Genomic DNA, 57,171 nt, shown 5'->3' on the forward strand with positions numbered 1-57,171 from the left:
CTCAATGTCTTTGCAGATGAGGAAGTAGATTTTTCTGACCATAAATCAGTATCAGGTCTGGCAGAAAAGGTAAAAAAGGTCGTTACAAAGAGTAAGGCTGAAAACGAAATGTTTTCATTTGATTACAATATAGACTGGAATGAAGCCAAGGGAACATATTTTATATTTTTTACAATTGCCAGAGCCGGCAGGAAATATGAACTTGTCGTTGACAGGGAATTTTCGGAATTAGTCGAAATCAAGGAACTTGTGGCTCTTTACAAGAAAGCCTCAATGTTTGAAACTGAAGAAATTAAGATTCAGGACAATGGGAATACTGTAAAGATGCGGGATGGAAGAGAGCTGTTAAAATACATCCTCGATATAGGGAAAAAGGGATTTAATATTTCAAGATATAAGGGTCTTGGAGAAATGAATCCCCAGCAACTCTGGGAGACTACCATGAATCCTGAAACGAGGAGACTTTTGCAGGTAAGAGTTGATGATCAGGTAGAAGCAGATGAAGTTTTTACAATCCTCATGGGGGACCAGGTGGAGGAGCGTAAAAATTTTATACAGGTCTATGCAAAGCAGGTAAAAAATCTTGATATCTGACAACAGCATTCTGAAGACCCATGAAAAATTCATGTCAGAAGCAATAAATGAGGCTTTATCTGCATATAAGGAAGGAGAAGTACCGATAGGAGCCGTCGCTGTAAAAAATGGGGTGCTTATTGAAAAAGAGCATAATCGCGTTGAACAGCTTAATGATTGCACGGCTCACGCTGAGATGTTGCTGCTTAGAAAACTTTTTAAGAAAACAGGAGATTGGCGCCTGCAAGGCATATCGTTATATGTAACGCTTGAGCCATGTGCTATGTGTGCAGGGGCAGTACAACTTGCAAGAATCGACTCGCTGATTTTTGGTACTGATAATAAAAAAAAGGGGGCTGTAAACTCTCTTTTTAAAGTATTGGACGATGCAAGGCTTAATCACAAGGTAAAGATTATTAAAGGCGTAAAAGAAACAGAAAACAGAAATTTATTAAAAAGATTTTTTAAAGAGAGAAGAGATGAAAATTATTAAGTTGTTTTTTCTTCATTTTGCAGTTCTGATTTTACTGGGAGCATGTGGAGATCAGAATAATTATGCAGACAAGATAGCATCCATTGAAAAAAAACAGGACATGCTGGCAAAAAAAATAGAGGTGCTGGAGGAAAGATTATTCAATATTCAAAAAGAGAAAAAACAGGTAAATCCGCCACCATTAATCCCACAGCCAATCCCGAAAATTGAACCTGAGAAAAAAATTATTTCCGGAATTCCATCTTCTTTTGATTATCCTGAATATAGCTTAAAAATTAAGGATTTTTCATGTTATGAAGGAATGAGCGGGCTTGCCGTATATAATGGAATGGTTATAACAAGTAAAGATGTACAAATCGTTGCATTAAGAACAGAGTTTTTCAATGCAAAGGGCAAGCTTATAGGGGGTCACGCGTTTCCGGTTAACGTGCTTACGAGTGGTGTTCAAAAGCGTTTTGATAACAGCGATATAGTGGAAGGGGGATTTAAAAAAATATCAAAGATGAACATCACTGTTGATTATATTTCTTACTCTGATTTCAGAATAAAGGGAAAAGAAGTTGAAAACCCAAGATTCTAGTTTTTAACTGTGTTTTTCCATTCCAAGTTGACAATCACGTCTTTTTAAATAGAATGCGTTCCCGGAGAGATGGCCGAGCGGCTGAAGGCGGTTGACTCGAAATCAACTGTACCTTTACGGGTACCGGGGGTTCAAATCCCTCTCTCTCCGTGAAAAAAGTTTCTAAGGAGAGGTGTCCGAGAGGCTGAAGGAGCACGATTGGAAATCGTGTGTCCCTGGTGACAGGGACCGAGGGTTCGAATCCCTCCCTCTCCGTTTTTTTAAGGCCATGCTAGATGGGGAGTTAGCGATACCCTGTAACTCGCAATTCGCTACAGCGAGGTTGAATCCCCGCCCGAGATATTTTCAGGGAAGGTCAGCATGCTTCAGTGGGGCGATGAGAGTCGGGTCCTATACAATAGGAACCTGTGAACCTGGTCAGGACGGGAACGTAGCAGCCATAAACAGTGCTTTCTATGTGTTATAGGAGTGCCTGACTTGAGTTCTTGTTGGAGCAATAGCGCTTGTTTGATTATACCGGAGGCGGGTGCATGGCCTATTTTCCGGATAGTTCTTTGGATCTTTTAGCAGCGGCTTCAACCGCCTCTATAAGGGCAGACCTGACACCTTTCGCCTCTAATACTTTAAGGCCTGCAACGGTAGTTCCGCCGGGAGATGTGACCATCTCTTTGAGCTCTCCGGGATGTTTTCCTGTTTCACCAAGAAGAGTGATTGATCCTAGGATCGTTTCCAAAACAAGTTCACGCGCAATATTTCTTGGAAGCCCTGAAGCAACCCCGCCTTCTATTAAGGCTTCAATAATCAGGAAAACATAAGCAGGTCCGCTTCCTGAAAGTCCTGTTACTGCATCGAGAAAGTGTTCATCGAGAATAACGGTTTTTCCTACAGACTTCATAACCTCTTCTGCGAGCGACATATCTTCATCTGAAACGGAGATGTTTCCTGAAATTGCAGAGATTCCTTTGCCGACAAGAGCAGGCGTGTTAGGCATCACTCTGATTATTTTTATATTGTTTCCAATCTGGTTTTTTATGAATGATGTGGTGACTCCTGCAGCGATAGATATTACAAGATGCCTTTCTTTTATCTTTCCTTTCAGCTCCTTTAACACATTTGCCATGACCTGCGGCTTGACAGCAAGAATTATTATGTCCCCCTTTGAAACACATGATGCGTTTGAGGCTGATGTTAATACTGTAAATTTAGACTTAAAATGCTCCAGCCTGTTCATCGAAGGATCGCTGAGAATAATGTGATCTGATGCAACAGTCCCTTTTTTCAGGAGCCCGCCCACAAGGGCTTCAGCCATGTTGCCGGCACCAATAAAAGAAATTTTTTTATTTTTAAGGAGTCCCATAATCAAGCCTGCCAAGTTTGAAAACTTACGTTAATATTATTGATAAAAAAGGGAAGGAGTCAATCTTTATCGAGAAATGAAGAAAGGCGTTGGATGTTTTGAAATAAAACTATTTTGCGGTTTTGTTTTTTAATGCTGCTAAAACAAGTTCCTTTGTTTCGGATCTTAATTTGGGGAAACCGAGCAGGATCCTTAAGTCCTGTAAAAGAAGATCGTTAACAAAACCCTCGCATATCTCTAAAGGAGTTTCCTGGTTTCTTATAAGTTCCATTTTTATTCTATAGCGGTTTTTCCATTTAGAATGTTTTGACAGTATTGATAAAAGAACAGGATTGCCCGTCTTTTTTTGGAGCATTACAAGAATATCTGTTTCTGTTAGTTTGGGATTCCATAACACAGCATCAAAAACCATCTCATTCTGTTCATATAAGAGTATTTTAAGAATATCCCGCGGGGCTTTTCTTGCCATAGTTATTTTTTCTCCAACAGGTATTTCGGATATTTTATTTTTTAAAAATTCCAGAGCACTTTGTTTTAATCCATAGGGGCTGTCATGGAGAGTTATAACATTCACAAGGTCTTTTTTATGAAGGTAGTTTAAGAGGCTTTTTGAAACAGCGACAGGAGTTTTTGAATTAAAAACAAGAGCCTCTTTTATAGAATAGTGGTCCTGGAATTCCGGAACCTTGGCTAAAAGGGCAAGAACCTTTTCGGGTGTTTCTTTTCTTGATGCCAGAAGACAAGCTTCATCAACTGTGAGCTTGCCTCTCTTAAGTATCTTTTCAGCAATAACACTGTCAAAAAGCAATGGTACATATCCCATGATCTCATCATTTAAAATTCTTGAATAAGTGGATAATGTTTTTTTAGTGGCGTCCATATTTCAGATGATGCCCTTTTCTCTTAAAACTTCGTAAACAGTGGCCGGGTCAAAACCTCTCCTTATGAGAAAATCAACAATCTTTTTTTTGCCGGATGCTGTCTTAAGATTAAGTCTTTCCGTTTTTTTTTCTATTAATGAGATTAATGCAGATCTTTCTTTTTCGCGTGCGTCTTTATTTGATAGAAATTTTTCAGCAATAGATGAGGCATTAAGTTTTTTTTCTTTCAGCTTCATTATAATTCTGTTCCGTCCATAGCCCCGTCTTATGAGAGCTCTTGCAAGTGACTCGGCAAGCTCCAGGTCATTAAGATAGTTTAAGGATTGAAGCCTTTGAAGCACTGAATCTATAATAGAGATGTCATCGCATTTCTGTTTAAGTTTTGATTTGAGCTTTAAAACTGATGATGGATATCTTTCCAAATACCGGCAGGCATAATTGAAAAGTTGCCGTTCATCGGTTATTTTAATTTGTCTGACCATAATGATAAAATCTATTTTGGGAATCTCACAGTATATGATAATCTTCCACCATAATTATATTTGTTGTCATTAATAATGCCAGCATTTTTAAACAGGATTTCTGTATGAAAAAAGTGAGCCAGCTTAAAAATGGAGATCTTATTGCCCTTGTCGCAACTGCAGGGACATTCGAAAAGGAGAGATTCTTTAAAGGGAAATCTCTTATTGAGAGTTTTGGATATAATGTTTGTTATGACGAGTCAATATGGGGAAGAAATAGATATATTGCCGGCAATGATAAAGAGCGTGCAGAAGCAATAAATAAAGCCTTTTCTGATGATAATGTTAAGGGAATAATAGTGGTGAGGGGAGGATACGGCTCAGGCAGGGCACTGCCATATATTGATTTTAATCTGATAAAGAAAAATCCAAAAATATTTTGCGGGTCAAGCGATATCACATTCCTCCATATTGCAATTCAAAATTTATGTGGTTTTGCGACTTATTATGGTCCGATGCCTGCAGGGAATAACGCAGCCAAAAGCTATGCAGAAGAGTTCAGGGCTTTTTTTGATATAACAAGCGGCAGGACAAAAACATTGCGGGTTAAAGTTCCTGATATTGAAATAATCAGAGGTTCTTCAGGAGAAGGCCGGATTGCCGGCGGGTGTCTTTCAATAATTAATGCAACGCTCGGAACCCCATGGGAAATTAATACTGAAGGGAAAGTTCTCTTTATTGAAGACATAGGAGAACCACCCTATAGGGTTGACCGGATGCTTTTTCAGTTGAAGATGTCAGGCAAACTTTCCGGCCTTCAAGGTCTAATAGTTGGACATATGGTAGATGGCAATTCAGCGAACAGATTTGAGTGGGACAATGCTTTTAGAGAGATAATTTTAGAGGCGACGACCGGGACTTCATATCCAATAATTTATGGATTTCCGGCAGGACATGGAGCCGGTTCAGTTACTATACCTATAAATGGAAGCGTAATGATAGATGGGGAAAATGGGTTTGTAGAAATCACAGATTTTGGGGTGAAAAATGCTTGATATTTATAATTTCAGAAAAGAAATAGAGAAAACTTATGACGAGTCAATTGTTCCGGGATTTGTGATAGCTGCAGGGAAAAAAGGGGGAGATAAGATTCTGGAATCCTTTGGCTACAGAGCAATTCTGCCTGAGAGAAAAGCCAATTCTGTGGATACTGTTTATGACCTGGCATCCCTTACCAAGGTAATGGCAACAACAACAGCTTTGATGCAGTTTATTGGCGAAGGAAGAATTAATCTTGAAATGAAGATTGGTGAATTTATAGATGCCTATCGTTACGGAGAGTACAGCAATATTACAATTAAAAACCTTCTATCTCACACCGGAGGCTATCCTGATTGGTATCCGTTTTTTGAAGAGATAAAAAAAAGGGAAAAAACATCAGGAGAACGTCTTATAGGAACATATGAGGGGAAAAAACTTGTTTATAGCCTGGCAAAGGAAATACACCTTGCTGATCCCACGCTTACAAGCACAAAATATAGCGATATAGGCTTTATTATTCTTGGCGAAATAGTAGAGTTTGTTTCCGGGGAACATCTTGATACATATTGTGAAAATATGGTTTTTGGTCCATTAGGTCTTAACAGCATTTATTTTATTGATATGGAAAAGAAAAGAAATGGTCTTTATGCGAGCAAAAACGAAGAATTGTTTGCTCCCACAGAAAAATCAATGTGGAGAGATTGTTTAATAACCGGCGAAGTACATGATGACAATGCATATGCAATGGGGGGAGTATCCGGTCATGCAGGTCTTTTTGGCACAGCCAACGATGTATATAAGTTTGGGGAAGTAATCCTTGATTGTTATAATGGCACAAACTCTTTTGTTTCTCAGCGCATTGTCAGGACATTTGCAAAAAGACAACTCATAGACAGGAATTCTTCCTGGGCGCTTGGATGGGATACTCCGTCAAAAGGATTTTCAACATCAGGACATTATTTTTCAGAAGAGTCTATAGGGCATACAGGATATACAGGGACTTCCCTTTGGATAGATTTAAAAAAAGAAGTTATTGTTGTCATTCTTTCTAACAGGGTTCATCCGGAGAGACAGAACAGGGCCTTTGTAAAATTAAGACCCTTGTTACACGACATAGTGATGGAAACATTAGGATGCGCAACACCTCCTGGTGAAGATACGGAAGGTTTGAAAGAATGAAAGCTGGTGCGCTTGTACATATCGTAGCCATCGGCGGAACCGGCATGAGCGCGCTTGCCGGTATGTTAAAGGAGAGAGGATTTAGGGTTACTGGTTCAGATAAAGGTCTATATCCGCCGGCAAGCACTATAATAGAAAAGTTAGGGATTCAGGTTGAAATAAGTTATTCGCCTGATAACATACCTCGCGATGTCTCGCTTGCAGTCATTGGAAATGCGGTTTCAAAGGACAATCCTGAAGTTCTGGAAATAATAAGAAGAAAGATTCCATATAAATCATTTCCAGATACTCTTTGGGAATATTTCATACAGGGGAAAACCTCGGTAGTTGTATCAGGGACACATGGCAAAACTACATCAGCGTCTGCTGTATCATGGGTATTTTATAGTCTTGGCCTTGATCCGGGGTTTATGATAGGAGGTGTGCCGCTAAATTTTAATTCAAACTACAGACTGGGCAATGGGACTTTTTTTATTTCTGAGGGAGATGAATACGACTCTGCTTTTTTTGATAAAGGCCCAAAATTTCTTCATTACCGCCCTGATTATTTACTTCTAAACTCAGTAGAGTTTGACCATGCAGATATTTACAGAGATCTTGAGCATGTGATGTCTTCATTTACTAAACTTCTTGATATTGTTAATCCAAAAGGCGGTGTGGCTGCTTTTGGCGACAGCATAAATGTAAGAAAATTGATTGAAAAATCAAAGTGTAAAGTTTTAACATTTGGCTTTGAAAACACTAACGACTGGGTGATTAAAACAGTTAATGAAGAAACAGGCGATGTAGTGGTTAATTCCAGAGATGGAAGGGAGATAAAGTTTAAGACTAATCTTTTTGGAAAGCAAAATATTGCAAATTTAACCGGAGTCCTGTTACTGGCAGATATTATGGGGCTAAATATAGAAAAGGCGTCAAAATCTTTAGAGCTATTCAATGGCGTAAAACGGCGCCAGGAATATATTGGAAGCGCAAAACATATTGATATATATGATGATTTTGCGCATCATCCAACCGCTGTAAAGGTTACGTTGGAGGGTTTTAAAAGCAGATTTCCGCAAAAGAGAATTATTGCGGTATTTGAGCCAAGGTCAAATTCGAGCAGAAGGAATGTTTTTGAGGCTCAATACGTAGAGTCCTTTGATGCAGCAGATCTAATTATTTTATCTGAGCCTTTTAATAAAGATGCACTTGATGAAACGGTAAGATTTTCAACAAACAGGGTAACTTCAAATATCAAAAAAAGAGGAAAAGAAGCTTATTCTTTTAAGGATGTAGATTCAATAATAGGGTTTCTTTTAGGCAGACTAAGAGAAAATGACGTTGTTGTAATTATGTCCAATGGAGATTTTAGCGGCATACATAAAAAGTTAATACAGGCAATTAATTTCAATAAAACAATTAACTAGCCGAAATGCGCAAGTAGGCATTATTGCGCTGGTGGTGAATATATTTTACTCGAGCTAGAAAAATAAATTGTTATTTTGTAAGTATGTCAATTAGGCGGTCAAGTTCATCTAAAGAATAATATTCAATAGTAATCCTGCCGTGGTTGGATTTGTTATTATGAAGGAGCTTAACTTTAGTAGCCAGGGATTTTCTCAAACGATCTTCAACATCTAATATTTCAGGAGATGGAGTTGAAGGTGAACTGTGTGGTTTTGCCTTTTTTTGTTTTGTGAGTCCGCCGGCTGCAATTTGCTCTAACTGCCTAACAGATAGAAGGTCTTCCACAGTCATGTCAGCCAAGGAAATCTGTAATGGCTCTTCATTAATACCGCAAAGAACCCTTGCATGCCCCATCGATATTCTGCCATCAAGAAGGTAGCACTTGATTTTATCGTTAAGCTTAAGAAGGCGAAGATAGTTTGCAACTGTGCTTCGTTCTTTTCCAACCCTTTCTGCAAGAGAGTCCTGCGTAAGGGAATGTTCATCCATTAGGTGTTTGTATGCCTCTGCTTCTTCAATGGGGTTAAGATCCTGTCTCTGGATATTTTCAATCAATGCAAGCTCCATTAAATCTTTGTCCGCAATATCCTTTATTATTGCGGGAACGCTTTTCAGCCCTGCTGCTGTGGCAGCCCTCCATCTTCGTTCACCGGCGATGATAGTATATGTTCCGTCAGAATCATTATGTTTGAGGAGAATGGGCTGAATAATACCGTTATTTTTTACAGAAGAAACAAGGTCATTCAATTTCTGGTCATTGAAATCTTTTCTTGGCTGGTGATTTCCAGGAAAAATATTATGAATATCAATGTTTATAACTTGTGATTCTGTTTTTTTTTCTGAAGAAGGTATCAGGGCGTCAAGGCCTCTTCCAAGTGATTTACGTTTCATTATTTATTATTTCCTCTGATAATTGAATATACCGTTCAGCGCCTTTTGAGAATCTGTCGTAGAGAATTATTGGTTTTCCAAAGCTTGGGGCCTCAGAGAGCCTTACATTTCTTGGAATTATAGTTTTAAAAACTTTATCTCCAAATTTTGCTGATACATTTTCACTGACCTCTGCAGAAAGATTGGTTCGTAAATCCTGCATTGTAAGGAGAATTCCTTCTATATCAAGGTTTGGGTTCAGGCTTTCTTTTATTTTGGTTATTGTTTTTAATAGTTGGGCAATTCCTTCAAGAGCATAGTATTCGCACTGTAATGGTACGATTACAGAGTCTGCCGCAGAAAGGGCATTTATAGTAAGAACACCAAGAGAAGGGGGACAGTCAATTATAATATATTGAAAAGATTGTTTAATTTCGTTTAAGGCATTTTTTAAAAGAAGTTCCTTCGGAGATACATCCATTAATTCCACTTCGGCTCCGTAAAGTTCTGGTGTTGAAGGAATTAACTTAAGAGAAGGGAATTCAGTATCTACAAAGGTTTCTTGAATTTCTTTTCTACCAAGAATGCATCGATAGATTGATTTTGACAAACCAGAGCCATTTATTCCAAGTCCGCTTGTTGTATTGCCCTGAGGGTCAAGATCAATTAGAAGTACACTGCGCCCCTTATCTGCAAGACACGCTGATAAATTTATAGATGTCGTAGTTTTTCCTACGCCACCTTTTTGATTGACAATTGCTATTATTTTTCCCACGTCGGTGACAACACAAGGTAATTGGTTTAGAAAATGATAATATACAATAAAAAAAAAGTGAGCAAGAAAAATTTCAATTGTTTCACGTGAAACAACAAAAAAAATTACGCTATCGCAGTCAAACAAGCGTTTGATTGACCTCAAAAAGGCTTCTGTTAATTACATGTGGATAAACAATTTTTAAAAAAATGCTAAAACTTATTGATTTTATGGGAGTTATTATGGTGCACCTTTAAAATTCAATAATAATTAACAAGTTGTTAACATGCTTTGCAATGTAAAATTATTTATCTGGTTTTAATCTGGGCATGGGCTGGAATATTACAATGATTGTTAATTTATTAATTGTTCCACGTGGAACAATTAAAGGAAAAGAGGTCTTGCTGACATGATCCTACGTCTTATATTATGAAAAATGTCACGACTCCTGCTCATGGAAGTTTCAAATGGTTTCATTTATTAACCTGCTTATAGTTGAGTAGTGCATATGCAGATAGTCGGCTATCTCTTTTTGGCTATATCCATAATTGTCAAGTGCTTCCATAATTCTTCTGTTCCTTTCTATTCTGTCCCTTAAAGTTTTCCGGTCAAACAATTTCTCAAGAGTTGGTCTTCCAATATATCTCTGAACTCCAGGAATCTCGGCAATAGCTTTATGATCCTTCACTTGTGAGATAAACTTTTCCGTGAAATCATCGCTGCCCAACAATATCTGTCCTCTGAGCTTCCCCCAAATAGATTCTACATTGAGTCCTGCCTTTACAAACTCAAGGTATTCATCGCAGGCTGTTTTTATATTTTCCCCGAAATGACTAAGTATAAAACTTGTTATAAGAAATGACGCAGGTACCTCATAACCGGCAGTAGCATTAAAACTGCTCCATTTCCATTCTCCTGGATATTTTACCGAACCTGCACGCACAGGATTTAAAACAATATACCTTGCCACCGCAAGAAAGTGGGTCTCCTTATCCACAAGCACAGCCTTATATCGACCCTGAAAAACATGCCCTACTCTGTTATGTAGTTTATTGAAAGCCTGAGTATATACGCCATTTAAATGTTTCATCCCTCTGGAAAGATTGGCATCAGGCGTTTCGATTAATAAATGATAGTGATTGTCCATCAGGCAATATGCATGGCAGATCCAATTATATCTTTTAACTGCTACGCTTAGTGCACTAAAAAATATCTGCCGATCAACTTCATCAATAAATATATGATTCTTGTCATTTCCTCTTGTTGTCACATGATACAGTGCACCACTGTATTGAATCCTCAAAGGTCTGGCCATAAACAAACCTCTTTAAAATCATATTTTGTTGATAGTTGATATCAACAAAATATCATGCGGCATATAGAAATGTCAAGATTAAAGACCTGACCCCTTTTTTTGGCTTAATAATCAAATTGATGCAATGAAAAAATTATTCCCTGTTCCAGACAATATAGGGGCTGTCGTTCCGGCTGCTGTCAAGAAGCACTATTTCATCGGGGACTATCTTTAGAAGACGAACGCCGGGGGATATCTTTTTAAGATATTCCATGTTTGCCCAGGGTTCTTCTTTTTGAAGTATAGGTTTTTCGCAGAAGGTTTTCCATCCATCAACAAACTGCTCGTCCCCCTGTTTTATTATTTCCACCCTTCCACGTCCGTTTATCCCCTGTACCGGATGATATGGGAACTCAGTATAGATTCCGAAGCTCACCTTTGGATTCTTCTCAATATATTCAACTGTCCTTGTTCCACCTGTAAAAATGAAAATATTAGTTCCCCTGCTTGCATAGGCATATGTGGTACTGATCGGTGTATTGTCTTTACAGGTGCCGAGCACAATGAAATGATGAGCCGAAAGATAGTTTTCGATTTGTTCTTCTGCTTCAGCTTTTGATATTTTTGCGATTCGCGGTTTTCTGGTCTCAGTCATAAATAACCTCCAATAGAATAAAAAAAATTGGAAAAATATTTTATTAAGGAATGATAGCAATTCCAATGACTAAACTATAGTGATATTATTAAATTCAAAAATGAATGCACAGGAAAAAGATAATAATCCGCTTGTAAGCGTGGCTGTAACAACCTTTAATTATGGCAATTATATCGCTGATGCCATAGCAAGCGTTCTTGCCCAAACTTATAAAAACCTTGAGATAATAATAAGAGATGACTGCTCCCCGCCTCCTGATAAAACAAGCGAGATCATTGCAGGGTTTAAAGATTCGCGAATCAAGTTTACCAAAAACAGCAAGAATATTGGCCTGTTTGTAAACCTCAACACTGTTTTGCGGGAATGCAAAGGCGAGTATATAAAGATTTTATGCGCTGACGACCGCTTAAAGCCAACCTGCATTGAGGAGATGGTAAATGCATCACAAAGTTTCCCTGAAGCAGGACAGGTTTTTTCCAATTATTGTGCCATAGACGGAAACGGTAAGTTGATGGCATTGGTAAAGAAAAATATTGGAAGAAATTCTTCAACTTTTGAGCCTCTTTATTTTACAGGCAAAGAATCGCAAAAAATATTTTATTTCCATGGCTGCGTATGGGGAAATCTGTCTTCCGGTATGATAAAAAGAGATATCCTGCAAACCGTGGGCTTTTTTCCTGAAAATTCTTTTCAAACAGGAGATTTTGAATATCTCATAAAAATAAGCAACAAGTTCGGTATGGTCTATGTGCCCAAACCCTTAGTAGAGATAAGATGGCATGAAAGCTCTGCCTCAAGCAGGAACGCAAACGCCGGAAAATCCATTTCCGAGTTTTATGAGCTTATGGAGCTCTTTCCGGTTTTAGCGAAAGGTTTTAAAGTTAGTCGCATAAATGAATTTATCCAAAAAGGAAAAATTGATGAGAATTTTTTTTGGGAAACTCTTCTGGCGCTGCTAAGAAAAAGGCGCACTGATATAGCAAAGGAAATTCTCAGTCAGATTTTGAAATATGGCTCTATATTCAGAGGGATAGTTTTTTTTATAATACGTTTTCCACGCAGATTAATGCGGCTCATATTAAAACTTTATCTTAAATCATCCGGCAAACCCTGGATTTATTATGGTGAGTCCTGAATATGATAAGCAAGCATAATTCCCTATAATCCGTTATGGGGATTGACTCCTGCCCGTGAAGCTTTATTTTTTTTCCAGATGTGATAGTATCAGCAAAATAGAAGATATAAATTGACGTAACCCTACATTTTTAATATCTATTCCACACAATAAAGAAAGAGAGGGTAGTGAGCAGGTGAACCTTAATCATATAAGAAATTTTTCAATTATTGCCCATATTGACCACGGCAAGTCAACCCTTGCGGACAGACTGCTTGAAATCACAGGTGCATTGACTATGCGCGAGATGGAAGACCAGGTCCTTGATGACATGGATCTTGAGCGCGAAAGAGGCATTACCATCAAGGCACACTCTGTAAGGCTTAACTATATAGCCCGCGATGGGAAAAAATATATTTTAAATCTAATAGACACGCCCGGACATGTGGATTTCAACTACGAGGTGTCGCGAAGCCTTGCCTCATGCGAAGGAGCATTAGTCCTTGTTGATGCCTCACAGGGCGTTCAGGCGCAGACGCTTGCAAACGTCTATCTTGCCATGGAGAACGAGCTTACCATGATTCCCATCCTTAACAAGATAGATCTGCCGCAGATAGACATCGAAAACGTAAAAGAACAGGTCATAAATGCTTTAGGCTTCAGCCATGATGAGATTATGGCAGTAAGCGCCAAAGCCGGCATTGGCATAGAAGATGTTCTGGAGGAAATAATAAAAAGGATTCCTCCACCGGATGGTGATGTTGATAAGCCGTTAAAAGCCCTTATCTTTGATTCATGGTTTGATTCATATCAGGGAACAATCATTCTTGTAAGGCTTATAGATGGAATAGTGCGCCCCGGAGACAAGATAGTATTCATGTCAAATGGAAGGCAGTTTGAAGTGACAAAGGTTGGCGTGTTAACGCCAAAGCCGGTCAATGTGAAAAGTCTTTCAGCAGGCGAGGTTGGTTTTATTATTGCAAGCGTCAAGAATGTTAAGGACACTAAGATTGGCGATACGGTCACAAATATTCATGAGCCAACTGCCGAGGCATTTCCCGGATTTAAGGAAGTAAAGCCAATGGTTTTTGCAGGGCTTTACCCCGGAGACAGCGAAAATTATGATCTTCTTCGTGATTCGGTAGAGAAGTTAAGCTTAAACGACTCTGCCTTTACCTTTGAACCTGAAACATCGGCGGCGCTTGGATTCGGCTTCAGATGTGGATTTCTTGGGCTTCTTCACATGGAGATAATACAGGAACGCCTTGAAAGGGAATTCTCGCTTACGCTTATAACAACAGCCCCCACAGTCCGCTACCGGGTATGTAAAAGAAACGGCGATGTAATCGAGATTGAAAATCCGCTCAAGCTTCCCCCTGCCGGCGAGATAGAAAGAATTGAAGAACCAATCCTTCATGCCAGCATATTCACACCTATCGAGTATGTTGGCCCCATCCTTCAGCTTGCGCAGGATAAAAGAGGAGTCCAGAAAAAGCTTGAGTATCCTGACCCGAAACGGGCAATTATCCATTACGAGATACCTTTTAACGAGATGGTTCTTGATTTTTATGATAAGCTGAAATCAATCACAAAGGGCTATGCCTCGCTCGATTATGAATTTATAGGCTACCGCGAGTCTGACCTTGTGAAGCTTGATATTCTCATTAATGGACAGCCTGTTGATGCACTTTCCTCGATAGTGCACAAGACAAAGTCCTATGAGCGCGGCAGGGACCTTACGGACAAAATGCGCAGTCTCATTCCTCGCCAGATGTTTGAGATTGCCATTCAGGCGGCGATAGGTAATAAAGTGATTGCAAGGGAATCAATCAAGGCAATGAGAAAAAATGTTACTGCAAAATGCTACGGTGGTGATATTACAAGAAAAAGAAAACTTCTTGAAAAGCAGAAAGAAGGAAAAAAACGAATGAAAAGCGTGGGAAGCGTTGAGATCCCGCAGGAAGCATTCATGGCAATACTCAAGATATAAGGAAGACAAATTTAATGGCTAAAGATAAAGACAAAAAAGAAGAATCCGGGAAAAAGGAAAAATCGGCTGTCCGGGAATATGTTGAGGCAATCCTCATCGCACTTTTACTTGCCCTCGTAATCAGGACTTATATTGTGCAGGCTTTTAAAATCCCATCCGGATCAATGCTTGACACGCTTCAGATAGGCGACCACATTTTAGTCAATAAATTTGCCTACTGGTTTGATAATCCAAAACATCACGATGTCATTGTATTTAAATTTCCTCAGGATGAAACCCGTGATTTCATAAAAAGGATAATAGGCATTGAATATGACAAGATCCGGGGAAAAGATAAGGTGCTTTTTGTAAACGGGGAAAAGCAGGACGAGCCATATGTTGTTCATAAGGATTCATTTACGATTCCCGGAAGAAACCAAAATCTTTACGGCGATGAGACGGTACGCGATACTTTTGGTCCCTTGACCGTGCCGGCAAGTTCATACTTTTGCATGGGGGACAACAGAGACCGTTCCCTTGACAGCAGGTTTTGGGGTTTTGTGAGAAGGGAAAAGATAAAAGGAAAAGCGTTTATAATTTACTGGTCCTGGGATTCAAAAGGAAAATTGCTGGATTGCATACGTTGGGGCAGGTTAGGGAGCCGTATCCAGTAGTAAAACCGGATAATCAAAGATGAGTTATAACAGTCATCGGAAATGAGCCAGATTAAAGACAACGGAACACAAAACCTCACCCCGATGATACAGCAGTATCTGCAGATTAAAGCCCGCTACAATGATGCAATCCTCTTTTTCAGAATGGGGGATTTCTATGAGATGTTCTTCGATGATGCCAAAAAAGCATCCAAAATCCTCCAGATAGCGCTTACAACACGGGGGAAAAATATCGGGGAAGACATTCCTCTATGCGGTATTCCTTACCATGCAATTGATTCCTATCTTCCAAAACTTTTGGACAAAGGAATCAAGGTCGCCATTTGCGAGCAGCTTGAAGAACCGGGGCAGGGTAAAAAGATTGTAAGGCGCGATGTGGTAAAGGTTGTTTCCCCTGGCACAGTGACAGACCCGGCATATCTAAATCCCAAGAGCAATAATTTCATGATTTCCCTATCTTTTGGAAAGGGAGTTACAGGAATCTCTGTCCTCGATATATCTACAGGAGAATTTAGCGTCACTGAATTTGACGGCGCTGACCGCCTCCGCCTAATCAATGAAATAATCCGGATAGAGCCGAGCGAAGTTCTTCTCCCATCGGCAAATCAGAAGGTCTTTAAGGAAGAGATAACATCATCCCTTCTTCGCCCACCATTCATTTCCCCTTTTGAAGACTGGAAATTCGATTACGAGACCGCGAGAAGAGCGCTTCTTTCAAAATTCGGAGTTTCCTCCCTTGAAGGCTTTGGCTGTGAAGGGATGCCTTCAGCCATATCATCGGCTGGCGCCATGATTCAGTATCTTGAAGAAACGCAAAAAGAGAATCTCAAACACATAAACCGCTTAAGGACTATAGACAACCGGGAGTACATGGTTCTTGACGGGACAACGATCAAAAATCTCGAAGTGCTGCGAAGTCAGGCTGACGGCTCACGCGAAAATACGATTTTAAACATAATAGATGATACGGCAACAGCAATGGGAGGAAGACTCCTTCGCCAATGGCTTTTAAAACCACTCCTGGATGTTGATGAGATAACAGAAAGATATAATTCAATAGATGAGTTTATTGAAAAATCACAGGAGCGGCGCAAAGTAAGGGATGAACTCGCAGAGATTCAGGACATTGACAGACTCATTGGAAAACTTGCTAACGGCAATGCAGGACCGCGGGACCTTGCGGCTTTAAGATTTTCATTTGAACGCCTCCCATTGGTTAAAAAACTTATGGCGACCTGTGAGTCCAAACTTTTGAGCTCTCTCTCATTAGAGGTTGATGCCCATGAGGAACTCACGCTTTATCTAAAAAAAGCCCTTGTAGATTCTCCACCATTAAATATTCGCGACACCGGCGCCATAAGGGAAGGCTTTAACCCGGAGCTTGATGAATTGCGGAATCTCAAGAACAACACAAAAGATTTCATTTCGTCGCTTGAAAGGGAAGAAAGGGAGCGCTCAGGAATATCTTCTCTCAAAGTGGGGTTTAACAGGGTCTTTGGTTATTACATAGAAGTCACAAAATCAAACCTCCACAATGTGCCGGCTGATTTCATCAGAAAGCAGACACTTACCAACGGAGAGCGCTTTATAACGCCCAAGTTAAAAGAATATGAAGAACGGATTCTTACGGCAGAAGAAAAAATAAAGGAAATAGAAATCAGGATTTTCAATGAACTTATAGCAAATGTCTCACGACATATTCCAGAAATTCAGAAAACTGCATATGCAGTTGCAGAGATAGACGTTCTCTCAACACTCGCCTCAGTGGCGGAGAAAAACAACTATGTCCGTCCCGTGATAGATAACTCCGACCGCATAGACATAAAAGACGGCAGACACCCGGTGATTGAACGGATATCATTTGATGAAAGATTTGTTCCCAATGACACGCTCCTTGATTGCGAAGAAAACAGGCTATCAATCATAACAGGCCCAAACATGGCTGGAAAATCAACATACATGAGGCAGGTTGCGCTAATCGTTATGATGGCGCAGATGGGAAGTTTCGTCCCGGCAAGAGAAGCGCATATCGGAATAGTTGACCGGATATTCACCCGCATAGGCGCAAGCGACAATCTCGCCTCAGGGCAAAGCACATTCATGCTCGAGATGAATGAGACGGCAAACATAATGAACAATGCCACAAAAAGAAGCTTGATCATTCTTGATGAGATAGGGAGGGGAACAAGCACCTTTGACGGACTTAGTATTGCCTGGGCTGTTGCTGAGTTTATCCATTCAAAAGAACATCTCGGGGCGCGCACCCTTTTTGCAACCCATTACCATGAACTTACGGAGTTGTCCGCAGTGCTCGATGGCGCCAGAAATTACAATGTAGCTGTAAAAGAATGGAATGACGAGATAATCTTCCTGCGCAAGATTGTTGAAGGGGGCACTGACAAAAGCTATGGCATCCATGTTGCAAAGCTTTCAGGCATTCCGGCAGATGTGATAAAAAGGGCGCGTGAGATTCTTTTTAATCTTGAAAACCGCGAGTTTGACAGGAATGGCAATCTTTCGCTTTTGGGAAAATCACAAACGCCAAACAATAATCAACAGATGCTTCCTATATTTGACAGGAATGAATCTGAAGTTCTAAATGAGATAAGGAATATGGATATTAACAGTATTACACCGCTCGAAGCGCTGACAAAGCTTGGCAGGATAAAGGAGATGCTTTCTGATGAGGAGAAAAAACAGTGAACGTATATGAAAGAAATATAAATGCTTCAATAGATATAACCGCGGAGGATTATCTTGTAACACGCGCGTCCTTGCTTGACCTTGACCACAACATCCGCCTTCAGATGATGGTTAAGATTTCAACAAGGGAGATAATAACAGCCACAGGCGAGATGGTAAAAACCCCATTTGGCGAATGCAAGACAGCGCTTCCCAATGTAGACAAACTCATAGGCTTAAAGATTGAAAGAGGATTTGCAAAAAAAATGAGAGAAGCAGTAGGCGGCGCAGGTGGCTGTACCCATATAGTAGAGCTTGCCTTGACAATGGCATCATTAAGCTCCAACTCTATTTTATTAGAGGCTGCCCGTGACCCTGAAAAGCGGCAGAAATTCAGCGAGAAATCTGAAGAAGAAAGAAAAGAAGAGATAGGTTCATTCTTAAAAAACAGTTGTATCGTATTTAAGGAAAAATGAGCGAAAATCCAATCATAATAGACACTGACGGCGGCATAGATGATGCGCTTGCCATAACAGTGGCGCGCAATTATCTTCAGGCTGAAATAAAAGCTGTCACAACAGTGGGGGGCAACATTCCATTAAAGCAGGCCTCCTCAAACATCTGCCTTCTTCTTTCATTTATCTCTCCAAAGAGCGGCTCTACTATCCCTGTATATGAGGGAAGTGCAAAGCCCCTTGAAGGAGGAGCCTACCATCATGCCTATGAATATCATGGAAAAGACGGGATGGGCGGGCTTTCTTCAAAATTAAAAAAAGATGTTGGGAGCACTTTACATGAAATTTCGAAAGGCAAGGCATGGGACAAGATTGCTGAGATTTGTGCGGCAGAAAAAGGGAAGGTGAAAATAATCGCCATAGGTCCACTTACAAACATCGCAAAAGCCATACTTGACCATCCAAAGGAGATGAAAAAAACAGCAGAGATTATCGTGATGGGTGGAGCCTTTCACTCCCCGGGGAACATCACACCTGCCGCAGAATTTAATATCTACTCAGACCCAGCCGCGGCAGAAATAGTCTTTGCATCCAAAATTCCTCTTAAACTCATCGGGCTTAACATAACAGAGAGAGCCTATCTTTCCCAATGGGAAGTGGAAAAGAAATTCTCAGGACGCACTGATAGAAAATGTATTTTTTTAAAAGAGCTTATGATGTGCCATATAACACTCCATGAAAAGGCTGAAAAATTCAGCGGCCTATTCCTTCACGATCCTGTTGCAGTAATTGCCGGCTTTAAGTCTGACCTTTTCCAGTGGACTACAAGGGAAGTAAATGTTGAGACAGGTAAGGGAGTCGCCCGTGGAATGACCGTCATAGACACAAGGCGAAAGAGCAAGGAGCAAGGGAAAACGCAGGTTGCATTTGAAGCAGACATACTGCGGATAAAAGAGATGATACTTGGCGCACTTTAATCATCACCATTGTTTTTGTTGTCATCTTTATTGTTGTTATTTACAATAATTTTATTGTCATCCTCATTTTTTTTGTTGCTGTCATCTTCATTGTTGTTATTTACATACTTTTATTGTCATCCCGTTTCTTTGTTGTCATCCCCGCGAAAGCGGGGATCCAGATATCCAGATAAAATGAATGAATATTAATATGAAAAAAAAAGTCCTCGTCGTTGGAAGCTCAAATATTGACCTCACTTTAATCTCAGAGAAACTTCCCCGCCCCGGCGAAACCATTACAGCAGATAAGTTCATGATTTTCTATGGAGGCAAAGGCGCCAATCAGGCAATAGCAGCAAGAAAGGCAGGAGCAGATGTAAACTTTATAACCCGCCTTGGCACTGACGCTTCCGGCAAAGATTACAGGGCTCGTCTCTTAAAGTTTGGCTTTCCTTCCGGTGCGATCTGTGAGGATAAAAAAGTAAAGACAGGCACCGCTCTCATAACAGTAAACAAAAAGGGAGAAAATCTTATATCTGTCTATCAGGGCTCAAATAAGAATCTTTCTCCAGCAGACATAAGGAAGAATATAAAATATTTTGCTGAATCTTGCGTTTTACTTTTACAATTTGAGATTCCCTTTGAGACAGTTTGCGAATCATTGAAGATTGCAAAGAAATTAGGGCTCACCACAATAGTAAATCCTGCACCTGCGAGAAAAATCCCTGAGAACGTTTACAAACTCATAGATGTTATTACTCCAAATATTAGGGAAGCGGTGTGTCTTTCCGGGAAAAATATCAGGACTCAAGATGATATAAAAAAGTCTGCGCTTATCCTCTCAAAAAAAGGGCCATCTACTGTGATAATCACTCTTGGAAATAAAGGAATAGCTCTTTTTCATAATGGAGTCGTAAAATTCATAAAAGCACCAAAGGTGAAAGCCATTGATACCACCGGCGCAGGCGATGCATTTAACGGTGCACTCGCCGCATTTCTCTCCGAGAGCTTTGATATGACAAAATCAGCAAAAATGGCAATATGCGCCGCAGCCCTCTCAGTCCAAAAAGCCGGCGCCCAAACCGCCCTGCCGGCGAGAAGTGAGATAGATAAATTTTATAAGAAGGTTGGGTTGACTAGATAATTCTCTTTTGAAGAAGTCTTTTTTAAAGCATGCTTATTAATTACAATCAATTCTAAATCACTATATTAAACTTTTTTCTAGACTAACTATCTGCAGGGAATGTATAAAGTGGCTAACACTAAAATATATATTATGCATTCCTCTCTATTAATGGGACCAAATATACAAGCCAATAAATCACTGCACCTGACGCAGTATAGCTGTATAGATATGTTCTATCGTTAGGGAATAAATCGGAAAACCATAAAGATACTCATAGTCCGTAGAAACATGGTCGTCATCTTGGTATAAAAATTTATGTCCAAGCATCGTGATAACTTTTTAAAAAGGTTTGGGAACCGGATCAGAATAATCCGGCAAAAAAAGAATCTTTCGCAAGAAGAATTAGCTCAAATCGCAGGTCTTGACCGTACTTATATGGGTGGGATTGAGCGTGGAGAGCGAAACATTGGTCTATTAAACGTCAAGAAGCTAGCTGATGCTTTAAAGATTACTCCAAAGGATCTCTTTGACGATGACTTTCAACTCTGATTACCTCATTCGATTACTCCTACGACTTAAACTCTTTCGAGAGGAGGCTAGCCTTTCACCAGCGGAAGTAGAGAAACGGCTAATCCTTGGACCCGGATGGGTGAACTCAATAGAGAATGGGAAAATTATTCCAAGCCTCGATGTGATTGCATCCTTTTTGTCAGTTTATGGCAAGTCGCTCTCTGATCTTGCTGTGGGAGCTCGTGGCAGTGTTCCAACAATTCATAGATCAATTACTGCAGAAGCAGCAGGAGCAGATATTCTGATCCACTTTGCTTATGCCAAGCATGATGCAACCTATACTTTAGTTGGTGCCACTGTCGATCAGTTTAACGAAGTAGTCTTAACCCTCCGCGATGGGTTAGCACAACTCAGACAATTAAACGTCAGCGAAGATGATGACCGTGCCAAGACAATTAAAACGGAGAGTGTTGCAAATGCATTTCTGAAAGCTGTTCAAATTTGGCCGACAGCGAATCCCTCGGATATTTGGTGGTTTCTATTGTATCGAGCATATTGTGACCAGTACAACCATCCATCCGAGCACTTTAGACTCGACTTCACACAAAGCTGGAAACGAACTGGTGGATGGGCGCTTGAGAGGATTCTTGAGCGTCATTATGCCCCGACTCTTGCACGGCACGGCATTAACCTCATCATAGCTGATTTTGAACGCAAAACTAGTTTGTTACAATGTCTAGACGTAGGTCATCGTCTTGAAGCTGACAAAATTGATGTCCTCTTGACTGTTGGAAATGGGACCAATGAAAAGATCATTGGTGTTGTCCATGTTAAGGCCAGTTTCGCCGAACGCCGAACTGATGATGTCCCAATGAGTCAAGCGCTAGTCAAAGCTGGTTACATCTCGCCTTTATGGACAATGGACTGTAAAAGTATGCCTTCGGCTAAGCCACACAATAGAGGAGAACTAGGTACAGTTTTTTTTGGTAAGGGAAAAGACGCGCGGAGTGCTAAGAGAAAAGACATCGAAGACGATGCATTTTTCTCTGCTTGTTTCTCCTACAATAAAAACACCGTCCCCACACCGCCTAAATTTAAAGCTAAAGCACGTATCCATGTATGCAACTTTTCAAATACGAACGATGCATTTGTAAATTTTATCCTTGCAGAACGGGAAAGAGTTAGAAAAAAGCTTGCTGTTTAATCTCACCCACTTGAATAAGTCTTTGGTTTGAGGCGTCGACATGTTGCGGGTCAATTTCAAACCCAATATAAGAACAACCAAGACGAATTGCAGCCATGCCAGTAGTGCCTGATCCAGAAAATGGATCAAGTACTACAACGTCCTTTCCAGCAATTCCGTAAGCATAAATACAACGTAAAGGCAACTCTTCTGGAAAACGGGAGAAGTGCTTTACCCCATCGATCTTTTCATTGGCAAATTCCCAGACACTTTTTATTGGAGGGGAAACACGAAAGTTATGCCTTTCGTTCTTTGTCAATAAATAGATTGGTTCATGATAACGGTGTGGGCGCCTACATCTTCCTTCAGGCATTGGATTGCGCTTTTGCCAAATAACTTCTCCCCGGAAAAGATAACCGGCATTTGATAGAGAGATTACTAAGCGATACGGCAAGGCTAGGAGATTGCCATACTGCAACCAGCCAACATTTTTTTCTATAAATGCCTTTCGGTTTATTCGCGGCTTGATATATGCCGCGTTGTTAGCTGCAAGTCCTGATTTATCCGCACCAAGAGAACTGTATTGTCTGTCATCCTCTCGCCAATTTACTGGGGTGTTGTAGGCATCACCAATATTAATCCATATAATCCCCTGAGGTTTCATCTTAGCCAGCATACTAGTAAAAACATTTACTAAAAAAGCCAGATAATCCCTCGGGTCTTCCTCAACTCCTGTGCCAGAAGAGTGCCGTTGTCCCCAATACGGAGGGCTAGTGACCAACACATCAATTGATTCCTTTGGCAACTGTGAAATTAATTCTAAACAATCGCCTAAATAGACTTTATTAAGTGCAAATGGTCCGAGCATTAATATTCCTCCCACAAAGATACTGATAGTCATCATAGCTATATGTCGCTTAGATTGCAAGTGTAAAATTTTTTTAAACGACCCCTAACAAACGGATGAATCAGTTTACAGGTTATTCTTGAACCGTTATGCACTATTGCTGTAGAATGCTTAACGATGTTTAAATCACTCGATATAGTTTTGCAAAGTAGAATAAATATAGAAAGAAATGGTGCTCTATAATGCAAAAGGCAGAGCTTTCAGATGCATGATATTGAAAATGAGTTGATAATTCCAGTCTATCTAAACCAACGCATAGTATTCGACATGATCGCTATGCTTCAAGGTGGGATTGCCACTGTGACTAGAATAACATCCACGGAATCCTCTTTGGACAGTGATAAACAGAAGTACGGAGCAACTTTTGGACTTAACAAAGCGCTCTCCACACTTTTAAAAATAGACGTCTCAGGGAAAATGCAAAAACTAAAAGAAGATTCATTGGGGACTCAAACAAATGAAGAAAAGGTTCACACACCAGCATCAATGTTTCAAATGCTTCGCAGAAGTCTTGTTGCCGACAACAAGTTGATTTTTATAGATGATAAATACAAGCCAGAGATAAGACAGATCGTAGAATTTACGGCACCATTGAGAAAGAACCCAATAATCCAGACCATGGATACATTTATTGGCTTTATGAAAATGGCCATTATGTTTTCACAAGATACCCATCAACAGCAAAATAAGGCGCAAAAGCTCAAAACTCCAGATACAAACCAAATGGTCAAAACACAAATGGAACAATTTTTGGAAAACCTGAAGACTGGTGACACAGTAGATATCGTTACGGATCACTTAAGCTGCGATTTTAGGGTGGTCATAACGTTGGAGCGAGAGTTTCTCAATGACCCTACTATGTCCGATCTTGTGGATGGTCACTTTAATGTGCTTGGCAAAGTGATTAGAGTGATTAATGATGATAAAGATTCGATCAATCTGATAAGAAAGACAGCGCTTAGCGCTATGCCGGAAAAAATACTAAATGTTGCAATCGAAAACTTGTCAAAGTTGTCAACGAATCAGGGTTTCAAGATTCCTTCAATAGAACTAGAAGTAAAGGGGCCGGTCCTGCAGGTTTTGCCAATTGCCATCTTTTCATAGAAAGATAAAGCAGAGAATAGATATTCGATGGAAAAAAGTATGAAGAAAAAAACATTGTTGAGTTGGAGCAGCGGAAAGGACAGCGCATGGGCGCTTCATATCCTTAGACAAGACCCACTGATTGAAATTCTAGGTCTGTTCTCAGTGATGAACGAGAAGTACAACCGCGTGACCATGCACGCCACAAGGCTGGAAATGCTTGAGCGTCAGGCAAAGGGCGTAGCTCTGCCGCTTCAAACTCTCTTTATTCCAGATCCATGCACAAACGAGCAGTACAGTGAAGTTATGCAGAACTTCGTCGCGGAGTCTGCTAAAAAAGGGATTCAATGTATGTCATTCGGCGACCTATTCCTTGAGGATGTTAGACAGTATCGGGAAGCTCAATTGAAAGGGACCGGGATTGAACCAATTTTCCCATTATGGGGAATACCAACCGGAGAACTTGCAGAGCAGATGCTCTCGGCTGGTTTGGACGCATATATCAGCTGTGTTGACCTTAAGAAACTGCCATCACATTTTGCCGGACAGAAATTGACAAGAGAATTGATTGCGGAATTTCCTCAAGGGAGCGACCCATGTGGAGAAAATGGGGAAATTCACACAGTCGCTGTGGGCGGCCCAATGTTTCTAAGAACGATCCCGGTCAGTGTTGGTGAGACTATTGAACGGGATGGTTTTGCATTTGCAGACATCATCCCCATTTGAGATAGGTAGTTTGCTTTTTCTAATCTCCCCATACCCCTCTTTTAGAAAGAGTGGATCTGAAAAATAAAAGCAGGACAATGAGCATATCAATAATGGCATTGTTAATGTTCGCAAGATGCTTGACGGTGCGCAAATCGCCCTATATAATTTTGTTAGGTATAGAGTAAGAATGAAATAGGTATTGCTTAAAATATTCGACGAGAGAGTCGTCGTGCTTCTATGCGGGAGGTGCGATATGGTTGAGGATACAGGCGGTGCGCCTGAGGAACTGACAATAAATTCTTTGCGTAAATCGTTGTCGCAGTATGGCAAACCAGACTTGCGAAAAACGATTATACAGATCATCACAAGCTTTACCCCCTACATTGCATTGTGGGTTATCCTTGTTTATATGGTCGATCAAAAGTATCCATTGATGGTGATTTTCCCGCTCATTGTAATCGCATCTCTTTTTATGGGGCGCATATTTATTCTTCTTCACGACTGCTCGCACAATTCATTTTTTGAATCACGGCAGGCAAATAGAAACCTTGGTTATGTGGCAGGCATATTGACCTTTACCCCATTTACATACTGGCAGTATAATCATCTTGTCCATCATGGCACTTATGCGGATCTGGATAAAAGAGGGGTCGGGGATATCTGGACAATAACGGTTGAAGAGTATTGGGCAGCTTCTAAGATGGAGCGATTTTCCTACAGGTTTTATCGCCATCCTTTGGTTTTCCTCGGAATCGGTCCGGGGTACACTTTTTTGATTACCCAGCGATACCTGCACCAATGGAATGGGAAGAACGAGCGTTTCAGTATGGAGTTTACCAATTTGATTATTTTGCTGATAGTTTTGACAGCCACCCTGACAATAGGGTTAAAAACTTATCTCCTGATTCAAGTGCCAATAATGCTGATCGGCGGGGCTCTCGGTGTATGGCTGTTCTACGTTCAACATCAGTTCGATGGAGTGTATTGGTCCCGTCATGCAGACTGGGACCCGCTGAAGGCTGCTTTTAGAGGAAGCTCATATTACAAACTGCCAAAAATACTTCAGTGGTTTACCGGAAGTATCGGACTGCATCATGTCCACCATGTTCTGCCAAAGATTCCAAACTATAAACTGCAACAATGCTATGATGAAACACCCATTATGCAGACCGTGAAGCCCATTACCATCCGCAAAAGCCTCAAGTCCTTTTCTTTGAATTTATGGGATGAGAAAGAGGAGAAGCTTGTAAGTTTTAAGTCTTTGAAGCAACCCGCGTCGCAGAATTCTTGACGGTATCCAAATCGCCTCATATAATCTCGCGAAATTTAGAATGTGTATAAAATCAATGTTGGCAGTTTAAGATTGTGAGTATTGTTGAGTCATTATGAAAAATGCGATTATAGTCGGAGCATCGTCAGGAATTGGGAAAGAGCTTGCGCGATGCCTGGCTGAGAACGGCTATGGCGTAGGACTGGCAGCGCGTAGGATGAACCTGCTCAAGGAACTCTCTTGCGAGTTGTCCTCTCCGGTGTGGACCAAATCAGTTGACCTTACAGATCCGCAACAAGCGATGTCACAATTGCGAGAATTGATTGCTGAGATGGGTGATGTCGAATTGTTTGTTATAAGCGCAGGGACAGGATTCCTCAATTCTGATTTGAATTGGGAGTACGAGCGAGACACGATTGCGGTGAATGTTTCAGGTTTCTGCGCTGCTGTCAATGTTGCTATTTCGTATCTCAAGACACGGAAATCAGGACATCTTGTTGGGATTTCTTCAGTAGCAGCGCTGCGGGGAGATAGTGTTGCGCCTGCATACAGCGCATCAAAAGCATTCGTATCAAATTATCTGGACGGTGTGCGGCAGATGGTTCATAAGCGTCAGCTGCCAATTGTTGTTACCGATGTGCAGCCGGGTTTTGTAGATACTGCCATGGCAAAAGGCGACGGTCAGTTTTGGGTAGCCGCGCCGAGGAAGGCAGCTCAACAGATATTCGATGCAATCCGTAAGCGCAGGAAACATGTTTATGTCACAAAGAGGTGGCGGATCATTGCCTGGTTTCTAAGGTTCGCACCGGATTGGCTTTATTATAGGCTGTAATGAAAAATAAAATTGACAGGTCTATTTAAATTATATTTATTATAATTAAGCAGTTAATACATTTAAAAAAAATATTATTTTGTTGACCTGCAATGACAAATGGCGTCGGATTTTTAGACACTTATTTATAAAATAAAACAATAGGTTAGCTGATTCAACTTTTATACTGTACGCTAATCCGACAGTATCAATATAGTATTCCTGAGATTATCAATGTTATTTTTAATAATTTTACAGATAAATTTTGATTTGAGTGTATTTATTTTAAAGAAAATAAGTTTTAAAAAAATGGCACGTTTTTTGCGTTCTTTTTATGGTATGTTGGGGGAAAGACATATCAAAGTATACCTATTTGCGATTGCATTGTTTGTGGCAGTATCAACAAATTCCAATGCCACATTACTTTGGGAATCTGACTATGGTAGCCTTGCACAGCAAGGTATTCCGGTTAGTGAAATTGGTGGTGTTGCAATAGGTGCAGCCAATTATAATATTGGATTTGATTTTCAGTTTTACGGCGAGACTTTTTCCAACCTATGGATAAATAGTCTTGGAACTGTTTCTTTTGGAGATTCAAATCTAAGTTCAACTAATGAATCATTTCCTGCAGAACAGGACCTGGTAAATGTTATTAAGCAAAAACCACAACCGTATGAAAGAATGAAAATGATAGCTCCTCTTTGGGATTTCCTTCTCACAAATCCCGATGCAAAAGGGGATGGTTCGACTAATCCAGATACAGGGGTGTGGGCAAATTTGAGCGGAGCACCCGGTTCCCAAAAATTAGTTCTTACGTGGAATGATGTCTCTAATTTCAATTTAAGCGGTAATCCAACTCCATATTATGGCTCTAATACATTCCAGCTAATTCTTTTTGAAGGCAGCAATGACATAGTTATGAGTTATCTGAATCTTGACGGAGTGAAAAGCCCGGTGCATTCTGGAGGAACTTTATTTCCGGGATCAGGTAATTATGTACCTAACGATTACAACGGAATCACTATTGGCGTTAATGCAGGGGATTTTCCAAATAGTTCATTAATTAGGGGAACAGAATATCTATATGGAGCTGTAGATAATTCACAACTTCCTGAAAATAACTCTATTATTTTTAAGTACGATTCAAATTACTATGGGACCGGAATAGGCGGTTACACAGTTTCTATTTATGAACCTACTTCTTCACCCGTCCCTGAGCCTTCAACACTATGGCTGATTGCTTCTTCAATAGTTGGCTATTTTCTTTATAGCTTCAAACGGTTAAAATCCCGCTAAAAAATTTTCCGCACATAAAGGGGTCAGGTCTTTACTTTTGACGTTACGGTTTTCTCGCCCGCGCAATCCCTTACACAGATTCCGCAGATTGAAACACCGATGCCGCGTATCTTGGTGAACTCCTTAAGCTTTGCAATGCATCTTTCGCGTATCAGCCCCTCTTTTGTTATTGCCTGTGCCGGGCATGAGCTAATGCATTTACCGCAGTCATTGCAGTTTCCTTCGAGAGGCTTGCCGGCGGGAAGCGGAATATCTGTTAGAATCGTGACAAGACGAATCCTTGCGCCGAACTCCCGGCTTACAAGAAGATGAGAGCGCCCGATATGTCCGATCCCTGCCTGCCATGCAACTAACCTGTGTGATAGATGACCAAGCTGTTTTTCCCAGTCAACCATCTGCGATGATGGAATGGGGGCCGCTCTGTAGCCCAGCGCATCTATTTTTTTACACACCGCAAGGGCAACCTGATCAAGCATGTAGTTAACTGATTTGTAATGATGCTTATAAATGAGAGTCGGTGCATCAACGATGTCATCTATTATTGAATCTGAAAGCTTTATGGCTATTGAAATGGCATAGGGGAGCTTGGAAGCAAGAGGTTCAATCAGCGGATGAAAATACTCTTTTAGCGGCGCAAGCTCGGCTACACCGAAAAGTGATGCACCTCCATCAATGGCGGTTTTCTCAAGCTCTTTGAAATGTTCAGTAATTTTATTATTCATGTGGAAACTACTTAATAAACAATAACAGGTTTATCAATGGAAAATATAAAGCCAAAATAATCTTGGGCATTGACAACCGGACTTAATATGGTACCTTATACAGACTGGAGGTGATAGAAATGAATATTTCTAAAGATATTAAACCGGTTACATATCTAAAATCAAAAGCAGCTGACCTGTTAAAGCAGATAAATAAAACTCATCGCCCTATTATCATTACTCAGAACGGAGAACCCAGAGCAGTACTTCAGGATCCGGAAAGTTATGAGAACATGCGAAATGCCATTGGCCTGTTGAAATTGATTTCTCAGGGAGAAGAGGATATTAAGAAAGGAAAGTCAAAATCTCAGGAAGAAGTATTTTCGAATATAGAGAATATCCTGAAAGAAAAAATGAAATGAAAAATAAGTACGATGTCATATGGGCGGATATAGCAGAAAAGGACCTTATTGATATTGTTAAATATATTGCGGAAGACAGCCCTTCAAATGCTTTTGAAAAATTCGAGGAAATCAAAAAAAAGGCATCAAATCTTAATGCATTTCCTGAAAGAGGCCGGATTGTTCCGGAACTTCAATCTCAAGGAATAGTTCTATATCGTGAATTAATCATTTCTCCCTGGAGGATAGTTTACAGAATTTCTGAGAAAGCTGTGTATGTTTTGTCTGTGCTGGATTCAAGGCAAAATGTTGAAGATATTCTCTTAAAAAGACTCGTAAGCTAAAAATTATAAAATGGCTTCAAAAGGATTAAATTTTCATTCCCCTGTTGCCTCGGCGATTGACTCATAGGTGATGTCAAGAAGTTGAGCTAACTCGCTCTCGCTTATGGAAAGAGGCGGCATAAGGACGATCACATTCCCCAATGGGCGGAGTATTGCTCCCTTTTCTCTTGCTATATCAATAACCCTGTAACCCATTTTCATTTCAAGCGGGAACGGCTCTTTTGTTTTCTTGTCGCTTACAAGCTCAATCCCCGCAATCATTCCCAACTGTCTTACATCTCCGGCATATTTTAAATTTTTAAACCTTTCGAGAAGGCTTTTAAACAGAGCTATTTTAGGCTGAAGTCTTTCTATCAGCTTTTCTCTTTCAAATATATCAAGCGATGCGATGGCGGCAGCACAGGCAAGAGGGTTTCCGGTGTATGTGTGTCCGTGGAAAAAAGTCTTAAATTCCGCGTAACCTCCAAGAAATGCGCTGAAAATCTCCGGTGTTGTGGCAGTTACAGCAAGCGGCAGATATCCACCTGTTATTGATTTAGACATAGCCATTATGTCAGGAGCAACGCCTTCATGCTCGCAGGCAAACATCTTTCCTGTTCTTCCAAAGCCAACCGCGACCTCGTCGGTTATCATTAATATATTGTTCCTTGTGCAAATCTCCCTTGCCTTTTTGAGATAACCTTGCGGGAAAACTATCATCCCACCTGCCCCCTGCACCATTGGCTCAAGTATGAGCGCAGCGATGTTCTCCCTGTCTGCTAAAACGATTTTTTCAAGCTCATCTGCGCAGGCAATCCCGCAGTCCGGGTAACTCAATCCCAATTCGCACCTGTAACAATATGGAGAAGGTGCCTTGTATGACTGGAATATAAGCGGCCTGTAAAGCTCGTGGAAAAGATCTATGCCGCCAACGCTTACTGCCCCCAACGTGTCGCCATGGTAGCCATTATTAAGGCAGACGAATTTTGTCCTCGGAGGAAGTGAAGGATATTTCTGCTTCCAGTACTGGAATGAGATTTTAAGCGATATTTCGACAGCCGTTGAGCCATTGTCTGAATAAAAAATTTTTTCAAGTCCTGATGGCAGGATTTTTGAAAGCTTCTCTGCAAGCTCGACAGCCGGAACATTCGAAATCCCAAGAAGCGTTGAATGGCTGATTTTTTTTACCTGCGCGATTATGGCTTCATCTATTTCCTGCCTTCTGTGTCCGTGGGTCGTGACCCATAGGGAGGCTACACCGTCTAAATATTTTCTTCCATTTATGTCTATAAGATAGCTTCCTTCTCCCCTCTCTATTATGAGGGGCTTTTCCTCTATATACTCCTTCATCTGCGTAAATGGATGCCAGATTATTTTCCTGTCAATATCCTCGAGGTGTTTATTGCGGTCGGTCATTTTAAGAAATATGCCTTTCCGGTTCAAGTCCAAGGTCTTTTATCATCTGCATGTCTTTATCAGGGGAGTCGCCTTTGGTTGTAAGATAATTGCCCATTAGCGTGCCGTTTGCTCCGGCATAAAATATTAATGACTGGAGGCTCCGGAGATTGACCTCCCGTCCGCCGCATACAATTATGTCTTTGTTTGGATGAATGAACCTGTAAATAGATATGAGTCTTAATATTTCAAGGGGCTTCATCGGAGTTGTCCCTTCCAGCGGAGTGCCCGGTATCGGATTTAAAAAATTCATCGGGATTGAGTCAACGCCAAGCTCTTTTAAGGTGAATGCGAGCTCGATGCGCTGTTTTGCGCTTTCGCCCATACCGAATATTCCACCTGAGCAGACCTTAAAGCCAAGCCTTTTTGCTGTTTTTACTGTTTCTATACGCTCGCTGTATGAATGGGTGGTACAGATATTGCCGTAAAAGCTTTCTGAAGTTTCAAGGTTGTGGTGGTAGTTTGTAAGCCCTGCCTCCTTTAATGCCTTACCTCTTTCTTCATCAAGTATTCCAAGCGAGGCACAGCATGGGATCTTAATCTCGCCCGAGATATTTTTAAATGAGCTGACAAGCACCGAAAGCTCTTTGTCTGAAGCCACTTCCCTTCCGCTTGTCACTACGGAGAACTCACTTGCCCCGGCGGCACGAGCCTCTTTAGCGGTTTGTAAAATCTGCGCTGATGTTATCATCGGGTAAAGCGGGGCATTGGTCTGGTAATGGGCTGACTGGGCGCAAAATGAGCAGTCCTCGGAACATCCTCCTGACTTTGCGCTCACGATTGAACAGAGGATTACCTTCTTTCCCTTGAACTTTTCCCTTATCCTTGTTGCCGATGCAAAAACCTGGAGGAAATTATTTTCAGAAAGGTTATATAATTCAAGAGCTTCATTGAACGCTATCCCTTTTTCCGAAACTGCCTTTTCTTCATATTCAACGAACATTTCTCAGTTGCTCCTTTTATAAACAGCCTATAAACAGCACCGTAATTATCATTTATAATACAAAAATTAAAGTTAATAATTCCCGGGATGCCTTACTTAATTCTTGACTCTGCAATAGGTGAAGCTCACAATAGATATATAAAAAGTGTATATTTTCAATGTGGTTGAAAATACTGAAGATTATAAATAGGAAAATGTGTGAGTCCACTAGCCTGGCAAGGCAATACGCTGGTAAAGGTATCCCCTTTAAAATTTCTGGACACAATTTCAATAATAATATATCATCCGCCCCCTTTTTATAAGGTGGAGGGCAAAAAGGGATATTTTTAAATAGATAATAAGAAAATATACACATTCATAATAAAAATATGATAGTATTTGTGTCACAATTTTTTAGAGGAGAAATTTTTTTAAAGGCTGGAAACAAGGTTCATTAATTTTATTAAATTATTTTTCATTATGTTGGTATAGAAAGAAAAAATCCTAATGTTTAATAGACGTTGAAGGGGGGTGGGAATGTTTTTAGGGCAAAGTAATTTTTTGCTTGGGGTTAATGATTAGCAGTGTAAATCGAGAAACAAAGGTAACGCAAATAAATGCGGAGGAGAATGAGAATGAAGATGAAAAGTAGCATGGTTAAGTATATTGCTTTAAGTTTAATTATGGCATTTGTTATCGTTGGTTGCGCAAAGCCGCCAGTAGAGGAAACTAATGCTGCAAGCGCAGCAATCGAAGCTGCAAAGCAGGACGGAGCAGAAAAGTATTCAGCTGAAGAATTAAAGAGCGTAAGCGATGAATTAGCTGCCGCAGCAGATGAAGTAAAGGTACAGGAAAACAAGTTTTTCAAGAACTATGACAAAGCAAAACAGATACTGGCAAAAGTAAAGGGCGACGCAGAAGCTATAAAAGCTGGTATTCCTGCAAAGAAAGAAGAAGCTAAGAACGGCGCAGTTGCTGCACAGACCGCTGCTACAACAGCTATTACTGATGCAAAAGCACTCTTAGAAAAAGCACCTAAAGGCAAAGATTCAAAAGCAGAAGTTGAAGCTTTGACCAACGACATTAAGGGTCTCGAAGAATCACTTCCTGGCGTTCAGCAGATGATTGACACCGAAGACTATTTCGGCGCAGCAGACAAAGCAAAGGCAATCAGCGAAAAAGCAACAAGCGTATCAGATCAGATTAATGCAGCAATAGAGAAAAAGGGCGGCAAAAAAAAGTAAATTAGTTTAAAGAGATTAGATGCTGCATTTAAAAAAAATTGTCATATTTGTATTGAGCTTGTTTCTGATTGGATGCAGCTCACCACCAGTTCCTCCAGAGGTTGCTCAGGCTGAAAAGCAGGAGCAGGACCTCTGGAGGGTTGGTGCCCCTCAGTTTACACCTGAAAACTACAATAGCTACAAAAGAACCCTTAGGAATGCGAAAGACAATTTCATAAAGGAAAGTAATAGGTTTGTCTGGTTCCGGGATTATAATAAGATTTCCTCCGAGTACCAGCTTGTCCTTCTTTATGGCAACGGGGTTTTAAAAAAGGTAGAAAGCTTCAAGAGTAACAAGTCTACCCTCATTGAGAGTCAGCTTTCAATCTATGAAAACAAGCTTAAGTCGCTTGACAAGATAACTCTCCTTGTAAACGAGGGAAGGTATGCAAGAAGAAATATTTCAAAAGCATCATTAGCCATCTCAGAAGTCCGTTCCCTGTGTGCAAAAGAAAAATATGTTGCCGCAGAAAAAAGGCTAAGCGATATCCCATTTTATCTGACAAGCGCTGAAAGGACTATCACCCCTATAGTAAGCAGATTTGCAGACAGATCACAGATAGCCAAGTGGAGGCAGTGGGCAGATGAGACTATATCTGAATCGCGCAGACGCGGAACGACTGCAATCGTGGTTTGTAAGATAGAGCGTACACTTACGCTTTACAGAGATGGTCGTCCTGTGAGGAGCTATCAGGTGGGGCTTGGGAGAAATGGATTCCACGATAAAGTATATGCAGGAGATTTTGCGACACCTGAAGGGAAATATCATATAACAAAAAAAGTTTCCAACAGCCGTTATTATAAAGCGCTTCTCATAAATTATCCTAACGATGAAGACAGAAGGCAGTTTGCGACAGCAAAGAAAAAAGGGCTTATTCCTTCACGGGCAGGCATAGGCGGGTTGATCGAGATTCATGGAGGTGGAGACGACGGAATGACATATGGATGTATTTCCCTTGAAAATCAATATATAGATGAGCTATTTAGATTAGTAGGAGAAGGTACACCGGTGACTATAGTCGGAGCTTTAGAACATGAAAATGTTGTTACATCTACTATAAGGGATATGTAGATGGTAAAAAAAGTCCTTAAAATATTTTTAATAGTTTTTGGGTTTGTGTTTCTCGCTTTTGCGGGGATCGAGGGATATGGTTATTATCTTTGCAGTAAATACAGCGTTACTTCCGGAAGCGAGCTATTGTCCACAATGGAAGGAAAAAGTCTAGATGATGTGCAGAAGGAGAACAGCGCTATTCTTAAGAAAATTACAACCCTTGCTCCTAAAGGGACTTATATAGTTATTGATACGGGGAGAAACAGGCTCTACCTGAGGAAAGGTAATGAACAAACAAGAGAGGCGATTGTATCATGCGGCAGCGGAAATGTTCTTCAGGACCCGACAGGAAAGAAGAAGTGGATTTTTGATACTCCCCGGGGCGAGTATGCAGTTAAAACAAAACAGGAAAATCCTGTGTGGATAAAACCTGACTGGGCTTTTTACGAAGAAGGGGAACCGCCGCCTAAGAACTACAATGACAGGATAGAAGAAGGTTCTTTAGGTGCCTATGCCCTTGGATTCGGCAATGGATACTTCATTCACGGAACACTTTATACAAGGCTGCTTGGGAGGAATGTGTCCCACGGATGCGTGAGAGTTGGTGATGAAGACATAAAAGCCACATATATGGCTTCCCCGCCCGGGACAAAGATATACATATTCTAAAATGCGCAAATTCCTTATCTCAGCCCTTGCAATCATGCTATTAAGCTTTAGCTCAACTGCTTTTTGCAGTGATGAAATAAAAGCCCTCGAGGAAAATGAGCTCTTAAAGACTGAACTGCAACTGGCAAAAAATCCGGCCCTTTATTTTGTTTTTAATTTTAAGGATAAAAAGATTTATCTGAAATCCCGCGGCATTGTGCTTCGTGAGTGGAAAATGGATAAAGCTTCTTTTTGGGGCAACCCGTTTTCGCTAAAGACTCTTCAGTTGTTGAAAAAAACCACACTCGTTCCTCCTGAGAGGAAGGTTATAAAACCTGGAGATGACTCTGCAGGCGTAGAGGCTCTTGAACTTCCCGACATGCCTCAAACATATACGCTCTTTATGGAAGACGGGATGTCCATATCCGTGCGCTCAAAACCCCCGGAAGAGTGGAAACCAAAACTTTATAATTTCCGGTACACTCTTCAGGAATATATCACTCATCCTCTGCTTACGGTCTGGTATAAATATAAGAAACAGCCTTTTGTAGCGGTAGATATTTTATTTGAAGATAAGGCTGAGGCGCAGGCGCTTTACTGGTCCTTTACAGATGGGACTACAGCAATTATGGTCAACTACTGATTATTTTCTTTTCTAAATAGTTTTTCTTATGAATCTTTAAATGAATTCTTATTTGAAACTTTTCAAGGTAAGGATTTCTCTTCTTGTAACCCTTACATCTGCTGCGGCATTTGTCATAGCGTCAAAGGGGGTTTCTATTTCACTTCTGACTTCATCTGCGGGAGTTTTTCTCCTTGCCGCCGGGGCATCCGCTCTAAATCAGGTCCAGGAAAATAAGATTGATGCCATGATGGAAAGGACTATGGCTCGCCCGATTCCTTCAGGTGAGATTAATGTTTCCACAGCCTTGTCTGTTTCAATAGCTGTTATGGTTGCAGGTCTTTTATTCCTTTTGTCGGTGGGACTGCCTCCAGCCGCGTTTGGTATCATGGCAGTTGTCTGGTACAATGGGTTTTATACTCCTTTAAAGAAAAAATCGGCTTTTGCCGCTGTCCGGAGCTATTCCGCCATTAATAGGATGGGCTTCAGCAGGAGGTTCAATTCCAGATCCAAAGATTGCTGCTATAAGTTTTTTTGTTTTTCTCTGGCAGGTTCCCCATTTCTGGATTCTCATATTAACATACTGGAATGAATATGAAAGGGCGGGACTTCCGGTCCTTAGCCGGGTTTTGTCACAAAAACAGATTAAAAGGATTGTATTCATATGGATACTCTCCTCAGCATCTGCCGGGCTTATTCTCCCCTTTTTTGGCTTGATAAAATCTGTCCTGATTTCCATTATACTTACGGTCGGCACATCATATCTGATATGGAGCGGAACAAAAATATTTAAGGAAGAAGGTAATGAAAAATCTTTCCCGGGGCTTTTTAGAGATATAAATATTTATGCCGCAGCTGTAATGGTCTTGCTGATGTTTGATGCGCTGATTTAATTACTCTTTGCTCTTTGAGTTTAGGTCTTGATATATCAACCTATAGAATAGGTTTATTATGAGGAATAACTTTTATTGAAATTCGGCTTGGCAGGTTCTGCGGCAGGCGCCCGCTTTTCAGTGCCAGAGCGGGACTGCCAAGCCAAAATAATTTAAAGGGTAATTTTTGAGAAATGTTAGGTTACTACTCTTGTGGTGATTCAGGAATTAAAGTTTTTAACTGTAAAATAAGTTCCGGAATATTTTCTGTTGCTACGATCCACATACGTTCCTGCTTAATCTCGCCATACTCATGTGCAAGAACATTTCTCAGCCCTACAATTCTTCTCCATTGAATTTCAAGGTGTGCTTTTTTAAAGTCATCAGATATCCGACGTGCTGCTTCTCCAATAATTTCAACTGCCCTTTCCACAGCAAGTTGCAGTTTCCTATCCTGTAAATATTGCTCGAAACTTACGCCTCTAACAAAAATTTGAATTTCCTTTGCAGAATCCATCATATCCCATAAATATGCTGCGTCACGCTCTTCAGGCTGCATACAACACCACCTTTGAAGCTAAAATTGCACGCCTGCGGAAAGGATTTCTCAATCCTCCCTTTTCCAACAGATCGACTTCGCGCCCAAAGATTGCCTTTAATTCATCTTTCATATCAACAAAGGCAAATAAGCTCCAATGTGCATCATCAGAAAAACTTACCAAAACATCTATATCGCTCTTTGGATTAAAGTCATCTCTTAGAACAGAGCCGAATAGAGCAAATTCCGTAATCTTCCAACGATTACAGAACTCTGCTATTTTTTCCTTATTAAATTGGAATGAATTATTTTTAAGTTCTTCTGCCATCTTAAATCATCTCCTATACTTTAATTATACAGACTCTTTATGTATAATCACAAGAGAGAAATCAAAAGTCTTACACAAACGAAATGAGTTTTTTTGTTGAATTGATTATGGCATTTATTAACGGCTTGGCAGGTTCCGCGGCTGGCGCCTGAAGTTTGAAGCCAGAGCGGGACTGCCAAGCCAAGATATATTAAGATAGTATATTTAGAAAAGACTAACTTTTCTTTTTCCCGAATTTCTCGTAATACTCTGCCGGTATCTTTGATGGGTCTTTGTAGATGTGAAACACACATGGATCATTTGCTGTTTTTGGCGGCTCGTGGATCCACTGGGGATGCCCGAACCATTCTATGCACTGAATATTATTCCACACCATGCAATGTGAACAATAGGCAGGAAAATCTTCCCTGCTGTATCCAATTGGCTTGGGTGCCTTAATTCTGTAGTAATTTTTGGGTGCATCATAGGCGCCTTCTCTCAAGAGCCTTCCGCCGCTACCGCATGGGTCATGTACGAATGTGAATTTCTCATCATCTTCTATGACTTTCATCTTCCCCATATGCGTTCTTAAAAGATGGGCTGTCACTCTCACAAAATCCTCGACACTCATGTTTTCCCAGTCATCAAAGCCCTTCTTTTGCATCTCGCCGGTGTATCTCAAGATGCCTTCAAGGCGCTCATCGCCGTAAACGCCTCCCATGTAGCTAAAGCATGCAGCCATTATATCAATGTATATGTCATGCACTACCTGATGCTGTTTTTCCCTCTGGGCAAGGAGTGCTTCAACTTCTTTTAAATTTCCCTCTTCAACCTTCTGCCTTATCTTCTCAGAGATTTTTGTCTGCTCTTCCCTGAAGACCTGCTCATTGTATTGGAGGATATATTCAACAACCTTCCGCAGTCCCTTATGCAGAAGGATGAATTCCTTTGGAAGCGCTCCGCACTCCTTTAAGGCTTTTTCCCTGTCCCCTTCCTTGAGCGCTTTTAATATTTTATCTGACTGCTTAAGCCCAAGCTCTTCAAGCTCTTTCTTATCCATAAAATCAGCTCACCCTTCTTCAATGACTGCAAGCAGTTCGCCTACAGGATATTCTATTTCAGGCTTTGCTATTATGCTTTTCAATATTCCGCTTGCCGGGGACTCAACCTCGTATTCAACCTTCTCGGTTTCTACTACAACTATTATCTCCCCTTTTTCAACGCGGTCGCCTTCATTTTTTAACCAGCGTACAACGCTTCCCACTTCCATAGTAAGCCCGAGCTTGGGCATTGTGACATCAACAGCCATTAATACTTTCCTCCTGCTTGTTAATTAAACAATTTTAAGTTGAACTTATTTTGCCTCGTAAATCCTTTTTACAGCATCAACAATGCATTTCTCTCCGGGGAGATAAAATGCCTCAAGAGGCTTGCTGAAAGGCACCGGGCAGAATGGCGCACCCACTCTTTGTACCGGCGCTTTAAGGCTCTTAAAGCCTTCTTCTGAGATTAAGGCCGAAACCTCTGCGCCGAAACCGCAGAATTTAACCTCTTCAAATGCGACAACGGCACGGCCTGTCTTTTTTACAGACTCAAGTATGATATCCGTATCAAGGGGCGAGATTGTCCGCGGGTCTATTACCTCAAGCTCAATCCCTTCTGCCGCAAGTTTTTCTGCTGCCTTTAAAGCCTGATGCACCATCCTTGATGTGGCAACAACTGTTACGTCTTTCCCCTGCCTCTTTACGTCTCCCTTCCCTATCGGTATCGTATAGTCGCCGTCGGGAGTTTCTCCTTTGAGCCCGTAAAGTGTTTTGTTCTCAATAAATATTACGGGATTGTCATCGCGTATTGCGGCTTTAAGAAGCCCTTTCACATCATATACAGTCGAGGGCATTATGACCTTCAATCCCGGAACATGGGCAAACCATGCCTCTAAGCTTTGCGAATGCTGCGGACCTGCGCTAAGTCCGGCTCCGCACTGAGTTCTTATAACGAGCGGCAGCTTGGGTTTTCCGCCGAACATATATCTTATTTTTGCAGCCTGATTTACAATCTGGTCCATTGCGACAGTAATAAAATCCATGAACATTATCTCAACAACAGGACGCAGCCCTGTAAGTGCTGCCCCTATGGCAAGCCCAACGATCCCTGACTCTTCAATAGGAGTGTCAATGACGCGGCTCGCACCAAACTGCTCAACCAATCCTCTTGTAGCGCTGAAAGATCCTCCGGCAAGCGCCACATCTTCTCCTGCAATAAAAACCGAGCTGTCTCTTTCCATCTCTTCTTTTAAGGCATCATTTACTGCGCGTACATATCTGGTTTCAGCCATCGCTCTTTCCTCCGCAGCTTTACACGTAAACGTCTTTTAGCGCTTCCTCGATCTCAGGGAGCGGACTGTTCTTTGCATATTCAAGCGTCTCATCGATGAGTGCAGCTATTTCAGCGTCTATCTTTGCCGCGCTCTCCTCTGTGAGGATCTTATTCTCAATGAGTTTTTTCCTGTATCTTGGGATAGCATCCTTGGATGCTAAGGCATCGAGTTCCTCTTTTGGCCTGTATTTCTGGGGGTCTCCTTCATAGTGTCCCCTGAATCTGGTTGTCATGCATTCAAGGAGCGTCGGTCCCTCCCCCTTTCTTGCCCTTGCGGCGGCTCTTTCCATACCAGCAAGAACTGCCTCAGGATCATTTCCGTCAACTATCTCTGATGCCACGTTCCCGTAAGCCTTTGCCCTCTGGGAAACATTCTCAATATCCATGTGTATAGGCTTTGGTGAGAATTCTGCCCAGCCATTGTTCTCGCATACAAAAATTATTGGAAGGCTCCAGATAGAAGCCATATTAAGGGCTCCGTGAAATGTCCCTTCCCCTGTTGCTCCATCGCCGAAGAAAGATACGGCAACCTGCCCGCTCTTCCGGTATTTTGCACTGAAAGCAGCGCCCACAGCTATCGGTATTCCCCCGCCAACTATACCGTTTGCGCCTAATATCCCAACATCCATTGTGGCAAGGTGCATTGAGCCCCCCTTCCCCTTGCAAAATCCTGTCGCCCTTCCGAATATCTCAGCCATCATTGATTTGATGTCTGCGCCCTTTGCTATGCATTGCCCGTGACCTCTATGTGTCGTCAATATGTAGTCATCTTTTTTTAACGCATGGCAGGCTCCGGCAGATACAGCCTCCTGCCCGATGCTTAAGTGAATAAAGCCGGGTATCTGACCTGCAAGAAAATTTTCTGAGACTTTTTCCTCGAACTTCCTGATCTTCACCATCGTCCTGTACAGGGCGAGCCGGGTATCATTATCTATCTGTGCCATTCTCGGTCTCCTTTTTACTTTCCCTTGAATTGGGGCTTTCTCTTTTCAAGAAATGCGCTTAGTCCCTCGTTGCGGTCTGAAGTGGCATAATTTACAAGCCATGCATCTGCCTCGTATTTTTGCCCCTGGTCTAAAGACATGTTAAGCCCTTCATTTATTGATTTCTTGGATTGCAAAACTGCTATGGGGCTGTTGTTTAATATTTTCTTCGCTATCTTTTTGCATGTTGGTATAAGCTCTTCAGGAGGAACGACCTTATTTACAAGCCCTATCTTTTCAGCTTCTGCAGCCTGTATCATCTCACCCGTGAAGATATAATATTTTGCCCTTCCCTTTCCTATCAATCTTGAAAGCCTCTGTGTGCCCCCCCATCCTGCTATCAATCCTACCGAGACTTCGGGGAGTCCGAGCATTGCTTTTTCCGATGCGATACGAAGATCAAATCCCATTGCTATCTCGGTCCCGCCGCCTAAGGCAAATCCATTTATGGCTGCGATTGTGAGCTTGCTGCTTCTTTCAATGTCAGATATCACCCGCTGGCCAGTGGCTACGAACTTATGCGCCTCGTCCATGGAGAGGGCGTTCATTGCGGCAATGTCGCCTCCTGCTATGAAAGCCTTTTCGCCGGCGCCTGTAAGGATTATTGCCCTTACATCGCTTCTCTCTTCAAGCTCCCTGAAAAGAACGCCGGCTTCCTTTATTACATTGAAATCTACTGCATTCAAAACTTTAGGGCGGTTGATAGTAACAAGGGCTATCTCTTCTTCAACCTCAACAAGAAAGTATTCCCATCCCATGATCAGTTACCCTCATAATTTTAAGTTAAAATAATCTTAACAGTTATTAACAGCCAATAAGCCTTGCTATGATCATTCTCTGTATCTCGTTTGTTCCCTCACCAATTGTCAGGATCTTTGAATCCCTGTAGAACCTTGATATGGCATACTCTTCAGTGTAACCATAGCCGCCGTGCACCTGCACTGCCTGCTCTGCCACTCTTACGGCAACCTCTGAGGCATAGGTTTTTGCCATAGCGGCTTCTTTTGCATAGGGAAGATTGTTGTCTCTGAGCCATGCTGCCTTGTAAGTTAACAACCTTGCACATTCTGTCTGCATTGCCATGTCTGCAAGCTTGAACTGTATTGCCTGGTTCTTGCATATGGGCTGGCCGAACTGAACCCTATTCTGGCTGTGAGAAATAGCAAGCTCCATTGCCCTTTGGGCAAGACCTACTGAAAGCGCTGCAATGCTGATTCTTCCAACATCCAGGACTTCCATGAAATGTTTTAAGCCGTCTCCAACCTGTCCTAAGAGGTTTTCTTTCGGAATATGGCAGTCTTCGAATATAAGCTCTCTTGTGTCAACGCAGTTCCAGCCGATTTTTTCATACCTTTTCCCGATGGTGAAACCGGGAGTATCCTTGGGAATGATAATGGCGCTGAATTGTTTTCTCCCCTTGGCATCAAGCCCTGTTATGGCAAGTATTACAACTCCGTAACTTAAAGGCGTTCCGACATTGGTGATAAAACATTTTGTCCCGTTGATTACCCATTCATTGCCTACAAGCTCTGCCTTGGTTGCAATGCCGCGTGCATCAGAGCCTGCATTTGCTTCGGTAAGGCCGAAGGCACCAAGTATCTCGCCCTTTGCAAGGCGTTTTAAATATTTTTCCTTCTGGTCAGGTGTGCCAAAATATACGAATGGCACTGAGCCGATTGTTATGTGAGCATTCCATGTAGCGGCAATCGACTGGTCGGCTCTTGCTATCTCCTCCATTGCAGCAACGTATGAAACCGTGCCCACATTTGCTCCGCCAAATTCTTCAGGGATAAGGAGTCCCATAAGGTCAAGCTCTGCCATCTTCTTAAACACCTGGGTCGGGAATTCATGGTTTTTATACCAGTGCTCGGCATTGGGCATGATCTCTTTTTCAGCAAAACTTCTGCACATATCCTTCAGCATCTCTTGTTCTTCAGTGAGCTTGAAATCCATAGTAAGACTCCTTCTGCGTTTATTGATTACGTTATGCTAATGGTTTATTCAGTACAAATTTATTTCTTAGTGCAAGTTACCTTGCAGGAAGAACCGCCGCGGCACATTGCGGATTCGAGTTTTACATTCACCTTCCCTTTTAATGGTGTCTGGTCAACAATTCCGTTTATGAAGGCTTCGGTGCAATGATAAACAGACTCGAAATAGTTGTCTTCCTTTGGGACACCGAATGTCTGCTGCGCAACATCAACGAAAGCACAGATGGTTATCTCGCCGTCCAGCTTGTTTGCGTCTGCTGACTTGGTATTGAAGTTGCAGAATCTCTGCTTCTGGCAGAATTCTATTACCTTTGCCAAATCTGAAAGTGATGCGATTTCTCCGATTTTAAGAACGCTTTTCGCGGTCTTTACCCAAACAGGCGGATACTGCTTCCAGAGATTCTGATGCAGTTCCTGCGCCTTTTCCTTGCTTACCGCTTTTCCCATTCCGCTGTAGAGGAAATAATCAACAGCTATGAAACTGTTGAAATTGCTTCTTCCCTGTTCCTCAATTGAACGGTTGATTCTCTTTAATGCGCCAAACAGGGGTTCTTCACCCTGCGGTTTTTTATCCGGTTCAAAATATCTCATTTTATATTTTCCTCCCCATTATTATTTTTTACGTGCATAAACCCTGCATACATCCGTGCAGCCGTCCCTGCAGAGGAAAAGATCCTGATCTGCATCAACTTTATCTTTCATCCCTGCAAGCTCGACCAGTTTCCAGACGAACCTGCGCGACAGCTCTGCTTCCTGCTTGTAGTAGTCGAGCCTGTCCATGTGATTGTCCGTGGGACCGTATTCAGGGTTGGGGCAGAAATCTATAATCCCAACATGGCTGTCTGCTGTATTTTCCTTGAGGTTGTAGATGCAAGGGTATGCAAGCCAGCAGTACTGGAATATCTTGCCAAGTGTGGGTATGTCTTTTACTTCGTCTATCTTTAAAACCTGTTTTGCCTGTACAAATGAAACTTCTGCGAGCCCTTCCCATACTTTCCAGTAAAGGTCGAGGGCATCTTTGGGACCAAGTGCAGCCTTCAATGTTCTCCATATGTAATAAACATGGGAGAAGATCGCCCTTGTTGCATCGAGGCAGAAATCTTCAAAATTATCCCTGCCTGTTTCCTTCATATATTTGACCGGAAGGTCAACTGGTTGTTTCTCAGCCATAACTTCCTCCATTATATTGTTAACGCTTTCCTTGGATTAGATTATAAGTTCCCTATTTTTTTTCCGGGGGCTTGTAGCCAAGGAGATTGTCATATACATCTGTTCTTCTGTCTGTAAACGGATTGTTAAAATCTGACCAGTGGCGGTACCTTGCAATCATGAGGTTTATCTCAGCGATGACCACCTCTGGCTTGTCAAACGATGCGGGACCACTGACAAAATTGCCGGCAGTGTCGATTACGCAACTGTTTCCAAGATAAGTGCATCCCCTTTCAACTCCTATGCGGTCGGCGCAGATGGTGAACACACTGCTCATCAGAGAAAGAGCGCTTGCCGTATAGGCAGCCGCCGGTTTTTCAGGAGTCTGGATTCCGGGCACGATTACCCAATTAGTAGAATCACAGATAATGTCAACCCCCTGTGCCATATAAATACGAGTCACTTCAGGGAACCATCCATCGTAGCAGATCCTGCATCCGATTTTTCCAAAGGGGAGCTCAAATACGGGATAGCCGACATCACCGGGGGTAAACCACAGCTTCTCCTCGTTCCAGAGATGGGTCTTTCTGTACCTGCCGATAAATCCTTCAGGCCCGAAAACCGCGACAGCATTATAAAGCCTGTTCTCTTCGCGCTCAGTAATGCCTGCACAGATATAGATATCCCATTCCTTCGCAGCCTTCGCCCATGCCTTTGATGTAGGGCCGTCAGGTACCTGCTCGGCGCAGGCAAATGCCTCTGCCCTTGAATTATATATATAACCAGTGTTGCAAAGTTCAGGAAGGACTGCGAGCTTTACTCCTTTTTTTGCCGCTTCTTTTATGAGCCTTAGAGATTCGTTAACATTCTTTTCCCTGTTTCCAATTTCAGGCTCCATCTGAAGGGCTGCCACTTTTACAAGGCTTTCCTTCCCCTTATCCCTTGCTCCGGGATATTCAGGCACAGGACAGCAGGCAGGTATTTTTACTTTCTGCGCAGGCTTACTTTCTTTAACCATTTAATCCTCCTTAGCTTTATGGATTTACAAGAATTTTAATATTCTTCTCCGGGTTCTGGATGAGCTCCTTGAACCCGCGGTCAATTATTTCATTAAGCTTTATCTTTCCAGTGATAAGAGGTTCAACCTTTACCCTGCCGTCTGCAAGGAAGGCTATGGCTGCCGGGAATTCATCAGGATATGCGGAGCTTCCTATAAGCTCCTTCTCATGGGACTGCATCCTTATGAACTGGAATTCAACGGGCTGTGTGAATATACCGGCGATGACCAAACGTGCGCCTTTACCTGAAACTTTTATTGCCGTATCAAGGGAAGCGGGTTTGCCTACGCATTCAAAAACTATGTCTGCCCTTAATCCGTCAGTCAGAGCATGTATCATCTTTCCGGCATCGCCTTCTGTCGGGTTAAAAACTTCAGTGGCTCCCAGCTTTTTTGCAAGCTCCCTTCTTGAGGGCATTGGTTCAACAACGAATACTTTGCCTGCGCCGCTTGCAAGGGCTGACTGGAGTACGAGCAATCCGATAGGGCCTGCGCCCACTATGGCAACAATATCGCCGGGTTTGATGCGGCTTCTTTTTACTGCGTGAACTGCAACTGCAAGAGGTTCAACAAATGAACCGGCGTCGTAAGATACATTGTCCGGAAGTTTATAACATGTGTAGTCAGGAACGACTACGTAATCAGCAAAACCACCATTGTCGCAAAGCCCGATGCTTCCAAGTTTTGCGCAAAGATTGAACTGCCCTTTTTTGCACCAGTAACACTCATGGCAGACAAGGCATGCATTCACAGTTACCCTGTCGCCTATGTTCACATTCTTTACTCCTTCGCCGACTTCTACAACATCGCCGGCAAACTCGTGCCCCAGCGTGACAGGAGGTTCTTTTCCCGTAAGAGGATGGGGTTTTTTGGGGATGATTACCGGGCCTGACCGGTATTCATGGAGATCTGAACCACAGATCCCGCATACCTTAACCTTTATTTTTACCTGTCCCTTACTGGCTTGCGGCTCCGGAACATCTGTTACTCTCACATCGTCTCTTCCAAACCAGACTGCTGCTTTCATGGGTCACCTCCGCGGAAAGGTCAAAATGTGGAAACTTCACCACCTGCGCATCTTTAAAATCAACAGGAATTACAATTCAAATTCACTAAGCCTTTTTCACGCAAACAGCAAAAAGTCAAGTGAAAAAAAACTGTCTTTTTCAGGGAGTTAGAAAGACTGACAGGGAGTTAAATTATCTCTCATTTTGATGCTGAAAAGAGCTTCATCTATTGGCCCGTAAAAATAACTTGGAGTGATTCCAGCTCCTTTTAGATGAAATTCAGCTTTACCTCCTGCCATTGAACAGATTAGGTATGAGCAATCGCTTATCATCATTATGATACGATTGAGGGCATCTCCTTCTTCAACGCAGGTTTTGCGGCCGCTGCAGAATTTTTTCACATTCCTTTTTTCTATGAAAATAAAGCCGCTCTCATTTAACTCATAGATGTAGAAGGTTTCTGCCCTCCCGAAATGTTCATCTACCAATTTTCCTGTCCTGCTTGCAACAGCCACTCTGTCGTTTTCCGGGATTGCTTCCGGTGAATATCTTTTGCCCGGTCTTTTATTATAGTTAGTATCATCTAAAAATCCTATCTCGTCTGCCCTGCAAAGGCGGCAGTGCTTCATCAGCGGGACTTCATTTTGAAGTGATGCGATAAAGGCTTTATAAAATTCCTGCGACGGGATGGGATGGTTTTCAAAGGCAGAGCCTTTAACATTTATCATGGGAATTATATTTATTAAACTTACCCCCTTGTTTTTCATTTCATTTGCCAATTCTTTTAGATGACTGTCGTTTATGCCGGGAATAAGTACGGAATTTATTTTTACATTTATTTTTCTTTCCAGAAGAAGCCTTATCCCTTCAATCTGGTTTTTTAGGAGAATGCGGGAGGCTTCTTCTCCTTCATATACGGCTCCGTTAAAAGTCACTTGTTGATAAATCTTTGATGCTGTAGCTGTGTCAGTGGCATTTACGGTGACGGTAATAAAGTTCACCCCGCATTTAACTATATCATTTATATATAAGGGAATGTTGAGGCCATTTGTGGCCATGCAATAGTTCAGATGCGGATAATGATTTCTTATTAATGATAGAGTCTTAAAAGTTAAATCAGGATTTGCAAGAGCGTCTCCGGGGCCCGCGATACCTACGGTAGTCAATTTGGGGATTTTTTTTACGACTTCTTTTACTTTTTCCAAAGCCTCAACCGGAGATAATACGTTGCTAGTCACGCCGGGCCTGCTTTCATTGGCGCAGTCGAAGAGACGGTTACAGTAGTTGCACTGTATGTTGCATAGAGGCGCTACCGGAAGGTGCATCCTTGCGGAACTGCCTGCTGCATCAACATTGAAGCAAGGATGAAAAATAGGGACAGCGCCCATTATTTTTCTTTCTTCCGAGGTCTTCCATGAGGCAAGGCATTTAACTGCCGGGCAAATTTCTCCTCCAGCTTTCCAATAAATGACTCATCTCCGCATGGGCGCCCGGTCATGGAACACTTTTTGATGCGCTCTATCATAGTTATGTTTTCTTTCTCCAGCAAATAGCTTTTCCAGTTGCTTATCTCTGTCAGCAGGTAACATTTCCCTGAGACAATACCTTCCTGTAGGCCGTCTATATGCTCCTTTGCGCTTGACCATTTGTAGTCTTCCGCAGTTTTAACTATCCCTGCGCGGAGGGGATTGTTTTCTACGTATCGAACAGCCGTATACACGTGCGCTTCATCAAGGATTGCGGAATAAAATCTTCCCTGCCAGAGATGACCGTTCGACTTTCTGCGTTTGTTTATATGCTGTGCATATCTCATATGAAGTGTATTGAAGGTGCGGGCAAGGGAATCTTCTTTCCCTGGAACGCAGACAAAATGAACATGATTATTCATAAGACAATATGCCCAGATCTCAATGTCATACTGCTTACTGTATTCCCTGAGCCATTTCAAATAAAGCAGGTAGTCATCCTCAGTTTCGAATACTGTTTGACGGTAATTACCGCGCTGAGTGACATGGTGCGGATATCCACTGGCTACGACTCTTGCTATTCTTGGCATATTAATGACAGTTAACAAGAGATGATGTTTTTGTCAATAAAAACGGGCGCTGTCCCTATTTTTCGGGAAGTGTGAAGAAGAATGTGGATCCCTCGCCGAGCTTCGATTCGACCCAGATAGTGCCGCCGTGCCAATCCACGATTTTTTTACAGATTGCCAGACCCATGCCTGTGCCCGGGTATTCCTGGCGTGTGTGCAGCCGTTGGAAGATCAGGAAGATACGCTCAAGATGTTTGGCGTCGATTCCTATTCCATTGTCGCGGACCCAAAAGAGCCAGTGATGGTCTCTTTTTTCGCTGCCGATTTGTACTTTGTTTGGTCGGTCAGGACTGCGGAACTTAATCGCATTACCGACGAGATTCTGGAAGATCTGGGTCAGCAAAGTACCGTCAGCAAGGACTAAGGGCAGTTTGTTGCAGGTCACGGTAGCGGAGTCCCTTTGGATGGTAATATGCAGATTGGCCAGTGCAGCAGCCAGCGCAGCCCCGGAATCAGTGGGCCGGAGGTTTTTGGCGTTGAGGTCCATCCGGCTCAAATCCAGCATTCCAGAGATAAGTTGCGACATCCGCACTGCGCCATCTACGGCATAGCCGATGTATTCACGGGCATTATCGTCCAGACTGTCCTTATACCGCGACTCCAGTAATTTGAGAAAGCTGCTGATCGAACGCAAAGGCTCCTGCAAGTCGTGCGAGGCGACATAGGCGAACTGTTTTAATTCTTCATTCGAGCGTGCCAGATCTGCGGTCGCTTTCCGTAGCGCATCCTCCGTTTTTTTGCGCTCCGTGATGTCCTGAGTAATGCCGAATCCGCCCAGCAACACACCATTCTTGTCGAACTCGAGATACGCTTTTTCGCGAACCCACTTGATACTACCATCCACAACGAGCCGGTGTTCGATGTCGTAAGGCTCGCCGCGAAGCCCTGCCTTCCATTGTGTATCGACATACTCACGGTCATCCGGGTGCACAGTGGAAAGAAACGTCTCGTAGGTCAGAGGTGTTCCCCTGGGAATTCCGAAGATGTGATAGTTCTCGTCAGTCCATGTAAGCACATTTCTCCTGACATCGAGCCTCCAGCTTCCCATGCTTCCCACTTCCTGAGCGCGGCTCAGGTCCTCCTGCCTGTGCAACAGCTCCTCCTCCATCCGCTTGCTCTCGGTGATGTCTCGGAGCGCGATGTGCTGTCTTGTACTCCCCAGAGAGATGAGACTGCCTTGCGCTTCGACGACAACCCGCGTGCCATCCTTTCGGAGCATGACATGTTCGATCGCTGATTTCCTGTACTGTTGGGTATTCTCTATCACCCGGTCCTGGTCTTCGGGGACAATCAGATTGGCCATCTCCATACCTTTTAACTCGGTGATCGAGTAGCCCATCATCCGGGCGAACTGCACGTTGCAGTCTACAATACGTCCCTTTTCGCTTTCGACGATCCCTTCGAAGGTAGCCTCAGCAAACGCAGCCAACCGTTCACGGTTTGCGCGCACGACTGCCTCACGATCATACTCCGTGGCCTTGTTTCGGTAGCGCTGGTAGATTACGGAGACTACGCCCATGAACAAACCCATACTGGAAAAAACTACCAGCCCCAGGCGGTCAACGGGCGACGTGATGGCGAATTGCCCTACCGGCGACAGGATCCAATACGCTACGATCACATCTGAAAATACAGTGGCCAGCAATACAGGCCCAAGACCGCCCAGCAATGCTATCACCATGATTATTGGATAGAACGTGATATAGGCGGGCAATCCATGGCCTACCCAAACCTCCAGGACCTGCCTCAGAATCATTGCCGCTGCCGTCGCTCCGACTGCCAGGCCATAGCGCAACATCAATCCCAGATGGGGATGAGTCGTAGTGTTCATAACTACTCCTACTCCTTGCTGAATTTCAGGGGAGAATAGTGTGAAATTTTTTTTTGTGAAAGCCTACTTATAGGTGTTATCTTTTTTCGTAACACAACAGCCTGACGTGTTATGCAACTGGCTATTTTATATTTTTTTCTGAGATATTATTCTCCATATTTCTTTTGTCAAGCAGACTTAAAGACCTCAGGGATATAGAATCCGGGTTATGGTTTTAATTAAAATGGGCGCTGTCCCTATTTTTATATTTTCTTAATGGTCTATTTTATTTATTTGTCGTATAAAATAATTATGATTGCTGAAACAAATAAAAAAAAGATAAATGAACCCCTGATCGGCGCGCATATGTCGATTAGCGGGGGGCTGCATCTTGCCATCGAACGTGGAAAAAATATCAACTGCAGGGCAATTCAGATATTTACACGAAACAGCAACAGGTGGAATTCCAAAGAAATAACAGACGAAGAATCGCAGAAATTTATAACAGCCAGAAAAGAGTCTGGTATTAATCCAGTTTTTGCCCATGATATCTATCTTATTAATCTTGCCAGCCCTGATGATAAAATATTTGAGATGTCTATGAAGTCGTTCCTTGAAGAGGTAAGAAGAGCAGAACAACTGAAGCTTGATTTTCTTGTTTTTCATCCCGGTGCACACAAAGGGAGTGGCGGTAAAGAGGGGGTGAAAAAGATATCAGGGGCCTTAAAAGAAATTTTGGGGAAAACAGAAGGTTTTGCTGTTAAGTTACTTTTTGAAACAACAGCCGGGCAGGGGACATCCATTGGAGCTAGCTTTGAAGAACTTGCTGATTTAATGGAACAGACCGGCAACAAAGAACGACTTGGAGTCTGCATTGATACATGCCATATTTTTGCTGCCGGTTATGATATAAGAACCGCGGGGAGCTATAAGGAAACATTGTCAAAATTTAATGAAATTGTTGGGATTGATTATATAAAGGCGATACACATTAATGATTCAAAGGGTGATTTGGGATCCCATCTTGACAGACATGAACATATTGGGAAAGGCCACTTGGGCAAAGATACATTTAAATATATTCTTAACGATGAACGTTTCTATGCTATCCCCAAGGTACTTGAAACACCTAAGGGCGCAGACATGAAAGAAGATATTGAAAATATGTATTTTTTAAGACAACTTATGTCGGCTACGTGAAAAAAAATCCCCCCTGTGTCGGATTTGTGAACACTTTTTCTGTTTCTCCTAAAAGAGATTAGAATGTTGATTTATAAATGAATTATAGGTTTTATGATTTTGTTTCTAAAAAAGTGTTTTCTAATCTGTCGGATTTTTAGACAAATAGGTATGGTAACAGTACCTCTCAGAGATAGTGATGATGTTATATAAAACTTTTATAATACAAAGAGTTATGCATATGAAAGGCTGGTCTGATTTTCTTGGCACAAAATTTGCAAAAACTAAATCAACAAAGTATAAATATTAAACGGAGGATGATTCATGAAGAGTCTAATTATAACGTTAGCAATAGTAATAACTGTACTATTTAGTAGCTATCAGGTAGAAGCTGCAATTCAGCTTGCGCCAACCGCGGAAGGTACATCGGGAAAGATTTTTTATCCCAATAGCGCATCGTCAGCTACAGGAGTGACAACCAACTTTGGAACTAATATTAATGGACTTCCCAACTTTTATACAACCACCACCGGTGGTTCGACTGTGAATATCGGGCCATTTATAAATGCGGGAAGATACATTGATACTACAGCTTCAGGTGGGTCAGCGCATGTTTATCTTAAGGGAATATTAGAATTTGATATTTCTTCATTATCAGGTTCTGTGACCTCTGCGTTGTTAACACTCGACTTTACAGGATTAAATGGATTTCTCGGCAATCCGGGGACTCTTAAATTATATGATATGGCTGAATCAACAGAAGATGGAGCTATTACAGGTAATGAAATAAAAGGCTCATATATAGCAGATATATTCAGCTATACTCCATCAAGTGTTCCCGCAGCCGGAATCTATACAATCGACGTAACTTCCGTGGTTGCAGCTGATCTTGCAAATATAGGCTCAAATGGTTTCAGCGGCTTTGTACTTGACTACACAACCCCAGATGCAACATTGCCATTTAATTCATTCTTTGATGTTTTTGCAGTAGCCCAGTTTAACAATTACCAGACAGGTCCTAACGAAGGTTCAACACTTACAATTGAAACAGGACCTCAGCCTGTTCCTGAACCGGCAACCATTCTTCTTATTGGCGGCGGTTTGGTAGGTCTGTTCTTTGCAAGACGCAAAAGAAGCTAATTTCAACATCAGGCAAAAGAATATAAAATTCAGATGCCCGCTCAAATTGAGCGGGCATTTTTTATTATTAGCAGTTGACACCATCAACAACCTTAACTAAAATCCTCACCTATGAATTATAATCAGATTATAAGATGTCTTCTGTCACTCATCATTATGTCTTCTGTGTTGAGTTTTACCGCACAATCAAAAGCCCTTGTTGAACCTGAAGCCGTTGGTGGTGTGAGGAACGGTCAGAATACTTCTACCGGCGGCACAGCAGGTGAAAACGTAGATATTAATACGCTTATCAGGGAATCAGAAAAAAATCCTTCAGATATTTCCTTAAAAGAGAAGCTTGCTATCGCTTATATAAAAGAGAAAAAATATGATAATGCGATTCAGATTTTTCAGAAGATTCTTTCTATTAATTCAGGGTCTGCCATTCATCATAATGCCCTTGGAAGCGTTTACGGATTGAAAGGGGATATCAATAAAGCCGTAGAAGAGTATAAACTGGCAGTGAAATTTGATCCCGGTTTTGCCGAGGCTCATAAAAACTTAGGAAATGCATATATAGGAGAAAAGAAATTGGACGAGGCTTTGAAGGAATTTAATACTGCACTTAAACTTAAACCTGATTATTTCAGCGTTATGAACAATATTGCCTCGCTTTATCTCTTACAGCAAAAATATGATGAGGCCCTAAAAAAAGTCGACGAAGTGCTTACTCGCTCTCCTTCATATATTCCAGCCTTGAGAATGAAAGGGATAATTTATTTAAGATCCGGCAAATATAAGGAAGCTACCAAGGAATTTCTGGATGTACAGGAGAAAAATCCCAAAGATCCGCTCAATACGAAATACCTTGCCGGCGCTTATGTTAGAATGGGAGATTTCATAAAAGCTGTAGAGTATTGTAAAAAGTATATTGAGCTTATGCCTTCTACATCTGATATACAGGATTATAAAGATTTCATTAAAATTTATGGCAATTAGAAAACAAGTGAAAATCAAACCAATATTTTTTCCTGTAAGCATTGTAATATTTTTACTATTTTTCATTTCCTGCTCGGAAAAGAAGCTGCAAAAAATCAAACCGAAGAATGTTCTCATTATAACCATGGATACAACCCGGGCTGACAGGCTCAGGTGTTATGGGAATAAAAATATCGTGACATCGAATATAGATACTCTTTTCAAGAGAGGTTATATGTTTGCTAATGCGGTAAGTCCTGCGCCTGTCACGCTTCCGAGCCATTCATCGATAATGACAGGATTGTTTCCCATAAACCACGGGGCAAGAGACAACAGCATATACAGGCTTTCCCCTGACAATGTCACACTTGCAGAGGTATTGAAGGAAAAAGGATATAACACGGCTGCTTTTGTAAGCAGCTTCATACTTGACTCACAGTACGGAGTTAATCAGGGATTTGCAACTTACAATGACCGGTTTTTACACCCCCAGCAGAAGGGAAGACTTCCTGTAGAAAGGAGGGGTATTGAAACCGCGACCCTTGCTGCTGAGTGGCTGAAAAATAATGCAGGCAAAGAGCCCTTTTTCATGTGGACCCATTTTTATGACCCTCATGCTGAATATGATCCTCCAGAGCCTTTTAAGACAGCCTATGAGAGCGACCCTTATAACGGTGAAATCGCTTACACTGATATGTGCATAGGGCTCCTGATTGACGAACTTAAAAAAGATAATCTTTTTGATTCCACATTGATAGTAATCACGGCAGACCATGGCGAAAGTCTTAATGAACACAATGAGCAGACACATGGCATGTTTGTTTATGACAGCACCCTTCATGTCCCTCTTATAATAAGTTACAGAGGCTTTACTGAGGGTGGAGAAAAAATAAATGATCAGGTAAGGTCTGTTGATATTTTCCCCACAGTACTTGAGCTTTTGGGGATAACTAACAATTCCAAAACAGACGGCAAAAGCATCGTCCCGCTCATGAATGGGGAAAAAATGGAAGAGCTTCCATCATACTGCGAAGCGGAGATACCAAAATCGTTTTACTGGAATGCCCTTAAAGGCGTCCGCTATAAAGGGTGGGAATATATTTATGGAAGAAAGCCGGAACTTTATAACCTTGAAAAAGATCCGGCTGAAAAAGAGAACCTGATTTCCAAGGAGGGCGCTAAAGCAGCCGAACTTCAGGGTATTTTAAAGAAGATTGTGGAAGATAGAAACAAAAGAATCTCAACTAGCATTGCCCCCGTTGATGAAGAAACAGTCGAAAGGCTGAAAAGTCTCGGTTATTTCCAGGCAGGGGGCACGAGCGGCAAGGAAGGGAAGGATGAAGAGTTCCTGACCAGTTTCACGCGTCCCGACCCATCAGAACAGATCTCACTTTACAGGAAATACCAGAGGCTCACCAATCTGGCTGATTCAAAAGAATATGAACCGGCTGAAAAGGGATTGCTTGAAATAATAAGACAGGACCCTCAGAACCCGAGATTCATTGCCACTCTTGGCAAGATGTACGAGGATATGGGGAAAATAGAAGATGCTATTTTCAGATATGAGGAGGCATCAAAGATAGACAAGGATAACAGCAGGTACTATTTCCTCATCGGAAACCTTTACGGCAAGGAAGGCAAAGAAGAAAAGGCAGTCGATTTCTACAGGAAAACCCTGATATCAGACCCGTCCCATTTCATGGCGCATTATAACCTTGGCAGGCATTACACTGTAAAGGGGAAATTTGAAGATGCAATAAAAGAGTACGAGACTACACTGAAATTAAAGCCCGATCATTCCTATTCCTTAAATAATCTGGCCTATATTTATATAGAAAAATTCAAGGATGTTAAAAAAGGAGTGGAATATTTAAAGGAAGCTGCAAAGTCAGCGCCCGGCACACCTTTTATAAGGGATAATCTTGGATGGGCCCTGATGGAAGCAGGCGACTATAACGGTGCGATAGAAGAGTGTTCAGCTGCTGTTAAGATTGATCCCAATAATCCGCAATATCTTCTCCATCTCGGTGATGCCTATAAGAAGAAAGGGAACAGGGAGATGGCATTAGAAAACTGGAAAAAAGCGCTTGAGATTAAGCCTGATTTTAAGGAAGCAAAGGACAGGCTTAAGGCAGGCTGATCTGAATATAATAATGATAAAAACTTTTTATATGGTAAGACCCCCAGCTTCTGCCTGGGGTGCGTCGATTTAATCTTGTCTTCTCAGAACATATCCCCTGCAAGGCTCTCAGCATTCCGCATAATAAAGTCCTTTGAGTCAAAAGGTGCATTGCATTTAAAGGACCTCATTGGAAAAGAGTTCTCTCAAAATACACATTCACAATCAGACAAAGGGCTTGCCACTGAAATAGCTTATGGAGTTACACGGTGGAGACTTTATCTTGATTCTAAGATTGACAGCAAATACAAGGCAAAAAGGGATATAATGATAATCCTCCGCATGTCTCTTTATCAGCTTATCTTCCTGTCAAAGATTCCTGCACATGCCATTGTTGATGAGGCGGTGAAAATGGTGCGGTTTTTCGATGAAGAAAAAACATGCGGTTTTGTTAACTGGTTTTTAAGGGATTTTATAAGAAAAAATAAAAAGATCGCTAAGGACATAAAAGCAGATACAGCAAAAGAAATATCTGTGAATTTTTCCTTTCCTCTGTGGCTTGTAACAAGATGGATCAAAGCGTTTGGCATTGAAAAGACCGCTGCCATATGTGAAGCACAAAACAGGATTGCCGGGATTTCGCTGAAAGTAAACACTCTTAAAATAACTCCGGACGGCTTTGAATTTCTCCTCAAATTAGAAGGATTAACGTTCAGCAGGTCGAAATATTTTGATGAAGTATTCAATGTAAAAAGTGCCGGCAATAAAATTCTAAGACTCATCAATGACGGGTATTGCTATGTTCAGGATGAAGCATCTGCCGCAGTCGGGGAGATTCTTTCACCGCGAAGGGAAGAAATGATTTTGGACATGTGTGCCTCTCCCGGGGGAAAATCCCTCCACATAGCAAATCTAACCGGGAACGGGGCATTTCTGGTGAGCATGGATAAGAATTATGAACGCACAGCGATTGTAAAAGAAAATGCAGAGCTTTATGGTGCATCCTGCGTAAACCCTGTTGCCGCAGATGCTTTAGAATATTCAGGTCTTTTTAAAGCGAAATTCGACAGGATCCTTGTTGACGCTCCCTGCTCCGGTACGGGTATCATACGCCGCCACCCTGATATCAAATGGAGAAGACGCGAAAGCGATATTTCGATGTTCTCAGATTTGCAGTTAAAGCTTCTTAAGGCAGGCACAAGAGCCGCAAAACCCGGCGGAATAATTGTTTACAGCACCTGCACACTTGAAAAAGAAGAGTGCGAGGACATTGTATATAAGCTCATGGAAGATGATAAAGGGGTTTCTTTATTGAATATAAAAGAAACACTTCGAGAACCTCTTCAAAAGTTTGTTAACAAAAAAGGCTTTTTCCGAACATTACCCACAGATGGTATGGATGGCTTTTTCTGCGCTTTGATTAAAAAAATATAGCTTCATTCCTGATAGTTTATCTTATAGACAAGATAAGGACCTGTTTCATATAAAAAGGTAAATCTGTAATCCAAGTTTTTAAGGCTGATAGAATTTCCTTCCCTATTGAAATATTCTTTCAATACTCCGTCAGGGTAATATAAAAAAATGGAAGGTTTTTCCTGTTCAAGATATCTTAACAGCCCATTATCATTCAGTGAATAAAAACCATTGCAGCTCTTTATTCCCACATAGGGGGCAGACATAAAAACTCTTCCAAGGTTTTTGGGAGATATTCCGGAACGTACGGCAATATTACTGATAAACCAATCATAGTTATCTATCAGAAGCTTCTCGGTTTTTGGAACAGATGCAAATTTTTCTGACAAAGTTATCTCCCATTGCGGAGCTTTATAGGCTTTTAATTCTCCGCCGGAG

60 protein-coding genes, 2 tRNA genes and 1 other RNA gene (2 of these 63 only partly in view) are annotated in these 57,171 nt (G+C 41.7%); 36 read left to right on the forward strand and 27 right to left on the reverse strand.

Features of this window, described 5'->3' with window-relative positions; genetic code table 11:
* The 6 genes from gyrB to ffs all read left to right on the forward strand — a co-directional run.
* On the forward strand, positions 1–594 hold the 3' portion of the coding sequence (gene gyrB, locus HZA77_04290) for a DNA topoisomerase (ATP-hydrolyzing) subunit B (protein MBI5374629.1). It extends 1,830 nt beyond the left edge of the window; 594 of the gene's 2,424 nt are visible here — the last part of the coding sequence; the start codon falls outside the window, past its left edge; it ends in the stop codon at positions 592–594.
* Between the two features lie 31 nt (positions 595–625).
* On the forward strand, positions 626–1,066 hold the full coding sequence (locus HZA77_04295) for a nucleoside deaminase (protein ID MBI5374630.1): 441 nt from the start codon (positions 626–628) through the stop codon (positions 1,064–1,066).
* Positions 1,067–1,166: 100 nt separating this feature from the next.
* Positions 1,167–1,646, forward strand: a complete 480-nt coding sequence (locus tag HZA77_04300) for a hypothetical protein (GenBank protein ID MBI5374631.1) — start codon at positions 1,167–1,169, stop codon at positions 1,644–1,646.
* A 63-nt stretch (positions 1,647–1,709) separates the two neighbouring features.
* Positions 1,710–1,796, forward strand: a tRNA-Ser gene (locus HZA77_04305).
* A gap of 16 nt (positions 1,797–1,812) precedes the next feature.
* Positions 1,813–1,901, forward strand: a tRNA-Ser gene (locus HZA77_04310).
* A gap of 11 nt (positions 1,902–1,912) precedes the next feature.
* Positions 1,913–2,180: signal recognition particle sRNA large type (ffs, locus tag HZA77_04315), an RNA gene on the forward strand.
* A 1-nt stretch (position 2,181) separates the two neighbouring features.
* On the opposite strand, the gene proC is transcribed toward ffs, so the two are convergent.
* From proC to HZA77_04330, 3 genes are all read right to left on the reverse strand, one after another.
* Complete coding sequence (proC, locus tag HZA77_04320; GenBank protein ID MBI5374632.1) at positions 2,182–3,003, reverse strand: pyrroline-5-carboxylate reductase; 822 nt, start codon at positions 3,001–3,003, stop codon at positions 2,182–2,184.
* A 109-nt stretch (positions 3,004–3,112) separates the two neighbouring features.
* Complete coding sequence (locus tag HZA77_04325; protein MBI5374633.1) at positions 3,113–3,883, reverse strand: hypothetical protein; 771 nt, start codon at positions 3,881–3,883, stop codon at positions 3,113–3,115.
* A 3-nt stretch (positions 3,884–3,886) separates the two neighbouring features.
* Entirely contained in the window at positions 3,887–4,366 is a 480-nt protein-coding gene (locus HZA77_04330; protein ID MBI5374634.1) for a RecX family transcriptional regulator, read from the reverse strand.
* 104 nt (positions 4,367–4,470) lie between these two features.
* On the opposite strand from HZA77_04330, the gene HZA77_04335 reads away from it, so the two are divergent.
* From HZA77_04335 to HZA77_04345, 3 genes are read left to right on the forward strand one after another with little or no spacing between them, the layout of a single operon-like run.
* Positions 4,471–5,400 (forward strand): LD-carboxypeptidase, encoded by a 930-nt coding sequence (locus HZA77_04335; GenBank protein ID MBI5374635.1) that lies wholly within the window; start codon positions 4,471–4,473, stop codon positions 5,398–5,400.
* Positions 5,393–6,565, forward strand: a complete 1,173-nt coding sequence (locus HZA77_04340; protein MBI5374636.1) for a serine hydrolase — start codon at positions 5,393–5,395, stop codon at positions 6,563–6,565. The genes HZA77_04335 and HZA77_04340 overlap by 8 nt, the downstream gene beginning before the upstream one ends.
* Positions 6,562–7,974 (forward strand): UDP-N-acetylmuramate:L-alanyl-gamma-D-glutamyl-meso-diaminopimelate ligase, encoded by a 1,413-nt coding sequence (locus HZA77_04345; GenBank protein MBI5374637.1) that lies wholly within the window; start codon positions 6,562–6,564, stop codon positions 7,972–7,974. The genes HZA77_04340 and HZA77_04345 overlap by 4 nt, the downstream gene beginning before the upstream one ends.
* 70 nt (positions 7,975–8,044) lie before the next feature.
* Here HZA77_04345 and HZA77_04350 read toward each other — a convergent pair whose 3' ends face one another.
* From HZA77_04350 to HZA77_04365, 4 genes are all read right to left on the reverse strand, one after another.
* Positions 8,045–8,905: a ParB/RepB/Spo0J family partition protein gene (locus HZA77_04350; GenBank protein ID MBI5374638.1), complete on the reverse strand. Its 861-nt coding sequence runs from the start codon at positions 8,903–8,905 to the stop codon at positions 8,045–8,047.
* Positions 8,895–9,659 (reverse strand): ParA family protein, encoded by a 765-nt coding sequence (locus HZA77_04355; protein MBI5374639.1) that lies wholly within the window; start codon positions 9,657–9,659, stop codon positions 8,895–8,897. The genes HZA77_04350 and HZA77_04355 overlap by 11 nt, the downstream gene beginning before the upstream one ends.
* Before the next feature lie 442 nt (positions 9,660–10,101).
* Positions 10,102–10,953: a transposase gene (locus HZA77_04360; protein MBI5374640.1), complete on the reverse strand. Its 852-nt coding sequence runs from the start codon at positions 10,951–10,953 to the stop codon at positions 10,102–10,104.
* 133 nt (positions 10,954–11,086) lie between these two features.
* Entirely contained in the window at positions 11,087–11,587 is a 501-nt protein-coding gene (locus HZA77_04365) for a pyridoxamine 5'-phosphate oxidase family protein (protein ID MBI5374641.1), read from the reverse strand.
* Positions 11,588–11,687: 100 nt separating this feature from the next.
* Here HZA77_04365 and HZA77_04370 point away from each other — a divergent pair, with 100 nt between their 5' ends.
* The 9 genes from HZA77_04370 to HZA77_04410 all read left to right on the forward strand — a co-directional run bounded on the left by HZA77_04370 (position 11,688) and on the right by HZA77_04410 (position 22,277).
* A complete protein-coding gene (locus tag HZA77_04370) occupies positions 11,688–12,722 on the forward strand; it encodes a glycosyltransferase (protein MBI5374642.1) in 1,035 nt (344 codons plus the stop codon).
* A gap of 175 nt (positions 12,723–12,897) precedes the next feature.
* Positions 12,898–14,691, forward strand: a complete 1,794-nt coding sequence (gene lepA, locus HZA77_04375) for an elongation factor 4 (protein MBI5374643.1) — start codon at positions 12,898–12,900, stop codon at positions 14,689–14,691.
* Positions 14,692–14,705: 14 nt separating this feature from the next.
* A complete protein-coding gene (gene lepB, locus HZA77_04380) occupies positions 14,706–15,344 on the forward strand; it encodes a signal peptidase I (GenBank protein ID MBI5374644.1) in 639 nt (212 codons plus the stop codon).
* Positions 15,345–15,428: 84 nt separating this feature from the next.
* On the forward strand, positions 15,429–18,047 hold the full coding sequence (gene mutS / locus HZA77_04385) for a DNA mismatch repair protein MutS (GenBank protein ID MBI5374645.1): 2,619 nt from the start codon (positions 15,429–15,431) through the stop codon (positions 18,045–18,047).
* Positions 18,044–18,502, forward strand: coding sequence for a DUF2889 domain-containing protein (locus HZA77_04390; GenBank protein MBI5374646.1), 459 nt, complete (start codon positions 18,044–18,046; stop codon positions 18,500–18,502). Before mutS ends, HZA77_04390 begins: the two co-directional genes overlap by 4 nt.
* Entirely contained in the window at positions 18,499–19,458 is a 960-nt protein-coding gene (locus HZA77_04395) for a nucleoside hydrolase (protein MBI5374647.1), read from the forward strand. The genes HZA77_04390 and HZA77_04395 overlap by 4 nt, the downstream gene beginning before the upstream one ends.
* A gap of 190 nt (positions 19,459–19,648) precedes the next feature.
* Positions 19,649–20,581, forward strand: a complete 933-nt coding sequence (rbsK, locus tag HZA77_04400; GenBank protein ID MBI5374648.1) for a ribokinase — start codon at positions 19,649–19,651, stop codon at positions 20,579–20,581.
* A 297-nt stretch (positions 20,582–20,878) separates the two neighbouring features.
* Positions 20,879–21,112, forward strand: coding sequence for a helix-turn-helix transcriptional regulator (locus tag HZA77_04405; protein MBI5374649.1), 234 nt, complete (start codon positions 20,879–20,881; stop codon positions 21,110–21,112).
* Entirely contained in the window at positions 21,090–22,277 is a 1,188-nt protein-coding gene (locus HZA77_04410) for a helix-turn-helix domain-containing protein (GenBank protein MBI5374650.1), read from the forward strand. The genes HZA77_04405 and HZA77_04410 overlap by 23 nt, the downstream gene beginning before the upstream one ends.
* Here HZA77_04410 and HZA77_04415 read toward each other — a convergent pair.
* The gene (locus HZA77_04415; GenBank protein ID MBI5374651.1) at positions 22,255–23,124 is read right to left on the reverse strand and encodes a site-specific DNA-methyltransferase; all 870 of its coding nucleotides are present in this window, start codon (positions 23,122–23,124) and stop codon (positions 22,255–22,257) included. The genes HZA77_04410 and HZA77_04415 overlap by 23 nt on opposite strands.
* A gap of 243 nt (positions 23,125–23,367) precedes the next feature.
* On the opposite strand from HZA77_04415, the gene HZA77_04420 reads away from it, so the two are divergent.
* From HZA77_04420 to HZA77_04440, 5 genes are all read left to right on the forward strand, one after another.
* Positions 23,368–24,267, forward strand: coding sequence for a hypothetical protein (locus HZA77_04420; GenBank protein MBI5374652.1), 900 nt, complete (start codon positions 23,368–23,370; stop codon positions 24,265–24,267).
* Between the two features lie 39 nt (positions 24,268–24,306).
* Positions 24,307–24,972 (forward strand): adenine nucleotide alpha hydrolase, encoded by a 666-nt coding sequence (locus tag HZA77_04425; GenBank protein MBI5374653.1) that lies wholly within the window; start codon positions 24,307–24,309, stop codon positions 24,970–24,972.
* Positions 24,973–25,207: 235 nt separating this feature from the next.
* Positions 25,208–26,245 (forward strand): fatty acid desaturase, encoded by a 1,038-nt coding sequence (locus tag HZA77_04430; GenBank protein MBI5374654.1) that lies wholly within the window; start codon positions 25,208–25,210, stop codon positions 26,243–26,245.
* A gap of 94 nt (positions 26,246–26,339) precedes the next feature.
* Complete coding sequence (locus HZA77_04435; protein ID MBI5374655.1) at positions 26,340–27,056, forward strand: SDR family NAD(P)-dependent oxidoreductase; 717 nt, start codon at positions 26,340–26,342, stop codon at positions 27,054–27,056.
* 213 nt (positions 27,057–27,269) lie between these two features.
* Entirely contained in the window at positions 27,270–28,331 is a 1,062-nt protein-coding gene (locus HZA77_04440) for a PEP-CTERM sorting domain-containing protein (protein ID MBI5374656.1), read from the forward strand.
* Positions 28,332–28,354: 23 nt separating this feature from the next.
* Here the strand turns inward: HZA77_04440 and HZA77_04445 are convergent, their stop codons facing one another.
* Complete coding sequence (locus HZA77_04445; GenBank protein ID MBI5374657.1) at positions 28,355–29,053, reverse strand: epoxyqueuosine reductase; 699 nt, start codon at positions 29,051–29,053, stop codon at positions 28,355–28,357.
* Positions 29,054–29,172: 119 nt separating this feature from the next.
* Here HZA77_04445 and HZA77_04450 point away from each other — a divergent pair, with 119 nt between their 5' ends.
* Both HZA77_04450 and HZA77_04455 read left to right on the forward strand, forming a co-directional pair.
* A complete protein-coding gene (locus HZA77_04450) occupies positions 29,173–29,454 on the forward strand; it encodes a type II toxin-antitoxin system Phd/YefM family antitoxin (protein MBI5374658.1) in 282 nt (93 codons plus the stop codon).
* Positions 29,451–29,777, forward strand: a complete 327-nt coding sequence (locus HZA77_04455; protein MBI5374659.1) for a type II toxin-antitoxin system RelE/ParE family toxin — start codon at positions 29,451–29,453, stop codon at positions 29,775–29,777. The genes HZA77_04450 and HZA77_04455 overlap by 4 nt, the downstream gene beginning before the upstream one ends.
* A gap of 33 nt (positions 29,778–29,810) precedes the next feature.
* On the opposite strand, the gene bioA is transcribed toward HZA77_04455, so the two are convergent.
* Positions 29,811–31,172: an adenosylmethionine--8-amino-7-oxononanoate transaminase gene (bioA, locus tag HZA77_04460; protein MBI5374660.1), complete on the reverse strand. Its 1,362-nt coding sequence runs from the start codon at positions 31,170–31,172 to the stop codon at positions 29,811–29,813.
* Between the two features lies 1 nt (position 31,173).
* Positions 31,174–32,154 (reverse strand): biotin synthase BioB, encoded by a 981-nt coding sequence (gene bioB, locus HZA77_04465; GenBank protein MBI5374661.1) that lies wholly within the window; start codon positions 32,152–32,154, stop codon positions 31,174–31,176.
* A 614-nt stretch (positions 32,155–32,768) separates the two neighbouring features.
* Here bioB and HZA77_04470 point away from each other — a divergent pair.
* The 6 genes from HZA77_04470 to HZA77_04495 are packed head-to-tail and all read left to right on the forward strand — an operon-like array spanning position 32,769 to position 36,633.
* Entirely contained in the window at positions 32,769–33,377 is a 609-nt protein-coding gene (locus HZA77_04470) for a hypothetical protein (GenBank protein ID MBI5374662.1), read from the forward strand.
* 19 nt (positions 33,378–33,396) lie between these two features.
* On the forward strand, positions 33,397–34,488 hold the full coding sequence (locus HZA77_04475) for a L,D-transpeptidase family protein (protein MBI5374663.1): 1,092 nt from the start codon (positions 33,397–33,399) through the stop codon (positions 34,486–34,488).
* A complete protein-coding gene (locus tag HZA77_04480; protein MBI5374664.1) occupies positions 34,489–35,139 on the forward strand; it encodes a L,D-transpeptidase in 651 nt (216 codons plus the stop codon).
* Between the two features lies 1 nt (position 35,140).
* The gene (locus HZA77_04485) at positions 35,141–35,761 is read left to right on the forward strand and encodes a hypothetical protein (GenBank protein ID MBI5374665.1); all 621 of its coding nucleotides are present in this window, start codon (positions 35,141–35,143) and stop codon (positions 35,759–35,761) included.
* 40 nt (positions 35,762–35,801) lie between these two features.
* Entirely contained in the window at positions 35,802–36,332 is a 531-nt protein-coding gene (locus HZA77_04490; protein ID MBI5374666.1) for a UbiA family prenyltransferase, read from the forward strand.
* A 37-nt stretch (positions 36,333–36,369) separates the two neighbouring features.
* Positions 36,370–36,633, forward strand: coding sequence for a hypothetical protein (locus HZA77_04495; protein ID MBI5374667.1), 264 nt, complete (start codon positions 36,370–36,372; stop codon positions 36,631–36,633).
* Between the two features lie 184 nt (positions 36,634–36,817).
* On the opposite strand, the gene HZA77_04500 is transcribed toward HZA77_04495, so the two are convergent.
* The 15 genes from HZA77_04500 to HZA77_04570 all read right to left on the reverse strand — a co-directional run bounded on the left by HZA77_04500 (position 36,818) and on the right by HZA77_04570 (position 49,946).
* The gene (locus tag HZA77_04500; GenBank protein MBI5374668.1) at positions 36,818–37,171 is read right to left on the reverse strand and encodes a DUF86 domain-containing protein; all 354 of its coding nucleotides are present in this window, start codon (positions 37,169–37,171) and stop codon (positions 36,818–36,820) included.
* Entirely contained in the window at positions 37,161–37,478 is a 318-nt protein-coding gene (locus tag HZA77_04505; protein ID MBI5374669.1) for a nucleotidyltransferase family protein, read from the reverse strand. Before HZA77_04505 ends, HZA77_04500 begins: the two co-directional genes overlap by 11 nt.
* Positions 37,479–37,692: 214 nt before the next feature.
* Positions 37,693–38,517 (reverse strand): hypothetical protein, encoded by an 825-nt coding sequence (locus HZA77_04510; protein ID MBI5374670.1) that lies wholly within the window; start codon positions 38,515–38,517, stop codon positions 37,693–37,695.
* Between the two features lie 9 nt (positions 38,518–38,526).
* A complete protein-coding gene (locus HZA77_04515; protein MBI5374671.1) occupies positions 38,527–38,766 on the reverse strand; it encodes a hypothetical protein in 240 nt (79 codons plus the stop codon).
* Positions 38,767–38,811: 45 nt separating this feature from the next.
* Positions 38,812–39,792 (reverse strand): alpha-ketoacid dehydrogenase subunit beta, encoded by a 981-nt coding sequence (locus tag HZA77_04520; GenBank protein ID MBI5374672.1) that lies wholly within the window; start codon positions 39,790–39,792, stop codon positions 38,812–38,814.
* 19 nt (positions 39,793–39,811) lie between these two features.
* Positions 39,812–40,777, reverse strand: a complete 966-nt coding sequence (locus HZA77_04525) for a thiamine pyrophosphate-dependent dehydrogenase E1 component subunit alpha (GenBank protein ID MBI5374673.1) — start codon at positions 40,775–40,777, stop codon at positions 39,812–39,814.
* A 14-nt stretch (positions 40,778–40,791) separates the two neighbouring features.
* Positions 40,792–41,574, reverse strand: a complete 783-nt coding sequence (locus HZA77_04530; protein MBI5374674.1) for an enoyl-CoA hydratase/isomerase family protein — start codon at positions 41,572–41,574, stop codon at positions 40,792–40,794.
* Positions 41,575–41,620: 46 nt separating this feature from the next.
* Positions 41,621–42,769 (reverse strand): acyl-CoA dehydrogenase family protein, encoded by a 1,149-nt coding sequence (locus tag HZA77_04535; protein MBI5374675.1) that lies wholly within the window; start codon positions 42,767–42,769, stop codon positions 41,621–41,623.
* 59 nt (positions 42,770–42,828) lie between these two features.
* Positions 42,829–43,398 (reverse strand): hypothetical protein, encoded by a 570-nt coding sequence (locus tag HZA77_04540; GenBank protein ID MBI5374676.1) that lies wholly within the window; start codon positions 43,396–43,398, stop codon positions 42,829–42,831.
* 21 nt (positions 43,399–43,419) lie between these two features.
* Positions 43,420–43,977 (reverse strand): hypothetical protein, encoded by a 558-nt coding sequence (locus HZA77_04545; protein ID MBI5374677.1) that lies wholly within the window; start codon positions 43,975–43,977, stop codon positions 43,420–43,422.
* A 52-nt stretch (positions 43,978–44,029) separates the two neighbouring features.
* Positions 44,030–44,974, reverse strand: coding sequence for a hydratase (locus HZA77_04550; protein MBI5374678.1), 945 nt, complete (start codon positions 44,972–44,974; stop codon positions 44,030–44,032).
* Between the two features lie 16 nt (positions 44,975–44,990).
* Complete coding sequence (locus HZA77_04555; GenBank protein MBI5374679.1) at positions 44,991–46,040, reverse strand: 2,3-butanediol dehydrogenase; 1,050 nt, start codon at positions 46,038–46,040, stop codon at positions 44,991–44,993.
* Between the two features lie 147 nt (positions 46,041–46,187).
* Positions 46,188–47,408 carry a radical SAM protein gene (locus HZA77_04560; GenBank protein MBI5374680.1) on the reverse strand — a complete coding sequence of 407 codons (1,221 nt, stop codon included), beginning with the start codon at positions 47,406–47,408 and terminating at the stop codon, positions 46,188–46,190.
* Positions 47,408–48,076 carry a transposase gene (locus HZA77_04565; protein MBI5374681.1) on the reverse strand — a complete coding sequence of 223 codons (669 nt, stop codon included), beginning with the start codon at positions 48,074–48,076 and terminating at the stop codon, positions 47,408–47,410. Before HZA77_04565 ends, HZA77_04560 begins: the two co-directional genes overlap by 1 nt.
* A gap of 55 nt (positions 48,077–48,131) precedes the next feature.
* Complete coding sequence (locus tag HZA77_04570) at positions 48,132–49,946, reverse strand: PAS domain S-box protein (GenBank protein MBI5374682.1); 1,815 nt, start codon at positions 49,944–49,946, stop codon at positions 48,132–48,134.
* A 291-nt stretch (positions 49,947–50,237) separates the two neighbouring features.
* Here HZA77_04570 and HZA77_04575 point away from each other — a divergent pair, with 291 nt between their 5' ends.
* The 5 genes from HZA77_04575 (at position 50,238) to rsmB (ending at position 56,754) form a co-directional block, all read left to right on the forward strand.
* The gene (locus tag HZA77_04575; protein ID MBI5374683.1) at positions 50,238–51,125 is read left to right on the forward strand and encodes a deoxyribonuclease IV; all 888 of its coding nucleotides are present in this window, start codon (positions 50,238–50,240) and stop codon (positions 51,123–51,125) included.
* 303 nt (positions 51,126–51,428) lie between these two features.
* Positions 51,429–52,244 (forward strand): PEP-CTERM sorting domain-containing protein, encoded by an 816-nt coding sequence (locus HZA77_04580; GenBank protein MBI5374684.1) that lies wholly within the window; start codon positions 51,429–51,431, stop codon positions 52,242–52,244.
* A gap of 111 nt (positions 52,245–52,355) precedes the next feature.
* Positions 52,356–53,222 (forward strand): tetratricopeptide repeat protein, encoded by an 867-nt coding sequence (locus HZA77_04585; GenBank protein MBI5374685.1) that lies wholly within the window; start codon positions 52,356–52,358, stop codon positions 53,220–53,222.
* Positions 53,223–53,346: 124 nt separating this feature from the next.
* Positions 53,347–55,341 (forward strand): sulfatase-like hydrolase/transferase, encoded by a 1,995-nt coding sequence (locus HZA77_04590; GenBank protein ID MBI5374686.1) that lies wholly within the window; start codon positions 53,347–53,349, stop codon positions 55,339–55,341.
* A gap of 75 nt (positions 55,342–55,416) precedes the next feature.
* Complete coding sequence (rsmB, locus tag HZA77_04595; GenBank protein ID MBI5374687.1) at positions 55,417–56,754, forward strand: 16S rRNA (cytosine(967)-C(5))-methyltransferase RsmB; 1,338 nt, start codon at positions 55,417–55,419, stop codon at positions 56,752–56,754.
* Between the two features lie 2 nt (positions 56,755–56,756).
* On the opposite strand, the gene HZA77_04600 is transcribed toward rsmB, so the two are convergent.
* A protein-coding gene (locus tag HZA77_04600) for a glycosyltransferase family 39 protein (protein MBI5374688.1) crosses the window boundary here: on the reverse strand, positions 56,757–57,171 show its end. 845 nt of this gene lie beyond the right edge of the window; the window shows 415 of its 1,260 coding nt (coding positions 846–1,260); its start codon lies beyond the right edge, outside the window — the gene reads right to left on this strand; its stop codon occupies positions 56,757–56,759.

It is taken from the genome of Candidatus Schekmanbacteria bacterium, assembly GCA_016219965.1.
Classification (GTDB): Bacteria; Schekmanbacteria; GWA2-38-11; order GWA2-38-11; family J061; genus JACRJM01.

What these genes read in the sequence shown, in the direction of transcription:
- HZA77_04440 (MBI5374656.1), top strand. Translation starts at nt 27,270, where the DNA reads ATGTTATTTTTAATAATTTTACAGATAAATTTTGATTTGAGTGTATTT.
- HZA77_04580 (MBI5374684.1), top strand. Translation starts at nt 51,429, where the DNA reads ATGAAGAGTCTAATTATAACGTTAGCAATAGTAATAACTGTACTATTT.
- HZA77_04570 (MBI5374682.1), bottom strand. Translation starts at nt 49,946, where the DNA reads ATGAACACTACGACTCATCCCCATCTGGGATTGATGTTGCGCTATGGC.
- HZA77_04590 (MBI5374686.1), top strand. Translation starts at nt 53,347, where the DNA reads ATGGATACAACCCGGGCTGACAGGCTCAGGTGTTATGGGAATAAAAAT.
- mutS (MBI5374645.1), top strand. Translation starts at nt 15,429, where the DNA reads ATGATACAGCAGTATCTGCAGATTAAAGCCCGCTACAATGATGCAATC.
- HZA77_04510 (MBI5374670.1), bottom strand. Translation starts at nt 38,517, where the DNA reads ATGGATAAGAAAGAGCTTGAAGAGCTTGGGCTTAAGCAGTCAGATAAA.
- HZA77_04330 (MBI5374634.1), bottom strand. Translation starts at nt 4,366, where the DNA reads ATGGTCAGACAAATTAAAATAACCGATGAACGGCAACTTTTCAATTAT.
- HZA77_04325 (MBI5374633.1), bottom strand. Translation starts at nt 3,883, where the DNA reads ATGGACGCCACTAAAAAAACATTATCCACTTATTCAAGAATTTTAAAT.
- HZA77_04565 (MBI5374681.1), bottom strand. Translation starts at nt 48,076, where the DNA reads ATGCCAAGAATAGCAAGAGTCGTAGCCAGTGGATATCCGCACCATGTC.
- HZA77_04520 (MBI5374672.1), bottom strand. Translation starts at nt 39,792, where the DNA reads ATGGCTGAAACCAGATATGTACGCGCAGTAAATGATGCCTTAAAAGAA.
- HZA77_04425 (MBI5374653.1), top strand. Translation starts at nt 24,307, where the DNA reads ATGAAGAAAAAAACATTGTTGAGTTGGAGCAGCGGAAAGGACAGCGCA.
- proC (MBI5374632.1), bottom strand. Translation starts at nt 3,003, where the DNA reads ATGGGACTCCTTAAAAATAAAAAAATTTCTTTTATTGGTGCCGGCAAC.
- HZA77_04540 (MBI5374676.1), bottom strand. Translation starts at nt 43,398, where the DNA reads ATGAGATATTTTGAACCGGATAAAAAACCGCAGGGTGAAGAACCCCTG.
- HZA77_04420 (MBI5374652.1), top strand. Translation starts at nt 23,368, where the DNA reads ATGCATGATATTGAAAATGAGTTGATAATTCCAGTCTATCTAAACCAA.
- HZA77_04445 (MBI5374657.1), bottom strand. Translation starts at nt 29,053, where the DNA reads ATGAATAATAAAATTACTGAACATTTCAAAGAGCTTGAGAAAACCGCC.
- HZA77_04545 (MBI5374677.1), bottom strand. Translation starts at nt 43,977, where the DNA reads ATGGCTGAGAAACAACCAGTTGACCTTCCGGTCAAATATATGAAGGAA.
- HZA77_04365 (MBI5374641.1), bottom strand. Translation starts at nt 11,587, where the DNA reads ATGACTGAGACCAGAAAACCGCGAATCGCAAAAATATCAAAAGCTGAA.
- HZA77_04515 (MBI5374671.1), bottom strand. Translation starts at nt 38,766, where the DNA reads ATGGCTGTTGATGTCACAATGCCCAAGCTCGGGCTTACTATGGAAGTG.
- HZA77_04475 (MBI5374663.1), top strand. Translation starts at nt 33,397, where the DNA reads ATGCTGCATTTAAAAAAAATTGTCATATTTGTATTGAGCTTGTTTCTG.
- HZA77_04450 (MBI5374658.1), top strand. Translation starts at nt 29,173, where the DNA reads ATGAATATTTCTAAAGATATTAAACCGGTTACATATCTAAAATCAAAA.
- HZA77_04340 (MBI5374636.1), top strand. Translation starts at nt 5,393, where the DNA reads ATGCTTGATATTTATAATTTCAGAAAAGAAATAGAGAAAACTTATGAC.
- HZA77_04505 (MBI5374669.1), bottom strand. Translation starts at nt 37,478, where the DNA reads ATGGCAGAAGAACTTAAAAATAATTCATTCCAATTTAATAAGGAAAAA.
- HZA77_04525 (MBI5374673.1), bottom strand. Translation starts at nt 40,777, where the DNA reads ATGGCACAGATAGATAATGATACCCGGCTCGCCCTGTACAGGACGATG.
- HZA77_04370 (MBI5374642.1), top strand. Translation starts at nt 11,688, where the DNA reads ATGAATGCACAGGAAAAAGATAATAATCCGCTTGTAAGCGTGGCTGTA.
- HZA77_04585 (MBI5374685.1), top strand. Translation starts at nt 52,356, where the DNA reads ATGAATTATAATCAGATTATAAGATGTCTTCTGTCACTCATCATTATG.
- HZA77_04575 (MBI5374683.1), top strand. Translation starts at nt 50,238, where the DNA reads ATGATTGCTGAAACAAATAAAAAAAAGATAAATGAACCCCTGATCGGC.
- HZA77_04335 (MBI5374635.1), top strand. Translation starts at nt 4,471, where the DNA reads ATGAAAAAAGTGAGCCAGCTTAAAAATGGAGATCTTATTGCCCTTGTC.
- HZA77_04530 (MBI5374674.1), bottom strand. Translation starts at nt 41,574, where the DNA reads ATGGGATGGGAATACTTTCTTGTTGAGGTTGAAGAAGAGATAGCCCTT.
- HZA77_04485 (MBI5374665.1), top strand. Translation starts at nt 35,141, where the DNA reads ATGCGCAAATTCCTTATCTCAGCCCTTGCAATCATGCTATTAAGCTTT.
- HZA77_04300 (MBI5374631.1), top strand. Translation starts at nt 1,167, where the DNA reads ATGCTGGCAAAAAAAATAGAGGTGCTGGAGGAAAGATTATTCAATATT.
- lepB (MBI5374644.1), top strand. Translation starts at nt 14,706, where the DNA reads ATGGCTAAAGATAAAGACAAAAAAGAAGAATCCGGGAAAAAGGAAAAA.
- HZA77_04555 (MBI5374679.1), bottom strand. Translation starts at nt 46,040, where the DNA reads ATGAAAGCAGCAGTCTGGTTTGGAAGAGACGATGTGAGAGTAACAGAT.
- HZA77_04560 (MBI5374680.1), bottom strand. Translation starts at nt 47,408, where the DNA reads ATGGGCGCTGTCCCTATTTTTCATCCTTGCTTCAATGTTGATGCAGCA.
- HZA77_04490 (MBI5374666.1), top strand. Translation starts at nt 35,802, where the DNA reads ATGAATTCTTATTTGAAACTTTTCAAGGTAAGGATTTCTCTTCTTGTA.
- HZA77_04550 (MBI5374678.1), bottom strand. Translation starts at nt 44,974, where the DNA reads ATGGTTAAAGAAAGTAAGCCTGCGCAGAAAGTAAAAATACCTGCCTGC.
- HZA77_04470 (MBI5374662.1), top strand. Translation starts at nt 32,769, where the DNA reads ATGAAGATGAAAAGTAGCATGGTTAAGTATATTGCTTTAAGTTTAATT.
- bioA (MBI5374660.1), bottom strand. Translation starts at nt 31,172, where the DNA reads ATGACCGACCGCAATAAACACCTCGAGGATATTGACAGGAAAATAATC.
- HZA77_04360 (MBI5374640.1), bottom strand. Translation starts at nt 10,953, where the DNA reads ATGGCCAGACCTTTGAGGATTCAATACAGTGGTGCACTGTATCATGTG.
- HZA77_04535 (MBI5374675.1), bottom strand. Translation starts at nt 42,769, where the DNA reads ATGGATTTCAAGCTCACTGAAGAACAAGAGATGCTGAAGGATATGTGC.
- HZA77_04415 (MBI5374651.1), bottom strand. Translation starts at nt 23,124, where the DNA reads ATGCTCGGACCATTTGCACTTAATAAAGTCTATTTAGGCGATTGTTTA.
- bioB (MBI5374661.1), bottom strand. Translation starts at nt 32,154, where the DNA reads ATGTTCGTTGAATATGAAGAAAAGGCAGTTTCGGAAAAAGGGATAGCG.
- HZA77_04430 (MBI5374654.1), top strand. Translation starts at nt 25,208, where the DNA reads ATGGTTGAGGATACAGGCGGTGCGCCTGAGGAACTGACAATAAATTCT.
- HZA77_04480 (MBI5374664.1), top strand. Translation starts at nt 34,489, where the DNA reads ATGGTAAAAAAAGTCCTTAAAATATTTTTAATAGTTTTTGGGTTTGTG.
- HZA77_04405 (MBI5374649.1), top strand. Translation starts at nt 20,879, where the DNA reads ATGTCCAAGCATCGTGATAACTTTTTAAAAAGGTTTGGGAACCGGATC.
- HZA77_04455 (MBI5374659.1), top strand. Translation starts at nt 29,451, where the DNA reads ATGAAAAATAAGTACGATGTCATATGGGCGGATATAGCAGAAAAGGAC.
- HZA77_04345 (MBI5374637.1), top strand. Translation starts at nt 6,562, where the DNA reads ATGAAAGCTGGTGCGCTTGTACATATCGTAGCCATCGGCGGAACCGGC.
- HZA77_04435 (MBI5374655.1), top strand. Translation starts at nt 26,340, where the DNA reads ATGAAAAATGCGATTATAGTCGGAGCATCGTCAGGAATTGGGAAAGAG.
- HZA77_04350 (MBI5374638.1), bottom strand. Translation starts at nt 8,905, where the DNA reads ATGAAACGTAAATCACTTGGAAGAGGCCTTGACGCCCTGATACCTTCT.
- rbsK (MBI5374648.1), top strand. Translation starts at nt 19,649, where the DNA reads ATGAAAAAAAAAGTCCTCGTCGTTGGAAGCTCAAATATTGACCTCACT.
- HZA77_04295 (MBI5374630.1), top strand. Translation starts at nt 626, where the DNA reads ATGTCAGAAGCAATAAATGAGGCTTTATCTGCATATAAGGAAGGAGAA.
- HZA77_04395 (MBI5374647.1), top strand. Translation starts at nt 18,499, where the DNA reads ATGAGCGAAAATCCAATCATAATAGACACTGACGGCGGCATAGATGAT.
- HZA77_04500 (MBI5374668.1), bottom strand. Translation starts at nt 37,171, where the DNA reads ATGCAGCCTGAAGAGCGTGACGCAGCATATTTATGGGATATGATGGAT.